The sequence below is a fragment of the Streptomyces sp. NPDC088730 genome (genome assembly GCF_044751215.1).
Classification (GTDB): domain Bacteria; phylum Actinomycetota; class Actinomycetes; order Streptomycetales; family Streptomycetaceae; genus Streptomyces.
This window is the reverse complement of record NZ_JBIVLK010000001.1, coordinates 283,534-340,779: the sequence shown is the minus strand read 5'-3', so window position 1 is coordinate 340,779 and position 57,246 is coordinate 283,534. Positions and strand designations below refer to the sequence as shown.

The window sequence follows — 57,246 nt, the reverse complement described above, 5'->3', positions numbered from 1 at the left end:
GCGGACCGCCTGCCCGATCGCCTGCCGCGAGCCGACCAGGACGACGAGCTTCTTCGCCCTCGTCACAGCCGTGTAGAGCAGGTTCCGTTGGAGCATCATCCAGGCGCTCTTCGTCACGGGGATGACCACGGCCGGGTACTCGCTGCCCTGGGAGCGGTGGATCGTCATGGCGTACGCGTGGGACAGCTCGTCCAGCTCGTCGAAGTCGTAACCGATCTCCTCGTCCTCGTCCGTGAGGACGGTCAGCCTCTGCTCGTCGAGGTCGAGGGCGGTGACCACGCCGACGGTGCCGTTGAAGACGCCGTTCTCGCCCTTGTCGTAGTTGTTGCGGATCTGGGTGACCTTGTCGCCCACCCGGAACACCCTGCCGCCGAACCGCTTCTCGGGCAGACCGGGGCGGGCCGGCGTGATGGCCTGCTGGAGCAGACCGTTGAGATGACCCGCACCGGCCGGGCCGCGGTGCATCGGAGCGAGTACCTGGACGTCACGGCGGGGGTTCAGGCCGAACTTCGCGGGGATGCGGCGGGCCGCGACATCGACCGCGAGCACGCCCGCGTCCTCCGTCTCGTCCTCCACGAAGAGGAAGAAGTCGCTGAGGCCCTGGGTCAGCGGCGGAATGCCGGAGTTGATCCGGTGGGCGTTGGTGACGACGCCGGACTGCTGGGCCTGGCGGAAGATGGTGGTCAGCCGGACCGCCGGGACTGGTCCGCCGTCGGCCAGCAGATCCCGCAGCACCTCCCCCGCACCGACCGACGGCAGCTGGTCCACATCCCCGACGAGCAGCAGATGCGCACCGGGTGCCACCGCCTTGACGAGCTTGTTGGCGAGCAGCAGATCGAGCATCGACGCCTCGTCCACGACGACCAGATCGGCGTCCAGCGGGCGGTCCCGGTCGTACGCCGCGTCGCCGCCCGGTTTCAGTTCGAGCAGCCGGTGCACGGTGGAGGCCTCGGTCCCCGTCAGCTCGGAGAGCCGCTTCGCCGCCCGCCCGGTCGGCGCGGCCAGCACCACCTTGGCCTTCTTGGCGCGCGCCAGCTCCACGATGGACCGGACGGTGAACGACTTCCCGCAGCCGGGCCCGCCCGTCAGCACGGCGACCTTCCGGCTGAGCGCGAGGCGCACGGCGGCCTCCTGCTCGGGCGCAAGGGTCGCGCCGGTACGGCCCGCGAGCCACTTCAGGGCCTTGTCCCAGTCCACGCCGCCGAAGGCCGGCAGCCGTTCCTCCGGCGTCCGCAGCAGCCGCCGCACCTGGGCGGCGAGCGCGATCTCGGCCCGGTGGAACGGCACCAGGTAGACGGCGGTGACCGGCTCGCCGCCCTCGGGCGAGGGCACCTTCTCCCGTACGACGCCCTCCGGGTCCTCTGCCAGTTCGGCCAGGCACTCGATGACAAGGCCGGTGTCCACCTGGAGCAGCTTCACCGCGTCCGCGATCAGCCGCTCCTCGGGCAGGAAGCAGTGGCCCTGGTCGGTGGACTGCGACAGCGCGTACTGGAGCCCGGCCTTGACCCGTTCCGGGCTGTCGTGCGGGATGCCGACCGCCTGGGCGATCCTGTCGGCGGTGAGGAAGCCGATGCCCCAGACGTCGGCGGCCAGCCGGTAGGGCTCGTTCCGCACGACGGAGATCGAGGCGTCCTCGTACTTCTTGTAGATACGGACGGCGATGGACGTCGAGACGCCGACGCCCTGGAGGAAGACCATGACCTCCTTGATCGCCTTCTGCTCCTCCCAGGCGGCGGCGATCATCTTCGTCCGTTTCGGACCGAGGCCGGGGACCTCCACGAGCCGTTTCGGCTGCTGCTCGATGATGTCGAGGGTGTCGACGCCGAAGTGGGTGGTGATCCGGTCGGCCATGACGGGGCCGATGCCCTTGATCAGACCGGAGCCGAGGTAGCGGCGGATGCCCTGGATGGTGGCGGGGAGGATCGTCGTGTAGTTCTCGACGGTGAACTGCTTGCCGTACTGCGCGTGCGAGCCCCAGCGTCCCTCCATCCGCAGCGACTCCCCGGGCTGCGCCCCCAGCAGCGAGCCGACCACGGTGAGCAGATCGTTGGCGCCTCGCCCGGTATCGACGCGTGCGACCGTGTACCCGTTCTCCTCGTTGGCGTACGTGATGCGTTCCAGTACGCCTTCCAGGACGGCCATGTTGGGCGTGGGGGATGTCGTGGTGGACATGGGTGCGACGGTACCGGGCCGGGCTGACATCGCGGATCCCGCCCGGTGAAGGGCACATCGTCGCCCCGATACCACCGCAGTGACTTCGACGCCTGCCTCAGGGTCGCCGGGCGGTCTGCGCGGCATCCGTATGCTCCCGGCCATGAGATTCTTCCGGCCACGCGGCCGAAACGACGCCGAACGAATAGCGGGAACGCCTGTGGACGAGGCCAAAGCCCTCTACGAAGCGCGGCGTTATGCCGAAGCGGAGGCCGCGTCCCGCGCCGCAGCGCGGTCGCGGCCGCACAACGACGAGTACGCGGCGGTGGCGCTGAACATCGCCGCGCTCGCAACGGGCGCCCAGGGTCGCCACGCCGAGTCACTCGCCACCTACGACGAAGCGCTGGCGGCCTTCAGCCAGACATTCGGAGCCGATCACTGGCTGACCCTGAAGTTGCGCTCGGACCGCGCCCAGCAGCGGATCTCGCTCGGACAGCACGCCGAGTGCGAGGCGGAATGCAGGGCCGTCATCGAGGCCGCCGGACGCGGTACCGGGCCGGAGTGGAAACAGCTGACAGCGGCCGCCCGCAACGGGCTGGCCTTCGCCCTCAACGCACAGGGACGCCACCAGGAGGCCGAGGCACTCGCCCGCGAGTCCCTGGCCGCCTACCCCGAACGCGACCGGGGAGCTCTCGTCCTGCGACTCGGCCTGGCTCGCAGCCTCAATGGCCAATCCCGCTACGAAGAGGCCCTCACCGAGGCACACCGTGCCGACAGGCTGTACCGCTCGCTGCCCGAGCACCAGCGCCACCCGGATGTGGGCGCCGTCGAACTGGTCTCTGCTACTGCCCTGCTGGGACTGGGTCGCGCTCCTGACGCCCGCCGTCAGGCCGCGGCCGCTCACGATGCCTGCCTGGCCTCGTTCGGCCCGGACCACCGCCGCACCGTCGAAGCCCGAACGTTGCTCGAACGTATAGACGGCACTCGGCCATAGGCGCGCGCTGTTGACGGCCGACCTCGACCACGACGGACCGGGACCGGCGCCCCGGCCCGGCGGTCAGCCCGCCACCGCCATGATCGAGCGCCGGTGCTTCGGGGTCTCGATCTCGTCGATCAGCGCGACCGCGAGGTCCGCATAGGAGAAGGACGGCGCGCCGTCGGCCATCACCTGCCCGCCGCCCGTCCGGTACCGGCCGGTGCGCGGGGCCTCGTCGTCGAGCATCACGGGCGGCGGGGCGATGACGAGCCAGTCGATGTCCGTCTCTGCGGCGCGGAGCACGTCGAGTTCGGCGGAGTGCCCGAGCGAGAAGGCCCGCGCCTCCTCGGGGAAGCCGGGAGCGTCGTGGACGGCCACGCCGGGCGCGGTCTCCAGGACGGACCCGATGCCGATGAGCACCAGCCGGCCGACGCCCGCCCGCGCCAGCCCGTCCAGCAGGGCGTGCGCCGCGCCCACGTAGAACTCTGACGAGTCCATGTCCATCCGGCCCGCCGCGCTGATCGCCGCGTCGTGCCCGGCGGCGACCGCTGCGACGCTCTCCGCGTCGGTGACGTCCCCCGGGACCACGCTCACGCCCGCCCCGGCCAAGTCCTGGTACGACGACGGGTTCCGCACCACCGCCGTGACCTGATGCCCACGGGCGACGGCCTCCGCGACCGCCCGCCGCCCGGCCCGTCCACCGGCTCCGAAGACAACGATCCTGCTGCTCATGGGGTTCCCCCTCGCCAAGGCCCGCGGACCGCAGGCCGATGAGGCGGACGCTAGCCCGGCGCCCCATGGTTTCCGCAACGATAGTTACGTACGCTCGCCAGGGTGAGCCAACCACTTGATCCCGAAATGTTCACCGGCTGCTCCCACACCACTTCGCCGTTCCGGATCGGCGGCAAATGGACCCCGAAGATCATCCGGTGCCTGGAGTCCGGCCCGCGGCGCTTCTCCGAACTGGAGGTCCCGCTGCGCGGCATCACGCCGAAGGTGCTGACGGAGACCCTGCGCTCGATGGAACGGGACGGCCTGATCACCCGCACCGTCGGTGACGGGGTCCCGCCCCGAGTGGACTACGAACTGAGCGCGCTCGGCCGTACGTTGCTCGGTCCGATGGCCGCCTGCTGCGCGTGGGCGGCAACGCATCTGCCGGAGCTGGAGGGTGCGCGGGAGGCGTACGGGAGCGACATCGCGTGACCCTTCTAAGCATCCCTCATCGGGAAGGGGGTTCCGGACGGACCGGAATGTGCGCTCGGTTGAGGACGTGCTGCGGCTCATGGACGACCTGTTCGCACCTGGGGCGGACCGGTGGACGGAGAAGGCCGGAGGCTGCTGGGACGGGTTCTACGAGGACCGATCCAAGCCCGTGCCGTTCTTCGTGTCGAAGCCCGACGAGACGCTCGCCTCCTACGTGGAACGCGGACTGGTCACCCCGGGACGCGCACTCGACCTGGGCTGCGGCCCCGGACGCAATGCCCTGTACCTCGCCTCGCTCGGCTTCGAGGTGGACGCGGTGATCTGTCGCCCGGGGCCATCGCCTGGGCCGGGGAACGCACCGGGGAGGCGGGTGCGGACAGCCGGTTCCACTGCAGGGATGCCTTCGCCGAGCTTGCGCCACAGGGACCGTACGACCTGATCCACGACGCCGGGTGCTTCCACCATCTGCCGCCTGCCGCCGCACCGCCGGATCACGTATCTCGCCTACGTGGAACGGGTCCTGGCACCCGGCGGACACCTGTCGCTCGGCGCCTTCGCCTCCGGCGAGATGGGCTCGGAGCTGCCCGACGTGGAGCTCTACCGGACGGCCCGCATGCATGGCGATCTGGCGTACACCGAGGAATAGCTGCGCTGGATCTTCACGGGTCCGGACAGGGTATCGGGAGGTCGGGCTGCGCCGAATGCGGGACAAGCCAGCCGAATCCTCGTGGTTCGGTGAGGAGTTCCTGTGGGGAGCGCTGTTCCGGAGGACCGGGCAGGACCGCGCCGGGCGGTGACCGCCGGGGCGCCGAGTCCGTCAGGACGTCTGCTTGTCGCCACCACTGGGTGCGTGGCTCAGGTCCACGACACAGAAGATGTTGTCGTCCGGGTCGGCGAGTACAACGAAGTCAGACTCGGGAGGGTAGTGGTCCCAGTCGACGGTTCGCGCGCCGAGACCGACCAGCCGCTGGACCTCCGCCTGTTACTCCTCGGCCGTGTCCGTGAAGAGGTCCAGGTGGAGACGGGGGTGCGGCTCGGCCGGAGAGGCGCTGAGCATCAGGCCGAGGGCCCGGCCGGAACCGTCGGCATACATGAGCGTCCGCCACGTTTCGCTCTTCCACTCCTCGGCGGCGACCAGGTTCAACGCAGCGGTCCAGAAGGCCACTGCGCGGGGGATGTCCGTTACACCGATGACGGGGATTCCTAGTCTCAGCACGGACGCGAGCCTAATGGTTACCCCTGCCCCGTACTGATCTCTAAACCGCCGTTCGGATCTCGGATCTCGGATCTCGGATCTCTCCAGCTTCGAACAAGCGCGGGCCTGCTCACTCTTTCGCGGGTAGGGGAAAGGCGACGGGCCCGACGTTGAGCTCCGAGATTCGAGGGCCGAGACACGAGCTTCGAGATTCGAGCGGTGCCGTTATCCGGAAGGAAAATAAGGGGTTTAGGTAAACCCTCCCCACCTCCCCGACCCGTAACGCTCAGCAAGTGTGACTATTTGTGATCAGGTTGCGGCAGGCTGTCACAGCTGCATACGTTGCCCTCAACAAGTCGACCCCGACGCGGTGTTATCGCACCGGCCGGGGTCTTGCCCAAAGATCGATCGGAGCTCGACCTCATGGCTATCGAGAACCTTAGCCCTGCCCCGCGCACAGCCGCAGCTTCGCGCCCGTACGCCAAAGCCGCCCCCACCTACGGAAAGCGCAGCACACCCGACCAACGTCCGCCCAGCGCGGATGACTTCGCGCTGTTGCCGGAACGGGATCGGTACGTCGCCGGATATGTAGACCGACTTCCCGACGGAAGCGCCATGGACGTCAAGTCGCTGGCCAAAGCACTCCCTCTGTACGGCCAGATGGCCGTCGGCAGCGCCCTACGAGCCCTGAGCGCGGCCGGTCACCTGCGCCGCGTGCGGTGTCAGGTCGTCGACGCGGACAGCCAGAGCCGTTGGGTCACCCGTACCTTCTGGTCCCGTACCGCACGAGACAGCGAGTGGTGGATCACCTTCGCCCACGCCGGGGACCAGCGGACCATTCCACTGCCCGAGACGGAACCTGCCGCGCCCCCGTCGCTCTGGGCCGCCACGCCATCTGAGGAGCCCGTGGCCGCCGAGGCCCGGACGGTTCAAGCTGAGCCGGTGCAGCCGTCCGAGCCCTCGCAGCCCGCCCTCGCTCCCGCGCCCGTCGCGCAGCTCGTGCCCCAGCAGAGGTCCGCCAGCGAGGGCAACCCGGCCGGTCCCTCACCCGCGTACCTCGCCCTGGCCCAACTAGGCCGCGCCGAAACTCGCCTGGCTCTCTCCGCCGCCGATTGCGCTGTCCTCGAAGAGCTGGCTTCCGCCTGGCTGGACCGGGGCGTGAACACGGACTACCTCACCCGGGCCCTCACCGCTGGACTTCCCGCACAGGTGGACTCTCCCGTCGGCTTCGTACGCAGTCGGCTCATCACCAAGCTCCCGCCCAGCCTGCCCGTCGAAGCGTCACGGCCCACACCGGCCGGCCCTGTCCGCCGCGTCATGCTGGAGTGCACCGAATGCGGCGTACCCGGCCTACCCGAGGCACTCCCCGACGGCCTCTGCCGAGCCTGCCGTGCGCCTGCCCAGGTCACCGGCGACGCCCTGGGCGCCACCGCTTCGGGGCCCGGCCGACGCGACATCAACGCGCTGGTCGGTGATCTCCGCAATCTGATGCGAACGCCCTGACCCCAGCTGCCCGGAGCCTACTCGTCGAGTACGTGCGCCACGGCCAGGGCGATGCGGTCGATCCAATTGATCGCATCCGTGACGTCGGGCTCGGAAATGGGGCGCCGCTGCTTGAGGTCTCCGGCCACCAGATCCGCGTCGTGCGCGATCTTGTTGCGGCGGGTGGTGATGCTCATGAACTGAGCCTTCAGCGTCTTGTCCGTGTACGCGGTCCGGCCGCCCTGCCAGGTGTTGATCTGCGCGGCTGCGCCCTGCCAGATGTTCTTCTCCGTAACGAGCCTCAGTACCTCGGAGATGGCGCGGGGATTCTGGAGCGAGGCGTTGCCCCACCGCTCCTTGACGTGCTCGACGACCACATCGGCCAGCGTGACATCGCCTCGCTGCACAGCCTCGACCCGATGCAGAGGAATCTCGTAGTTACGGAGTTGGAGCGGCATGTCGGGGCTGTCCTTGACCGCCAGTTCGGCGACGCGGTGGAAGAGCTCCTCGTGGAACCAGTGGTCTATGGCCGCGACAGCCTGCACCCAGGCGGCGCGGTAGAAGTCGTCGACATCGACCGTGCCCGGCTGAAACGGTGCCAGATACCGCCCCGCGTCCACCATCTTGCGGGCATAGGCGAGGTTTGTAGTGAACGCCTCGAACTGGCTGGTGTCCGGCCTGGGAATGGCCATGGGTCGAGCCCCCGTACTGTCGCATGTTCGCTGAGCTGAGCTGCGTGAACAGGTTTCGTGACAGTCAGGGGGCTCGTCAAGCGCTTGGCCGAGTCAGCGGTTGCCGATGTCCGGTTCTTGGCGCTACGGCCGATTCCGGTCCGGATCGAGCTCGGCCGCCGCACCCAGCCGCGCACCCCGGCTCTCCGCGACCCGCTTGATCTCCCGCAGCGACTCGGTCAGCCGGCTCGCGAGAAAATGGACCTCCGCACCGGTGGCCTTCCGGTCGGCCAGGAGGCTGTCGGCGTGGCTGAGTAGGTCGTCCGCCATGTCGAGCTGGATGCTCTCGATATCGTCCGCCATGCGTGACACGTAGCCGGTGCCGTCCCCGATGACGTAACAGGGCTTGCCCTCCGACCCGGTCCACGGCAGGAGCCTGATCATGTCGGGTCCGTGTTCCCTGCCTTCCTTGCCGTTCACGCGGCCACACCGAATCCGTGCACGGCTAGCCGGAACGTGCGGTGGCGGGCACACTGACGCCACACCTCGACGGCCACCCGGGACGCCTCCTCGGCCAGTTGCCGCTCGTACGCGATGAGGTAGGGGCGGACGAGCGGGCTGTCCTTGCCGCGTGGGGGCCGTTCGCCGGTGCGGTAGGTGGTCGGTCCGGCTACGTAGCCGCAGGAGTACGGGTACGCGTGCGGGGCGGCGTCCCACTCCTGCGCGTACCGGCGACTGGGGCGGGTGTTCAGGAACCGCAGCAGCGGTTCGAAGAGTTGGGCGATAGCGTGCTTCACGTCAGCCTGCCTTCTCAGGGTGGCCACGCCCCCGGGCCGTTCATGGCGGCCGCGGGGGTTTCTGCGGCGCACGTCCACTGCTTTCTGTAGCGAGCTCATCACAGAGTGGGGTCAATAATCGCTACGCTGCCAGGGGGTTGGGGATGACAGCACGTACGTCAAGACGGGGAGTTGGATCACGTGGGGACGAAGCGAAGGCCGCGTACGCCTCGGGAGAAGTACGGCGAGGAGCTGAAGCTGCGACGCATCGCGGCAGGGCTGACGCAGGAGGCGCTGGGCGAGATGGTGGTGTGCTCGCCCACGCTGATCAGCCACTACGAGGCCGGGCGGCGGCTGCCGAGCCCGGAGGACGCCCAGCGCATCGACCGCGCGCTGGGCACGGACGGGTTCTTCGCCCGATGGCTGGAGGATCTGGACTCGAAGTTCGCGCAGTTCTTCACCCCCGTCGCCGAGTTGGAGTGCGAAGCCACGGAGGTGCGCCTATACGGCCTGTCTCTCATCCCGGGCCTTCTCCAGACCAGGGAATACGCTCGTGCGGTGTTCCAGGCGTACCGCCCCAACTACCGGGCGGATGAGCTTGACGAACTCGTTGTCAACCGCATGGAGCGCGGCCGGGTGCTGAGCGAGTCGAAGGCGCCAACCGCCTGGGCGCTTCTCGACGAGGCGGCTCTTCGACGGCGTATCGGCGGTCCGCAGGTGATGGCAGAGCAGCTGCGTAAGGTCGCGGACTTGGCGGAATCCGGGCGCCTGCGTCTGCACGTGCTCCCCTTCGGGGCAGGAGCGCACGCCCTTCTGGAGAGTGCGCTCTATCTGCTGGATTTCGCGGACGCCGCTCCACTTGCGTACGTCGAGGGCCTTCGCACGGGGAACTTGATGGACGATCCAACCTTGGTCGCTGCCTGCCAGGCGTCCTACACTCTCGCCCTGAGCGAGGCGGCCTCCCAACGGAATTCTGTGGACCTCGTCAGGGCCATCGCAGAGGAGCACAAACATGCACAGCATCAACCACACCGTCGCTGATGCGAGAGCGCTGACTGGTTGGGTCAAGTCCAGCTACAGCGGGGGGTCCAACGGAGACTGCCTTGAAGTCGCCATCGGCTTCACAGCCGTCCCCGTCCGCGACAGCAAGGCCCCCTCCGGCCCTGCCGTCGTCTTCTCCCTCACAGGCTGGTCGTCGTTCGTCGAGGCGATCAAGGACGGCGGGCTCAGCGCCTGAGCAACGCCACGCCCCGGGCGAATCATGACTCAGCATGGCCAGGTTCGCCGGAGCACTGTCACACGCGGGAAAGAAACGCCTCCCGCAGGTCTTGGTCGCTGAGGAGCCCAAGGGTCTCCTCCTCGCCGTCGAACAACAACTCCGCGGCCGGATGGCCCGACTGGTGGAACATCCCGGCCAGGACGTCCGCGAGCGGGCGGTCCCAGGCCACACGGACGACCTCCGCCGCCTTGCCGTGCTGCCCCCGGTCCGTGGCGATGCGCCACAGCTCGATCGACTGTTTGGCGGTCCCGTATGCCGTCCTGCGCCCGTCGACGAGGACACCGCGTGAGTTGAGTCCGAACACGTCTATGCAGGCCTCGCCTTGGGCCGTCAGCCCTTTGTACGTACACAGCGGGAGGACCAGCCGCAGATGATCCAGCGGGTCCTGGAGCGTGGGATCGACAAGGAGTGGGCTGCCGTCCTCCTCGGACCGGGGAAAGGCGTTCCGCTTCTGGTTGCTGTTGCAGTGCGCACAGGCCAGTAAGTGATTGAGCCACTCGAAGGTGCGCGCCGGGGCGAGGCTCTTCGGCTCGAAGTGGTCGATGTCCGTGCCCTGACTGTCACCGCAGTACATGCACCGCTGGTGGCCTGGCGCCATGTCGGCGAGGGTGGTCAGGAGGCCGTCGCGTACCCGACGCCGGACCGTGGTATGGGCCCAGAGTCGGGCTGCCTTGACCTTGCGGGCATCTTCAGCGGTCCGCTCGATCTGCTGGGTGTACGTCTTGAGGCCCGCCGCTGTGTCCGGCGGCAGATCGGTGCGCGCCAGCCGGATCATTCCGTCTCGCCGCCTCCTCCGTCCCGGATCTCTCCGGCGATGCGGTGGAGTTGGGCGGACATCTCCTGGACACGGGCCGTCGGGGAGCTGCTGAGCAGGTGCTTGAGCTCCTGAAACCGCTCGACCGTATCCGGTGACGTGTCCCCGTCGTACACCTTGGACTCCAGCGCGACGAACTCGGCGCGGGCGTGCTCGGCCCGCTCGGAGTACGGAGTGTCGAGGCCGAAGAGGTCGGACAGGACCGCGTCGTCACCGCTGCCGTAGACGACGCGCTCGTACAGGTCCTCCGATACGACATCGGGCGCGGCGTCCTCGTCCACACCCGGCAGGCGGATCAGGCCGCCGGGATCGGCCGCCTGGCAGATGTACGGGCTGTGAGTCGTGACGATGAACTGGATGTTCGGAAAGTGCGTGGTCAGCCATGGGCCGACGCGGCGCTGCCAGGTGACGTGGAGGTGCGCTTCGATCTCGTCGATGATCACAATCCCTGGAGCCTTACCGAGATCAACCGGAAAGCCACCAAACACCTCATGCGTCTGCTTGAGGATGTCCACGACAAGGGCCGCGACCGCACGGAACCCGTCGCTCATCTCCCTCAGCGGGTATCGACGGCCACCCCGCTCGACCCACAGGCCCTCGGAGTCCACGTCCGCGATCCGGTAGCCGTCGGGCAGGAGGCCGTCCTGCAGAATGTTCAGCGCCGCCCACTTGAGCTCAGCAGCACCCTCGCGCCCTTCGAGCGCCCGCAAGTGTTGTTCGATCAGCCATGAAACACCCTCTGCGAGGGCAGCGTCGGCGTGAAAGAGGCTCGTATGTCTGGCCACTTGCCCTGAGGCCAGCATGAGCCTCTGCGCCTCACCGGACCCGCCCGACAACCGTCGGAACGGCCCGTAGCCAGCACAGAACCAGCCCTCCGGGTTATCCGCCCACGGGCCGTTCCGGGTGGCCAGGTTGTCCTGCGACTCGGGATACTGAGTCTCCACGAGGGCTGGCTGCCCACGCCTACGCCCGGGGACCCGCCCGTCGGCTGACACCTCGCCCGGGCTGACCCACTGGAGACCGGCCCGGAAGGCGTCACTCGTCCGCTCTGGTGTGCCGAAGCTGTCGAAGTCGGGGTCCTTGAGGATGCCTACTTCGACACGGCCGTCGGGTGCGCCCCACGTGACCCAGTCCTCAAAACCTCGGACCAGCCCTCGGGCGGGCACAGGTCCAATCAGGGCAAGAGCCAGAGCGCGAAGCAGTGTTGACTTGCCCGCCCCATTACGTCCCGCGAGAACTGTCCAGCCGGCGTGCGAACCGTCCGGTCGGGTCAGCACCAGATCCACAGTGCGCGGGCCCTGGAACGGCCCAATGTTCTCGATGACCACTCGGGAGACGTACATGGATGACGGGCTCCATCCGATGCGGGAGGTGCGGGCTATTCGGTTTCCGCGTCGGCCGGGACCTCGCCGCCCAGCGCCTCGGCGATGGCGGCGAACTCACTGAGTGCGGCCTGAAGGTCCTGCACGATCTCGGCGGCGATCACCTCGGGCGGCAGCAGGCTGTCCGCGTCCTCAAGGGCCGGGTCCTTCATCCACGTGAGGTCGAGGTTGACCTTGTCGCGCTTGACCAGTTCGTCGTACGTGTACGCCTTAAACCGGCCCCCGTCCTCGGCTGAGGTGTCCTTGCGCTCGGCCGGCTTCTCGCCGTACGCCTGGACGAACTCCTCCAAGTCCGCTCGGGTCAGCGGGCGCTGCTTGAGGGTGAAGTGCTTGGCGGTGCGGAGGTCGTAGACCCAGACGTTGGTGGTGTGCGGCTTGCCGTCGGCCCTGGGGGTCTTCTTGTCGAAGAAGAGGACGTTGGCCTTCACGCCGCCCGCGTAGAAGATGCCGGTGGGCAGGCGCAGGATGGTGTGCAGGTCGAACTCGTGCAGCAGGCGGCGTCGGATCTTCTCGCCCGCCCCGCCCTCGAAGAGGACGTTGTCGGGGAGGACGACGGCCGCCCTGCCGTCGATGGCGGTCAGCGACATGATGTGCTGAAGGAAGTTGAGCTGCTTGTTGGTGGTGGTGGCGCGGAAGTCATCGCGGTCGTAGGAGATGTCCTCCTTCTCGGCCTTGCCTTCCGAACCGATGATGGTGATCGCGGACTTCTTGCCGAAGGGCGGGTTGGCTAGGACCAGCGAGGCGTGCTTGTTCCCCGGCTTCGTGGCGAGCGCGTCGCCGACGTCGATCAGGCTCTTGCCCTCGCTGCTGCCGATGCCGTGGAGCAGGAGGTTCATCGCCGCGAGGCGGGCGGTGCCGGGGACGAGTTCGTTGCCCCAGATCTTGCCCTCACCGAGCGCGAGGCGCTGTTCGCGGGTGAGGTCCTTCATGTGGTGCTTGCGGATGTAGGAGTGCGCGGCGATGAGGAACCCGCCGGTTCCGCAGGCGGGGTCGGTGATGGTGTCCTCGGGGCGGGGGCGCATCACCTCGACGATCGCATCGATCAGCGGCCGGGGCGTGAAGTACTGGCCGGCGCCGGTCTTGGTGTCCTCCGCGCCCTTGGCGAGCAGTCCCTCGTACGCGTCGCCCTTGAGGTCCGCGTCTCCGACCGTCCAGTCCTGCTTGCCGATGAGGTCGACGACGAGCTTTTCGAGGAGGGCGGGCTCGGTGATGCGGTTCTGGGCCTTGGTGAAGATGGTGCCCAGGGTGGTGCCGGGGCGGGTGCCGAGGGCGTCGAGGATGTTGCGGTAGTGAAGTTCGAGCGCTTGGCCCTTCTTCTTGGCGAGGGACTTCCAGTCGTACTCCGTCGGCACGATCTCGGCGGCGTCGGCTTCCGAGAAGGGGTCGTCGTTGATCTCGTCGACCATCTTGAGGAAGAGGAGATACGAGAGCTGCTCGACGTACTCGATGGTGGAGAGGCCGTTGTCCCGGAGGACGTTGCAGTAGTTCCAGAGCTTGGCGACGAGGCTGTTGGTTTGGGCGACGGCCTGCGGGGCGAGCACGATGTTGTCTTCGACGGGGGTGGGGCGGGTGCCGCTCTGGTCGGACGTGGTGGGTGCGGACGCGGGCGCGGTCACAGGTCGAACTCCTGCTGTACGGCGTGGGTGGGGGCGGGGGTGGGATCGGGTGCCGGGGCAGGCGTTTTTGCCTTGCGGGGCGCGGCGGGGGTGCGGCGAGCGCGCTTGGCCTTGGGCTGGGCGTCGCGGTCGGCCTGGATGCGGGCGAGGAGGGCGGTGGCGGGTTCGTCGGTGGGATCTTGGGCGACGAGGGCGCCCGTGAAGGCGCGGTTCAGGACGGCGCGGCGCAGGTTGTCGGCCCGAGTGAGAGTGCGTGCCGCCTCTCGGTCCATCACGTCGATACCGGAGAGCAGTTCATCGCAGCGCATGACCAACTGCTTCTGCACGTCCAGCGGAGGGATGGGGAACTCGATGACCTTAAGTCGCTTTGAAGAGAGGTGAGCAATATTCGTCGTAATCCGCACCTCTCTCATGAAGCGCCTGGCATGCAAATGACGACGAAACACCATCAGAGCCCACTCCGGCATCACATCAGAGTTCGCCTTGAATCGCAGAAGGCTGTTCGTGAAGGCGACGTCCGGCGGCATCCCGCGGTAGAGAGCCGGGCGGCCTACCAGATGCGGACTCTGCCCCTCATTGAGGAGTACGTCACCGGGATGCAGGCGATACTTCTCGAAGATTCCGGAAAAATCCATCTCCATGACGTCCGACGTGTCGATCCGATCCTCAAACACATTGGCAACCCGTAGATACGGATGCATTTCTGGGCCATGATGCCAGTCAGGATGCCTGGCACGACCAAGCTCGACAGTTCCTGCCTGCTCGACGGTGCTGGCGGTCCACGAATCTGGAGCCTCTTCCGGCACAAGGTCGAGGAGGGCTGTTTTCCTCAGAATCGCAAGGCGCTTGCGGGAGTTTCGCACGGTCGCAACAGCCGCGTCCAGGCGGGAGAGGTGGCCTTCGAGGGCCTCTGCGATGCGGTGTTGCTCTGCGAGGGGCGGGATTCGCATAGGCCAGGATGAGAGTTTAGCTGCGCCCAGATGGTGGATTCCAACACCGCGAGAACCTTCAACGAAAGCACCACTTAGAGCTTCGTAGCGAAGGTAATGGAGCAGGTATTTCGGATTTACCAGATGCGAACGAACCCGAATCAGCGTATTCTGGAAGCAGCAATCTTCGATCTCGTCATTCCAGATCGCCGGCTTACCCACCTCACTAGCACTCCCGGATGCTTCACCGAGAACAATATCCCCTTTTGCGAGACGATAAATCGCTACCTCATCGTCGGTGAAGTTCATCTCCTTGACGTCACCAATTTTGAGTCCATCCCAACCTACGTTGGCTGCTCGCAGGTACGGGCGCATCTGATCGCCGGAATGATTCTTGGGTGAACGCTGGCGACCGAGACGGACCTCGGCAATTTCATCGAGCCGGGCACGCACCCACCCCGCCGGAAGTTCCTTCTCGCTCAAGCCAGTTCCCGATTCAGCTCAGTCAACAGATCCAGCGCCGGCTCTTTCCCGCCGAACGTCATCATGAAGCCGCGCCCCTTGCCGCGCTCCGTGAACGGCTCGTGGGCAAGCTCCGCAGGCTCTATGCCCACATCGCTGGCGACGACGTCGCGGATCTTCTCCAGCCACCACAGCTGCTCGTCCGTGAACTCGACGCCCGCCTGTCGCTGCCGCAGCAGCCAGCCCTCGAAGCGCTCCTCGACCACCGTACGGTACGGACGGAGCTCACTGTCCGCGCCCAGCTCGTAACGGATCAGGCTGATCAGGTCCGGGATACCGGCGTCACGCCCGGGGTGGGCCACCGCGTGGTTCAGGTCCTCGTGGAAGCCCCAGAGGACAGGAGGCGTCCACGCCCGCCTGGAGGCCCGGATCGTTGCCGCCAGTTCCTTCAGCGCGGCACGGGCCTCCGCCGGCGAGAGCGGGTTTCCGCTGCCCAGGGCCACCTGGATCGCCGCGTTGCGGTCGCGCTGCTTATTCAGCAGGGCGCCCCACTCGTCCAGGTTCTCGCGGGCCCGCTGCTCGCGCGGGACCTCCTCCACGTCCGTCACGGTGACGGCCGTCGTCTCGTCGTACGTCAGGTCCTTGTCGCGGCGGATCTCCAGGATCTGGCGGCGCAGCTCCGGGTTGCCCGTGAGGACGGCCACCGCGTCCTCCACCAGCTTCCGGGCCGCACCCATACCCCCCTCATGCCTCGCTTGGTCCTGCGCGTCGACGTCCACCGCGTCGACGATCCCGCGGGCGATCTCGGAGAGTGTGACTCCGCCCGCCGTGTGCGTCAGGAGGTCGCGCTCCTCCTCCTTGAGCTGCTGGTTCAGCCGCGACAGGCGGCGCTGAAGAACCTCCGCCTCCTCCGTGCTGATCGCCTTCGTGCCGGTCTTGTCGAGCAGCTTGGCCAGCGACACCTGCTTGCCCGTTGCCGGGATCATCGGGCGGGCGTCGACGAGCGGGGAGGTGGTCACGCCCGCCGCGTCGATCAGGACGAAGCGGTCCTTCGTCACGTCGTCGTCCGCGTCTGGGGTGACCTCGCGCAGCTCGGTGGCATCGATCGTGCGTGCTCCGCGTCCCTTCATCTGCTCGAAGAGCACCGCGCTGCGGACCGACCGCAGGAAGATCACGCATTCCAGGGCCCGGACGTCCGTTCCCGTAGCGATCATGTCGACCGTGACCGCGACCCGCATCCCCGGCGAGTTACGGAGGTCGTTGATCAGCTCGTCGGGGTTGTCGCCGTTCTGCCGGCTCTTGTACGTGATCTTCTTTGCGAAGTCGTCGCCCCGGCCGAAGACCTCCTTGACCTGCTTGAGCACGTCCTCGGCGTGGTCCTCCCCCACGGCGAAGATCAGCGTCTTCGGCAGATCTTTACGGCCCGGGAACCAGCGCTGCCAGTTGTTCTTGTACGTCGTGAGCACCGCGCGGATCTCATCGACGGTGATCACTGACCGGCCGATCTGGTTCGTGCTGTACGTGAGGTCGTCGTCGAGTTCCACGTACCGCTGGGCCCTGGTCTTGCGGTCCTTGATCCGGACCGTAGTCCCGGCCTCGATCTTCGCGCCGCCCTGCTCACGCAGATCGGTGTTGACGCGGACGATGTCGAAGTCGACGTTGACCCCGTCCGCGACAGCCTGCTCGTAGGTGTACTCGGAGACCGTGTTCTGGTCGAAGAATCCACGGGTCTGCGCGGTCGGGGTGGCGGTGAGGCCGACGAGGTGGGCATCGAAGTACTCCAGAACGCCCCGCCACAGCCCGTAGATGGAGCGGTGGCACTCGTCCACGACGATCAGGTCGAAGGACTCAGGCGGGACGTCCGGCTGGTACGCGACCTCGATGGGGAGGTCGGTGGCGTAGTTCATCTCGGGGTCGTCCGCCGTACCGTCGACGGGCACGGCAGCCTGCGCCTCGGCGTCGTTCGCATCGTCGCGGGCATCGTCGTCCGTCAGCTGCTCGCCCTTGAGCAGGGCATACATCTTCTGGATGGTGCAGATGACGACGGACGAGGTCTCCTGGAGACCGGCCGCGCCCAGCCGGTCGACGTTGTAAAGGTCGGCGAACTTCCGGCCGTCGTCGGGGGTCGTGTAGTTACGGAACTCCGACAGCGCCTGGCGGCCGAGGTTGTTGCGGTCCACTAGGAAGAGGACGCGCCGGGCTCCCGTGTGCCGCAGCAGGCGGTAGGTCTCCGTGACCGCCGTGAAGGTCTTGCCCGCACCGGTCGCCATCTGGATCAGAGCGCGGGGCTTGTCCTGGGCGAGGGACTGTTCCAGGCCGCTGATCGCGTCGATCTGCGCCAGCCGCAGACCGTACGGCTCCAGCTTCGGCATCCGCCGCAGACCGGCCCGGAAGGTCGGGGCCCGGCGGTCCTTCGCACTCTCCATCCAGGCGGCGACGGTCTCGGGGCGGTGGAAGGAGAACACCTCGCGGGACCGGGGCTCGGGGTCGAGGCGGTTGACGAAGTAGGTCTCGGTGCCGGTGGTGGCGTACCGGAAGGCGAAGGGCTCGGACTCCCGCCAGACGGCGAGGCTGTGCTCCTTCAGGACTCCCTTGGCATAGCGCTCGTTCTGCGCGAGGGCGCTGGAGAGGTGGTCACCCTCGCGCTTTGCCTCGATGACTCCGACGATCTTTCCGTCGACGTAGAGGACATAGTCCGCACGGCCGGTCGCGAGAGTGAACTCCCGGACCGCGACACCCCGGCCAGCGAGAGGGTTGAGGTCGGCGCGGTCCTGGACGAGCCAGCCGGACTCGGCGAGCATGACGTCGATCTCTTCGCGAGCCTGGACCTCGTTGAGCGGGGCCGGGCGCTGCGCGCGATACACGATCGCTTCGCGGGCTGCGGCGTTCACTCGGCGGGGCTGCTTGCGGTCCGTCTCGTACTGGGCCTGCTGCACGGACCGCAGACTGACGATCTGCGCTTCCATGTCGGCGAGCCGGACCGCCAGAGCCGCCTTGGCCTGTTGGGCACTGACCATCAGAGCTTCCGCCTCGGAGCGGGCCTGACGCTCGGCTGCGAGACGGTCGGTGGACTCGCTCAGCTTGACCCGGGACTGGGCCAGTGCGTCGCGCTGCCCGTCGAGCGTCTGGCGCAGTTCGGCGACCTCGGCCGGGTCCGTGAGCACGGGCATCTCGGGCGGCACGAAAGCAGTGACCGTGCGCTTGCCGCTCAGGGCGCGGTGGTAGAACACCCCGAGCTCGTAGCAGAGCCGTACGGCCTCAAGGGCCCGGGTGGTGTCGAAGAGGTGGGCGTGGGCGGCCTCGTTGCGGTCGCGGCGCAGCCGGTCGAACGCGTCGTGCACAGCGGGGGTGAGCGCGCCGATGTCGGTGAGTGCTCGCAGCCGGTCGATCTGGCGGGTACCGGCCACCCGGATGCCGGTCCGTGTGACGAGGTCCTCGGCCAGTACCTCGCCGAACTGGCCGGCCTGAACCTGGGCAGCGTTCGGATTACTGAAAACGTTGAGTTCGGCCTGGGCGCCGTAGAGAGCGAGTAGTGCCTGATGTTGATAAAGCACCCCGAAGTTCGGCGATGCCTTGGCCAGGTCCCGAAGCCGGTCGTCCACGCTGTTCCCACCCCACCGGTACAAATCGTCAAGATGATCGAGTTTACGAGGCGTGGCGTGATCAGGCGCCTGGTTTCCCGGGTTCGCATCCGAGCACAGGCAGGCCCCGGCGATCCGGCCGCTCGCAGCATCCCCCCGCCCTCAGACCCCGAACAGGGGGTCTGGCCCCACCTCAGGACGGTGTCCACCCCTCCTGCCCCGTCCCCTCTTCCGTCGCAGACTCATGACCGTGGCTCACCAAAAACGGCAGTCAGGAGCACAGGAGCAAGGGTCATGACGGAACACACACGACGCAACGTGCTGCGCGGAGCTGGGGCCGTGGCCGCGTCGGGCGGACTCGTCGGTGCCGGATCCGGAGCCCAGCCGGCCACCGCGGCGGCGGCACCTGAGACGGCGAAGCGTCGCTTCCCCTTCTTGGAGGGGGCATTCGCTCCGGTCGCCGAGGAGCAGACCGCGTTCGACCTGCCGGTCACCGGGCGCATCCCGCGCGAGCTGAACGGCCGCTATCTGCGCAACGGGCCCAACGTCCTCGGCCTTGAGGACCCGCGCGCCCACCACTGGATGCTCGGCGCCGGCATGGTGCACGGGGTGCGGCTGCGCGACGAGTGGTACCGCAACCGGTGGGTGCGGTCCTCGCAGGTCGCGGGCGAGCTCGGGGAGCCGTATCCGGGGCGCGTGCCGCCGGACAACTTCCCCTGCAACACCCACGTCATCCCGTACCGGGGGCGGATTTTCGCACTCCAGGAGAGCGGGCCGAGGCCGTACGAGTGGACGGCGAGTTGAACACCGTGGGAACCCATGACTTCCGGGGGACGCTCGACGGTGCGTTCACCGCCCACATCAAGTTCGACGCGCACGCGGGTGAACTGCACGCGATCACCTACTACCCGACCTGGGACCACGTACGGCATCTGGTCGTGGACCCGACGGGGCGGGTCTCGCGCACCACGCGGATTCCGGTGGCGGACGCGCCGATGATCCACGACTTCGCGCTCACCGAGAACTACGTGGTGGTCTTCGACATGCCGGTCACCTTCGACCCTGCGGGGGCCGAGCGCGGTGACCCGGTGCCGTACGTCTGGAACCGGAAGCACCCGGCGCGGGTCGGGGTCCTGCCCCGCGCGGGCGGGGCGATGCGGTGGTTCGAGGTGGACCCGGTCTACTCCTCGCACACGCTGAACGCGTACGAGGAGGGGGCAGACATCGTCGTCGACCTGACGACGTTCCCGGCGCCCTTCCTCGTCGCCGGAAACGGCTCGGGCGGTCCGTACGGGGCCGGTACCGGGCGGCTGGAACGGTAGACGATCGGCCTCGGTCACGGCCGGGTGCGGACTCGGACCATCGACGACCGGCCACAGGAGTTCCCGCGCGTCAACGAGGCGCTGGTGTCCCGTCGTCACCACTACGGATACTCGGCGGCCGCCGGGGAGATGACGCTGCCTACCTCACAGCCGATGGCGGCAGCCCGCCCGACCGGGCGTTCGGCAACGCGCTCTACAAGCACGATCTGTTGCGTGGCGCCTCGCAGGTGCACCGGCTGCCCCGGGACGCGGCGGCGAGCGAGGCCGTATTCGTACCGTCCGACCCGTGCGGCCGGACGACTGCCGAGGACGACGGGTACGCGATCGCGTACGTGCACAATCCGGACCGAGGGGCGTCGGACGTGCTGATTCTCGCGGCTCAGGACTTCACGGCCGGGCCGGTCGCCCGGATCGAGCTGCCCGGACGGGTGCCGCTCGGGTTCCACGGAAGCTGGATTCCGGACGCCTGAGCGCTAGCGGCCGCCGCGCGCCGTGCGCGTGGCGACAGACCGTGAGGAGAACCTCTGGGGAGAATCCGTGCGGCAGCGAAACGGGGCCCGGTCTTCCGACCGGACCCCACTCGCTCTCCCCCGCTGTCAGGGCTTCCCCATCCCCCCGGATACACCCCCCGGAAGCTCCCGACTACAGATACGACCCGGCTGAGCCCCGAAGGGTTGCACGGTCGGGCAATCTTTTTTGCCCGTGAGGTCATCTCCGTGGATTCCGCCCGGTCACGGGGTCAGCAGGCGTGCTCCGCGTACCGGGCGGCGACCTCGGCCAGCACCTCCGAGCCGTCGCGGGCCCACAGCTCCTCGTTGAAGATCTCCACCTCGACGGGGCCGTCGAAGCCGGTGGCCTCGACCGCCGTCCGGAAGGCGCGGAAGTCCACGCAGCCGTCGCCCAGTTGGCCCCGGCCGACCAGCACGCCCGCCGGCAGCGGGGTGATCCAGTCGGCGAGCTGGAAGGAGTGGATGCGGCCGCCCGCTCCCGCGCGGGCGATCTGGGCGGGCGCCTGGTCGTCCCACCAGAGGTGGTACGTGTCGACGACGACCCCGACCTGGTCCGCCGGGAAGCGTTCCGCGAGGTCCAGGGCCTGGGACAGGGTGGAGACCACGCAGCGGTCGGAGGCGAACATCGGGTGCAGCGGCTCGATGGCCAGGCGCACGCCGCGCTCGGCCGCGTACGGGGCCAGTTCGGCCAGCGCTTCCGCGATGCGCTCGCGGGCGCCGTAGAGGTCCTTGGATCCGGCCGGGAGGCCGCCCGAGACCAGCACCAGGGTGTCCGTGGCCAGGCCCGCCGCCTCGTCGAGCGCGGCGCGGTTGTCGTCCAGGGCACGGGCCCGCCCGGCCGGGTCGGGGGCGGTGAGGAAGCCGCCCCGGCAGAGGCTGGTGACGGACAGGCCCGCGTCGGAGAGGAGACGGGCCGTCGCCGCTACGCCGTACTCCTGGACGGGGGCCCGCCACAGGCCGACCTTGTCGATGCCCGCCTTCACGCAGCCCTCGGTCAGCTCGGGCAGCGACCACTGCTTGATGGTCTCCTGGTTGATGGAGAGACGGCCATCGCTCATCGGGTGCCTCCGTTGACCGTGAGGAGCGCGCGCATCCGGGACTCGGCCAGCTCGGGATCGGGGAACAGGCCGAGCCGGTCGGCCAGTTCGTACGCCTTCGCCAGATGCGGCAGCGAGCGGGCCGACTGGAGGCCGCCCACCATCGTGAAGTGGTCCTGGTGGCCGGCCAGCCAGGCGAGGAACACCACACCCGTCTTGTAGTAGCGGGTCGGCGACTGGAAGAGGTGACGGGACAACTCGACCGTCGGGTCGAGGAGTTCGCGGAATCCCTTGCTGTCGCCGGTGTCCAGGACCCGGACCGCGTGGGCCGCGAGCGGGCCGAGCGGATCGAAGATGCCGAGCAGGGCGTGGCTGAAGCCCCGGTCGTCGCCCGCGATCAGCTCGGGGTAGTTGAAGTCGTCGCCCGTGTAGCAGCGCACCCCGCTGGGCAGGCGGCGCCGGACGTCGATCTCGCGCTCCGCGTCGAGGAGGGAGATCTTGATGCCGTCGACCTTGTCCGGGTGTTCCGCGATGACCTGGAGGAAGGTGTCGGTGGCCGCGTCGAGGTCCGCGGAGCCCCAGTAGCCGTCCAGTGCCGGATCGAACATCGGGCCGAGCCAGTGCAGCACGACCGGCTCGGTGGCCTGGCGCAGCAGGTGGGCGTACGTCTCCAGGTAGTCCTGCGGGCCGTTCGCCGCGGCGGCGAGCGCGCGGGAGGCCATCAGGATGGCCTGCGCCCCACTGCCCTCGACGAGGGCGAGCTGTTCCTCGTACGCGGACCGGACCTCGGCCAGTGAGGCGGGGCCGGGCGGGAGCTGGTCGGTGCCGACGCCGCACGCGATCGCGCCGCCGACGGACCTGGCCTCCGCCGCCGAGCGGCGGATCAGCTCGGCGGCACCGGCCCAGTCCAGGCCCATGCCGCGCTGGGCGGTGTCCATGGCCTCCGCGACGCCGAGGCCGTGCGACCAGAGGTGGCGGCGGAAGGCGAGGGTGGCGTCCCAGTCGACGGCGGCCGGGGAGTCGGGGCTGACGTCCGCGTACGGATCGGCCACGACGTGGGCGGCCGAGAAGACCGTGCGGGAGGCCAGGGGCGCTCCGCCGGGGGCGAGGTCGAGCGGGGTGGTGCGGGGCTCGTACGGCCCCTGCGGGAGGTGGATGGTCATCCCTGGATCAACTCCGGTGCGTACTGCGGGAGATGGGTGGTCACTGGATCAGCTCCGGTGCACCCTGCGGGAGATGGATGGTCACAGGCTCAGCTCCGGGACGTCGAAGCGGCGGCCCTCCGCGGAGGACTTGAGGCCGAGCTCCGCGAGCTGGACGCCCCGTGCGCCCGCCATCAGGTCCCAGGTGTAGGGCTGGTCCAGCACGATGTGGCGCAGGAACAGCTCCCACTGGGCCTTGAAGCCGTTGTCGAAGACCGCGTTGTCGGGGACTTCCTGCCACTGGTCGCGGAAGGACTCGGTGGCCGGGAGGTCGGGGTTCCAGACCGGCTTGGGAGTGGCCGAGCGGTGCTGTACGCGGCAGTTGCGCAGCCCCGCGACGGCGGAGCCGTGGGTGCCGTCGACCTGGAACTCGACCAGCTCGTCGCGGTTGACGCGCACCGTCCAGGAGGAGTTGATCTGCGCGACGGCGCCGCCCTCCAGCTGGAAGATGCCGTACGCGGCGTCGTCGGCGGTCGCGGCGTACGGCTTGCCGTGCTCGTCCCAGCGCTCCGGGATGTGCGTCTGGACATGTACCTGGACGGTGGTGACCCGGCCGAACAGCTCGTGGAGCACGTACTCCCAGTGCGGGAACATGTCGACGACGATGCCGCCGCCGTCCTGCGCGCGGTAGTTCCAGGACGGGCGCTGGGCCTCCTGCCAGTCGCCCTCGAAGACCCAGTAGCCGAACTCGCCGCGCACGGAGAGGATCTCCCCGAAGAAGCCGCCGTCGATCAGGCGCTTCAGCTTCAGCAGGCCCGGCAGGAAGATCTTGTCCTGGACGACGCCGTGCTTGACGCCGGCGTCCCGGGCGAGCCGGGCCAGCTCAAGGGCGCCCTCGACGTCGGTGGCGGTGGGCTTCTCGGTGTAGATGTGCTTGCCCGCCGCGATGGCCTTCTTGATCGCGTCGACCCGCGCCGAGGTGACCTGTGCGTCGAAGTAGATGTCGATGGTCTCGTCCGCGAGCACCGCGTCGAGGTCGGTCGACCACTCGGTGAGGCCGTGCTGCTCGGCAAGCGCCTCCAGGGCGTGGGCCCGGCGGCCGACGAGGACCGGCTCGGGCCAGAGCACGTCGCCGTTGCCGAGGTCGAGGCCGCCCTGCTCCCTGATCGCGAGGACCGAGCGCACCAGGTGCTGCCGGTATCCCATGCGACCCGTGACGCCGTTCATGGCGATGCGCACTGTCCTGCGTGTCACGAAAGTTCCTCCATACCGTCGTAGCAAGCGCTTTCTATCGTGGATGACGCTAGCCTGCCGACAGCGGCCCGGACAAGAGGGGCCCACCGATTGGACCTCTCCCCCTCATCACTCCCCCGGAGGAATCTCGATGACAGTCACCCTGGCGGACGTGGCGGCTCGCGCCCGGGTGTCACCGGCCACGGTGTCCCGTGTCCTGAACGGCAACTACCCGGTGGCCACGTCCACTCGGGAGCGGGTCCTGCGCGCGGTGGACGATCTGGACTACGTGCTGAACGGGCCCGCCAGCTCACTCGCGGCCGCCACCTCCGACCTGATCGGCATCCTGGTCAACGACATCGCGGACCCGTTCTTCGGGATCATGGCGGGCGCCGCGCAGTCGGAGATCGGCGGTCCCGGCGACGGTTCGGGCCGGGCGGGCGGCGAGAAGCTCGCGATCGTCTGCAACACCGGCGGCACCCCGGAACGCGAGCTCACCTACCTGACCCTGCTCCAGCGCCAGCGTGCCGCCGCCGTCGTCCTCACCGGCGGCGCGGTGGAGGACCCGGCGCACCAGGCCGCGGTGTCCGCGAAGCTGGCGAAGCTCGCGGACGCCGGGACCCGGGTGGTCCTGTGCGGGCGGCCCCCGCTGCCGGACGGCGCATCGGTCCTGGCGGCGCTCGCCTTCGACAACCGGGGCGGCGGCCGGCGGCTGACCGAGCACCTGATCTCGCTGGGCCACCGCAGCATCGGCTACGCGGCGGGCCCCCTGGAACGGACCACGACCCGCCACCGGCTGGAGGGCCACCACGAAGCGATGAGGGCCGCGGGGCTGTACGGGGACGGGGGCGGCGGGGCCGCTCAAGCCGGGGACCGGGACGGGGGCGCTCATGCCGGGGACGGGGGCTCCGGTTCCGCCGCGGACGGGCACTCCGCGCGTTCCCGTACCGAGGAGCGCCTCACCGTGCACGGCTCCTACGACCGCGGCTCCGGCTACGACGCCACGGTCGAGCTCCTGCGCCGCGAACCGGGGATCACGGCCGTCGTCGCCGCGAACGACACCGTGGCCCTGGGCGCCGCCGCGGCGATCCGCGACCGCGGCCTGCGCATCCCCGAGGACGTCTCGGTGGCCGGCTTCGACGATCTGCCGTTCTCGGTGGACGTGGTCCCGGCGCTGACGACCGTACGGCTGCCGCTCTTCGAGGCGGGGGCGCGGGCGGGCCGGCTGGCGATGGGCAAGGAGTCCCCGCCGCCGGGCGGCATCGCGACGATCCCGGCGGAGCTGATGGTGCGCGGCTCGACGGCGGCGCCCCGGCGGTGACCGGGCCCCCGGTGACCGGGCCCTCCCGGTCACCGGGGCCCCCGGACTGGGACTTGGTTGCCCCTGACCGGGGCATCCGTAGTTCAGGCCGCAAGCCGATGAAGTGCCGGCCACCGACCGGGCCGTACGGTGCGGGGGCAGGGCAGGTACCGATGGAAGGACACGCACGTGAAGCTCGCTTTCTCCACCCTCGGGGTGCCGGGGCTGCCGATATCCGAGGTCGTCCGGCTGGCCGCCGAGCACGGCTACCAGGGGGTGGAGCTGCGCGCCCACCCGGAGGAGCCGGTGCACCCGGGGCTCTCGATGCTCGAACGCGCCGATGTGGTCGAGGAGTTCAAGCGGGGCGGGATCGAGATCCTGACCGTGGCCGGCTACGTCAGGGTCGCGGCGGAGGGCGAGGACCAGCCGGTGCTCGACGAGCTCGCCGGCCTGGTGGAGCTGGCCCGGGACCTGGGCGCGCGCAATGTCCGGGTCTTCCCCGGCGGCGGCGACCAGGACCCCGGGACCGCCGACGCGGCCGCCGCCCGCAGGCTGGCCGCCGCCGCTCCGTACGCCGCGGACATGGGCGTACGCATCCTGCTGGAGACCCACGACTCGCACCGCGCGGGAGCCGCCGTGGCCCGGGTGGTGGGCACGGTGGGGCACGGGAGCATCGGTGCGCTGTGGGACATCATGCACACCTGGCTGGCCGGTGAGGAGCCGGTCGCGAGCCATGCGGTGCTGGCCCCGCACCTGGGCTACGTCCAGGTGAAGGACATCGCCTCCGCAGAGGACACCGAGCCCCTCGCCCTGGGCGCCGGGGTGCTGCCGCTGCGGGCCTGCCTGGACACCCTGGACGCGGACAGCTGGGTCTGCTGGGAGTACGAGAAGCGCTGGCACCCGGAGGCGGCGGAGCTGCCGGGGCTGCTGAGCGCGGGGCGCGAGCACCTGCTGCGGCTGGGCGCACCCAAGCAGTAGGACCGTCACCGCCCGCCGGAGCCGGCCCTCAGACGGGGGCCGGCTCCGGGCTCTTCGGCGTCACGCTCCGGGGCCGCCGCGCCCCGGCGAGCGAGGTCAGCGCCACGCCGCCGACCAGCAGCGCCGCCGCGCACCACCGCAGCGGGCTCACCGACTCGTCGAGCAGCAGGGCGGCGGAGGACATCCCGAAGACGGGTACCAGCAGGGTGAACGGGGCCACGGAGGACGCCGGGTACCGGCTCAGCAGGAAGCCCCAGGCCCCGAAGCCGAAGACCGTGGTGATCCAGGCGACGTAGACGATGATTCCGGCGCCGCTCCAGTCGAGCGCGGCCAGTGCCTCCGTATCGCGGTGCGGGCCCTCGAAGAGGAGCGAGAGCCCGAGCAGCGGCAGCACCGGGACGGTGGAGACCCAGACCATGAAGTTGAGGGCGTCGGGCGGGGCGGCCTTGCGGGTCAGCACGTTGGACACGCCCCAGCAGGCCGCCGCCGCGATCACCAGGACGAAGGCGAGCACCGGCCCGCCCGCCCCTTCGTCGACCGCCGCCACCCCGATACCGGCGAGGGCCACGCCCATCCCCAGCACCCGTACCCGCCCCGGCCGTTCGCCCAGCGCGAGCGCCGCGAACAGGGCGGTGAAGACGGCCTGGACCTGGAGGACCAGGGAGGAGAGTCCGGCGCCCATCCCCCGGTCCATGCCGATGAACAGCAGTCCGAACTTGGCCATCCCGAGGACAAGCCCCACCCCCACCACCCACTTCCAGGCGACCTTCGGGCGGCCTACGAAGAAGACCGCGGGCAGTGCCGCGACCAGGAAGCGCAGGGCGGAGAAGAGCAGCGGCGGGAAGTGGGCGAGGCCCAGCTCGATGACGACGAAATTGACACCCCAGACGGCTGCCACCAGGGCGGCCAGGGCGATGTGGAGGGGACGCATGGCCCGAGGATCACCCGCATCGACCGTTTAGCACCAGCGCGGATTTCTTCATGGTGAAATTGAGTGTTGCTAACGCATGGAACGCGCCGACACATTGATGGTCACAGGAGGCCCCGGTGCTCGATCTCGCCCGGCTGCGCGCGCTGCACGCCATCTCCGTCCACGGTTCCGTCGCGGGCGCCGCCGCCGCGCTCGGCTACACACCGTCGGCGGTCTCGCAGCAGATCACCAAGCTGGAGCGGGAGACCCGTACGACGCTGCTGGAGCGTCGCGGACGCGGGGTGGCACTCACCGAGGAGGCGCTCCATCTGGCCGCCACCGCACAGCAGTTGCTGGCGATCGTGGAGCGGGCGGAGACGACGCTGGAGGAGCGCAGGGGGCTGCCGACGGGGCGGCTGTCGATCGGCGCGTTCGCCTCTGCGGCGCGTGGGCTGCTGCCCGGGGTGCTGGCGGAGCTGGACCGCGAGCACCCGGCGCTGGACGTCCGGATGACCGAGGTCGATCCGCACCTCTCGGTCGATCTGGTGGCCAAGGGCGTGATCGACCTGGCCGTCGCGCACGACTGGGACATCGCGCCGCTGCCCGCCCCGGAGGGCGTGGCGCAGGCGGTGATCGGGGAGGACCGCTGCGATCTGCTGGTGCCCGCCGGGCACCGGCTGGCGGGCCGGGACGGGGTGCGGCGCGAGGAGCTGGCGCGGGAGCGGTGGATCTGCCAGCCGCCCGGCACGGTCTGCCACGACTGGCTCGTACGGACGCTGCGCACGGCGGGCTACGAGCCGGACATCCGGCACCAGGCAGAGGAGAACCACACCCAACTGGCCCTGCTCGCCGCCGGTCTCGGGGTCGCGATGATGCCCCGGCTGGGGCGCGGGCCGCTGCCGGACGGGGTGGTGGAGGTGCGGATCGAGCCGGTTCCGGTGCGTCGGCTCTACGCGCTGTGGCGTACGGAGGCGGCCCGCCGTCCCGCGATCACGGCGGCCGTCTCTGCGCTCCAGGCGCACGGCACGGACGTGGGGCTGGGGTAGCGGCGGCCGGTTCCGGGGCACGGCGCGCTTCGGCGGGGACGCGCTCAAACGGTCCGCGCTCTTGACCGGAAGTTATTTTCTGGATATCCGTGATCCCTGGAAGTTTCTTTCACCATCATCTCGTCACCGAGTACGGCCGAAGGAGCTCACGTGCACCACCGCCCCTCCAGACGCACCCTCCTCACCGCCACCGCCGCCACCGCGGTCGTCGCGGCGACGGGCACGGCAGTCGCCCCCGGCGCCGTCGCCGCCCGGAACCCCTCCGGCGGCAGCCACAACTCCGCAGCCACCACCCGGCGGCTGAAGCGGCTCATCTCCCGGATGAGCCTGGAGGAGAAGGTCGGCCAGCTGTTCGTCATGCGGGTCTACGGCCACTCCGCCACCGACCCCGACCAGGCCGACATCGACGCCAACCTCGCCGAGATCGGCGTGCGCACCGCCGCGGAGATGATCGCCAAGTACCACGTCGGCGGCATCATCTACTTCACCTGGGCGCACAACACCCGTGACCCGCACCAGATCGCGGATCTCTCCAACGGCATCCAGCGCGCCGGCCTGGCCGGTCCCAGCTCCCTGCCGCTCCTCATCTCCACCGACCAGGAGCACGGCATCGTCTGCCGGGTCGGTGAGCCCGCCACGCTGATGCCCGGCGCGATGGCGCTGGGCGCGGGCCGTTCGCGCTCCGACGCCCGCGAGGCGGGGCGGATCGCGGGCGCCGAGCTGGCCGCGATCGGCATCCGCCAGAACTACGCCCCGGACGCGGACGTCAACGTCAACCCGGCCAACCCGGTGATCGGGGTGCGCTCCTTCGGCTCGGACCCGCAGTCGGTGGCCGGGATGGTCGCCGCGCAGGTGAAGGGGTACCAGAGCGCCGGGATCGCCTCCACGGCCAAGCACTTCCCCGGCCACGGCGACACCAGCACCGACAGCCACACCGGCCTGCCGGTCATCACGCACACCCGCGAGCAGTGGGCCGAGCTGGACAGGCCGCCGTTCCGGGCCGCGATCGCCGCCGGTATCGACTCGATCATGACCGCGCACATCGTGGTGCCCGCGCTCGACCCGGCCGAGGACCCGGCGACCCTGTCCCGGCCCATCCTCACCGGAATCCTGCGCGAGGAGCTGGGGTACGACGGCGTCGTCGTCACCGACTCGCTCGGCATGGAGGGCGTACGGACCAAGTACGGCGACGAGCGCGTGCCGGTGCTCGCCGTGCAGGCGGGCGTCGACCAGCTGCTCAACCCGCCGGACCTCGACGTCTCCTGGAACGCCCTGCTGGCGGCCGTGAAGAGCGGCGAGGTCAGTGAGGCCCGGATCGACGAATCGATCCTGCGCATCCTGCGGCTGAAGACGAAGCTCGGGCTGTTCGAGGACCCGTTCGTCAGCCGCCGGGGCGTGGACCGTACGGTCGGCACCCGGTCGCACCTGGCCACCGCCGACCGGATCGCGGAGCACACCACCACGCTGCTGGCCAACGAGGGCGCGCTGCTGCCGCTGTCGCGCCGCTCGCACCGCGAGCTGCTGGTGGTGGGGGCCGATCCGGCCTCCCCGTCCGGTACGACGGGACCGCCGACGGCCACCCTGGCCGCGGAGTTCAAGGAGCTGGGTTACGCGGCCACCGCCCTGTCCACCGGCACCGCGCCCGCCCGGTCGGACATCGACGCGGCGGTGGCGGCCGCCCGGGGCAAGGACGCGGTGGTGGTGGGCACGTACAACGTCACGGCGAGCAGCTCGCAGCGGACGCTGGTGAGAGCGCTGGCCGCGACCGGCGTGCCGGTGATCACGCTCGCGATCCGCAATCCGTACGACATCGCCCAGCTGGACGGTACGGGGTACGCGGCGAGCCTGGCCGCGTACTCCTGGACGGATGTCGAACTGCGGGCGGCGGCCCGGGTGATCGCGGGCCGCGCCGAACCGCGTGGCGCCCTGCCGGTGCCGGTCCAGCGCGCGGACGACCCGGCACAGGTGCTGTACCCGGTGGGCTACGGGCTGTCGTACTAGATCCCCGGGGCGATTCCGTGCCGGCGGCCACCACGGCCGCCGGCACGGTTCCGGCTACGGGCGCCGGTGGCCGAGCCGGTGCTCGGTCGTCAGGTCCCGCTTGTCGAGCACCGCGTCGAACTTCGCGAGCGGCGCGGCCTTCGCCGGGTCCGCCTGGACGGCGGCCGGGGCGACGCCCGCCCAGCGCAGGATGGCGGCGGTGGCCGTGGCGTTCTCGGCCGGGACGAGACCGGCGACGGTCGCCCCGTGGTTGCCGCCGGGCACGGTGAAGACATGGCTGTCACGGGCTCCGCGGCCGAGCCGGAAGCGCTCCGCGCCGTAGGGGTCGTTCTCCCCGTACACGTACAGCATGTGGTCGGCGTGGTGCTGCACCCAGTTGTCGATGTCACGCATCACCCCGGGCCGGAACTTCATCGGGATGGAGCGCGGCACGAAGGTGCGCGGCGGCTGGTAGCCGTAGCGGCTCAGCTTGCCGAGCCAGGGCTGCTTGATGTCGGGCGAGCCGAGCTGGGTGCCCGCCTGGTAGTAGTACGGCGTGTACGTCTCCAGGCCCTGGTCGGCGTAGGCGGAGAAGCCGGAGATCGAGTCGACGGAGTCCCAGATCTCCTGGTCGGTGGCGGACTTGGCGTCCGCCGGGAGGGAGGCGCAGTCGGCGAGCAGGCTGTACTGCCAGAACGCCCAGACGTAGTCCATGACGACGGCCTCGTACGCCTTGTCGAGGGAGCCGACCGTGTTGAAGGTGTAGCCGTTGTCTGCGGCGTACTGCCGGTACTTCTTCTCCAGCGGCTCCCGGCGGATGAGCGCCTGGCGCTGCACGCCGTTCAGCTTGTCGCGGCACTCCTTGGTCCCGACGTTCGCCAGGAACCGGTCGTACGTCGAGTCCTCCTTGTCGACCACGTCGTTCGGCGCGACGTACGCGACGACGCCGTCCATGTCCTTCGGGTAGTAGCGCTCGTAGTACGTGGCCGTCATGCCGCCCTTGGAGCCGCCGGTGGTCAGCCAGTTCTTCGAGTAGATCTTCTTCAGCGCGGTGAAGACCCGGTGCTGGTCGCTGGCGGCCTGCCAGATGTCGAGCTTGGACCAGTCGGCGGGCGACGGGCGGGAGGGGGTGAAGAACCGGTACTCCAGCGAGACCTGGTTGCCGTCCACGATCCGGGTCGGCTCGGAGCGGCTGGGGTTGGTGGAGACGTTGTATCCGCTGGTGAAGAACACCGTCGGGCGGGAGGTGTCCTTGTGCAGCAAGGTGATCCGCTGCTTGAACGTTCCCTTGGACGGGTGCCGGTGGTCGACCGGCTGGGTGTAATCGAGGACGAAGTAGCGGTAGCCCGGATAGGGCTTCTCCTCGATCAGGCTCATTCCCGGGATGGCCAGGATGCGGTCCTTGATGTCCGTACTCGTCCCGGTCTCACCGACGGCGGAACGGAGCGCGGCCGGTTCGGCGGCGGTTGCCGCCCCGGCCGAGGCACCCGTCGCACTCACTGTGCCGATGAGCATCGCGAGCGACAGGACACCTCTGAGAGCCTTGCGCATTCTCACCCTCCCCTTGATTCACGACAGACCACGTGAACCTAGCGGGGCAACACCGGTGCCGCCAGACCTCATTGCCGCCGGGCCCGGACAAATCACCCGGTCAGCACAGGATCCAGCCCGTGGTGCCCGTCTTCCCCGAGACCGTGCCGGACACCCGGACGCACCGGTTCAGCGCGTGGACCGTCACCGGGCCGGCCTGCTGCGTGAAGTTGCCCCTGTCGACGACGGGGCGGCCGCCGCGCGGCTGGATCTGTACGGACATCTTGCGGCGCGCACCGGGCTTGACGGCGACCGCGAGGGCGCAGGCGTAGGAGCGGGTCCGGTAGACGCGCAGCTCGCCCGTGCCGAACTTCAGGGTCTTCGCGGGGCGTCCGGCGCAGACCGACGCGGCGTCCGCGCCGGTCGCCCCGATCCCGCCGGCGAGCAGCCCGAGGGCGGTGGCCAGGGCGAGCACCAGCAGCCGCGCGGAGCCCCCGCGCCCCGCGCGCCCGTCCGGCACCCCGGCCCGTCCGTTCGTCGCTCTCGTCACCAGCCACCCCATCGCCTCATCGAACACATGCACCTCTTTCCGACGCATGCGCATATCTGCGTACGACGCGGGAGGCCATCCGGAGGTTGCACCCGGCGCGGTCCGCATTCCGGGCAACCAAATCGCCACACCATGCCTCCAACAGGACAGAGCCATACGAAAGGAAGACATCGTCATGACCCGACTCAGCACCACCCGCCACCCCCGCGGCCGCCGCGTCATCGGCCGCACCCTGCTCGCGGCCGCGCTCCTGACCGCGGTCGCCGCCGTCCCGGCCGCCGCTGCCGTCGCACCCCAGCGGGCGGCCACCGCCGCGGCCCGCGACGACGTCTCCGAGGCGGAGGCCCAGGAGGTCGCCCACTTCTACGGCGCGTACCTCGACGCGGTCGCCGCGGAGGACGGCGGCAACCTCGCCACCGCGCTCCGCGGCTTCTACCTCACGCCCGAGCTGCGCAAGGAGCTGCGCGTCTGGGAGAAGGCCAACCACGCCGACGGCGTACTGCGCGCCCAGGACGTACCGGCCGCCTTCCGCGTCACCGCGGGCGACAGCGGCGCCGGTCACGCCTGGACGCACGTCCGGCTCACCTGGGGCTCGGTCGCCCACCCCACGTACACGAACCTGACCGTGCAGTCGGAGCTGGGCACCGGGAAGATCTCCGGCATCCGCGGATAGCCGCACAGCCCAGGGGCGCGGCCGTCCCCGCCTCAGACCCCGGCGGGCTCGTCCTCCCCTATGAAGGTGCGCCACAGCACGGCGTACTTCCCGTTCAGGGCGAGGAGTTCGTCGTGCGTGCCGTCCTCGACGACCCGGCCGTGGTCCATCACCACGACCCGGTCGGCGCGGGCGGCGGTGGTCAGCCGGTGAGCGACGACCAGGGTGGTGCGCCGGCCGGCCAGCCGGTCCGTCGCCTGGTTCACCAGCGCCTCGCTGGCCAGGTCGAGGGAGGCGGTGGCCTCGTCGAGCAGCAGGATGTCCGGGTCGACGAGTTCGGCGCGGGCGAGCGCGACCAGCTGCCGCTGTCCGGCGGAGAGGTTGCGGCCCCGCTCGGCCACCTCGTGGAGGTAGCCGCCGTCCAGGGTGGCGATCATGTCGTGCGCGCCGACCGCCCTGGACGCCGCCTCCACCTGCGCGTCGGTGGCCTCGGGCCGCCCGTACGCGATGGCGTCGCGGATCGTGCCCGCGAAGAGGTACGCCTCCTGCGGGACGACTCCGAGCCGGTGCCGGTACGCGGTGAGGCCGAGGTGGCGCAGATCGGTGCCGTCCGCCGTGACCCGGCCGGCCGTCGGGTCGTAGAACCGGGCGACCAGCTTGACCAGGGTGGACTTGCCCGCACCGGTCTCACCGACGAACGCGACCGTCTGGCCGGCCGGAATGTGCAGGTCGACCCCGGTGAGCGCGGCCTCCTCCCCGGTGTACGCGAACGACACGTCCTCGAACGCGATCTCGCCGCGCAGCGACAGCACGTCCAGCGGTTCGTCCCGGTCCGCGGTGGACGTCGGCTCCTGGAGCAGCTCCTGGATCCGGCCGAGCGAGACGGTGGCCTGCTGGTAGCCGTCGAAGACCTGGGAGAGCTGCTGCACGGGGGCGAAGAACAGGTCGATGTAGAGCAGGTAGGCGACCAGGGCGCCGGTGGTGAGCGTGCCGTTGTCGACCCGGCCCGCGCCGACGATCAGCACCGCCGCCGCGGCCACCGAAGAGAGCAGCTGGACGAACGGGAAGTAGACCGAGATCAGCCACTGGCCGCGGACCCGGGCCTCGCGGTAGTGGTCGCTGCGTCCGGCGAACCGCTCTGCCCCGTCCCGCTCGCGGCGGAAGGCCTGCACGATCCGGAGCCCGGAGACGGACTCCTGGAGGTCGGCGTTGACGGCGCTGATGCGCTCGCGGGCCAGTTCGTACGCCTTGACGCTGCTGCGGCGGAAGAAGACCGTGCCGATGATCAGCACCGGCAGGGTCGCGAAGACCACCAGGGCCAGTTCGACGTCCAGGACCAGCAGCGCGACCATGATCCCGAAGAAGGTGACGACGGAGACGAAGGCCGTGACCAGTCCGGTCTGCAGGAACGTGGACAGCGCGTCCACGTCCGTCGTCATCCGGGTCATGATCCGGCCGGTCAGCTCGCGTTCGTAGTAGTCGAGGCCGAGGCGCTGGAGCTGCGCGAAGATCTTCAGCCGCAGCGAGTAGAGCACCCGCTCACCGGTGCGGCCCGTCATCCGGGTCTCACCGATCTGGGCCGCCCACTGCACCAGTACGACGGCGAGGCCGAGGGCGGAGGCCGCCCAGACCGCGCCGAGCGCCAGCTGGGTGACGCCCTCGTCGATGCCGTTCCTGATCAGCACCGGCAGCAGGAGCCCGGCTCCGGCGTCCACGGCCACCAGCGCGAGGCTGACCAGCAGCGGAAGCCCGAAGCCGCGCAGCAGCCGGCGGAGCCCATAGGACTCCTCCGCGTGCACGGCGCGGGCCTCGTCGACGTCCGGGGTGTCGGTCGCCGGGGGCAGTGCGTCGACCTGGGCGAGGAGCTCGGGGGTGGCGGGGGTGCCGGCCGCGTCGGTCTCCCGGGCCTGCTCCTTGCGTACCCACAGCTGGGGGGTGATGCCGCGTTCGGCGTCGAATTCGGCGTCCAGCTCCTCCTGGAGCGCGCGGTCGTCGTCGGGGTGCGCGGCGGGGCGGGCCGTCCGGTGTCCGGGCGAGGTGCCGCCCAGCTCCTCCGGGTCGGTGAGCAGCCGCCGGTAGAGCGGGGAGCGGCGCTCCAGCTCCTCGTGCGTGCCGATGTCCGCGAGCCGGCCGTTCTCCAGGACGGCGATCCGGTCCGCGAGGTTGAGGGTGGAGCGGCGGTGGGCGATCAGCAGCGTCGTGCGGCCCGCCATCACCCCGCGCAGCGCCTCGTGGATCTCGTGCTCGACCCGGGCGTCGACGGCGGAGGTGGCGTCGTCCAGGAGGAGCAGCCGGGGGTCGGTGAGGATGGCGCGGGCGAGCGCGACGCGCTGGCGCTGGCCGCCGGAGAGGGTCAGCCCGTGCTCGCCGACCTCGGTCTCGTACCCCTTGGGCAGTTCGGCGATGAACCGGTGGGCCTGGGCGGCGCGGGCGGCCCGTTCGATCTGCTCGTCGGTGGCGTCCGGGAGTCCGTAGGCGATGTTGGCGCGGATGGTGTCGGAGAACAGGAAGCTGTCCTCCGGTACGAGGCCGATGGCGGCCCGCAACGAGTCGAGGGTGAGCTCGCGGACGTCGTGGCCGCCGACCAGGACCGCGCCGTGCGACACGTCGTAGAAGCGCGGCAGGAGCATCGAGACGGTGGACTTGCCGCTGCCGGAAGCGCCGACGACGGCGACCGTCTCGCCGGGCTCGATGGTGAGCGAGAAGCCGTCCAGGACGGGGCGGTCAGCGGCTCCGTTTCCGGGGTCCTTGTCAGATGCGTAGCCGAACCGGACGTCGTCGAACTCGACGCTGGCCCGTGCGTCGGTGGGGAGCTGCTTGGTGCCGTCCCGCATCGTCGGCTCGGTGTCGATGAGTTCGAGCACGCGTTCCACTCCGGCGCGGGCCTGCTGTCCCACGGTGAGGACCATGGCGAGCATCCGGACCGGCCCGACGAGCTGGGCGAGGTAGGTGGAGAACGCGACGAACGTGCCGAGGGTGATCTCGCCCCGGGTGGCGAGCCAGCCGCCGAGGGCCAGCATGGCGACCTGGCCGAGCGCGGGAACGGCCTGGAGGGCGGGGGTGTAGCGGGAGTTCAGCCGGATGGTGCGCAGCCGCCCGGCGAAGAGCCGGCGTCCGACCTCGCGCAGCTTGCCGGTCTCCTGGTCCTCCTGGCCGAACCCCTTGACGACGCGGACGCCGGAGACGGCCCCGTCGACGACTCCGGCCACGGCCGCGGCCTGCGACTGGGCGTACCAGGTGGCGGGGAAGAGCCGGGTGCGGGAGCGGCGGGCGATGTACCAGAGCGCGGGGGCGACGGCCACGGCGACGAGGGTCAGCAGCGGCGAGAGCCACGCCATGATCACCAGGGAGAGCAGGAAGAGGAGCACGTTCCCGATGGTCATCGGGAGCATGAACAGCAGCCCCTGGATCAGCTGGAGGTCGCTGGTGGCGCGCCCGACGACCTGTCCGGTGGAGAGCTCGTCCTGCCGTTTCCCGTCGAGCCGGGTGATCGTCCCGTAGATCTCGGTCCGCAGGTCGTGCTGGACGTCCAGGGCGAGCCGGCCGCCGTAGTAGCGGCGGATGTAGGTGGAGACGTAGACGAGCGCGGCGGCCCCGAGCAGGAGTCCGGTCCAGACGGCCAGGGAACGGGTGTGGTTGCCGACCACATCGTCGATGATCACCTTGGTGATCAGCGGGACCAGGGCCATCACCGCCATTCCGGCGAGCGACGAGCCGAGCGACAGCAGCACGTTGCGCCGGTACCGCCAGGCGTAACCACTCAGCCTGCGCGCCCAGCCACGGGGCTGCCGCCCGTCGCCTGTCTCCCCTGCGTCCGACACCCGGTGCCTCCCGTTCGAGCTGCTCTTCCGGAAGGCACCAACAGGGTGGGCGGCGGATTTCATCCCTCCGCAACAAATACCCGTCCTCCGGCCCAGGCCTCAGGTCCTAGTGCGCTTCCTCCGTGACGCGGGAGTCGGTGAGGGAGAGCGCGCCTCCGGCGGCGATCAGGCCGACGACGACCGCGAGTATCGCGTAGGTGATCCGTTCGCCGTGGAAGAACGACGCCACCAGGGCGTGGCTCCAGGTGCCCGCGGGCAGCCGGGTGGTGACCAGTACGGCGATCAGGGTGCCGACCACGGCGGTGCCGATGCTGCTGCCGACCTCCTGGGCGGTGTCGTTGAGCGCCGTGCCGATCGAGGTGCGGTTGGACGGCATCGCGTCGACGAGTGCGATGGCGCAGATCGTCATGACGGTGCGCAGCCCGATGGTCATCACGACCATGCAGAGCGCTATGACGCCGTATCCGTGGTCGACGCCCCAGGACAGTCCGGCCAGGGAGCCGGCCAGGCAGGCGGCGCCGACCAGGCAGGCGACGCGGTGGCCGAACCGCGCCGCGAGCCATTCGGACAGCGGGGTCGCGAGGATCATCGTCACGATGAGCGGCAGGTTCGCCAGTCCGGCCCGTACGGGGCTCCAGCCGTAGGCGTACTGGAAGTGCAGGATCAGGCCGAACATCACGGCGGCCATCGCGATGGCCGTGCCGATCTGCGCGATGGCGGCGCCCCGGACGGTGCCGTTCGCGAAGAGGCGGAGGTCGAGCATCGGCGCCGCGCTGCGGCGCTCGTGCCAGACGAAGGCCAGACCCGCGACGAGTGCGCCGAGGAGCGAGGCGAGGGTGGCCGCGGAGAGCCAGCCGTGCTCGACGCCGCTGGTCAGCGAGTAGCAGGCGAGGCCGATGGTGGCGACGCTCAGGACGGCGCCCGGCAGGTCGAGCTTGTCGCGGGTCAGGTCCTGCGGCCGGTCGGCCGGCACGCCGAGGCGCACGCCGATGGCCGCGATCAGGGCGATCGGGGCGTTGACGAGCAGCAGCCACTGCCACCGCACGTGGGCCAGGGCGGTACCGCCCAGCAGCGGGCCGAGGACGAAGCCGGACATGCCGACGATGATCATCAGCGTCATGGCGCGCATCCGCAGCGCCTTGTCGTCGAAGAGCCGGAAGACCAGCGAGTTGGTGATGGGGGCCATCGCCGCGGCGGCGATGCCGAGACCGGCCCGCAGGGTGATGAGCTGCCCCGCGGTGGAGACCGCGGCGACGCCCAGGCTGAGCAGGCCGAACACCGCGAGGCCGACCAGCAGTACACGTCTGCGCCCGAGCCGGTCGGCCATGGAGCCCGCCGTCAGCAGCAGGCCGCCGAACGTCAGCGAGTAGGCGCCGGTGACCCACTGCAACGCGGTCGTGCTGCTGTCGAGGTCCCGGCCGATCGTGGGCAGCGCGATCGAGAGCAGGGTGTTGTCGACCATTTCGACGAAGAAGGCCAGACAGAGCGCGGCCAGGGGTATCCATGCGGCGCGCAGGGACGGATAGGTGCGCGCGGCTGGCGCGGCGGCGGTGGTGGTCATGGCGGGCCTCCTTCCGGAACGTCTACGGGTATCGAACGACGTTCTACGATAGAACGTGGTTCGACCATAGAACGTAGTTCGATAAATGCGCAAGCTGTGATTGGATGGGCGACATGACAGGCCCGCGACCACGACCCGCAGACCGCCCTTCCCGAGGGCGTCAGCGTGGATCGCACTCCATCGAGGCCGTCCTCTCGGCGGCCGTGGCCCTGCTCGACGAGGCGGGCGAGCCGGCGCTGACCCTCCGTGCCCTCGCGGCCCGGCTCGGCACGGGCGTCGGCAGCATCTACTGGTACGTCTCCGGCAAGGACGAGCTGCTCGACCGCGCCATCGACCACGTGCTCGGCGGGGTGCTGACCACCGTCGAGCGGCAGAGCAGCAGCGGCGATCCGATCGACGACCTGCGCGTGATGGCCGTGACCCTGTTCGACGCGGTCGTGGACCGGCCGTGGCTGGGCGCGCACTTCATGCGGAACATCGACGTCGAGGGCAACGCGTTGCGGCTCTACGAGGAGCTGGGCCAGAAGACGCTCCGGCTCGGCCTCACGCCCCGGCAGCGGTTCCACGCCGTGACGGCGATCGTGGGCGTCGTGGTCGCCAACGCCGCCGACATGGGGCAGGAGCCGCCCCAGGAGGTGGTCGACGGCCTCGTGGGCCGCGAGGAGTTCCTCGGCCGCTACGCCGCGACGTGGCGCACGCTCGACGCCGGGAAGTACCCGTTCCTGCACGACATCGTCGACGAGTTCGACGGGCACGACGACAAGGAGCAGTTCCTCGCCGGGCTGGAGCTGACGCTGTCGGGACTGCGCCTCCAGGCCGGGACCTGACACCGGGACCGATGTCCCCGCCGCGCCGGTCCGCTCAGCGGCTCTGCGCGGCGGGGTCCAGCCGGCTCGCGTAGCGCGCGTTCAGGTCCTTGTGCACGGCCCGTGCCACCGCCTGGATGGTGTGGACGCCGTCGTTCATCGTCCTGTTGTCCTGGGTGAGCACCGAGAGCGCGTAGTCGTGGCCCCGGCCCGTGAAGGCGCCGATACTGTGCACCCGCCAGCCGTGGGCGGCCCGGTGGAGCCAGCCGTTCTTGAGCTGGACGGTGGCCGAGGCCGGGGCGCCGGCGGGTGTCCCCCAGCGCTGCGAGGGGACGACCTTGCCCATCAGCCCCAGTTCGTAGGCGCGGGCGCCGTCGCTGAGCACGGGGTTCTCCGCGGTGAGCAGGGCCAGCAGTCGCTGCTCGTCCTGCGCGGTGATCCGGGTGAGCCCCCAGTAGCCGCCGGACCCGGGGGTCGTGTGCGTCATCCCGGCCGCCTTGAGGAACGCCTTGATCCCGGTGGCGCCGAGCTGCTTCCACAGGCTGGTGGTGGCCTTGTTGTCGGACTTGGTGATCATGGCGGTGCTGAGGTCGGTCTCGCGCCGCGTGAGGTGGCGGTGGTGCGTGGCGCTGTCCCGGAGCAGCGCGGCCAGCACGGTCGCCTTCACGACGCTGGCGGAGTCGTACGCCGACGTGGAGCGCAGCGTGCACGTGGTGCCGGTGGTCCGGTCGTGGAGCGCCAACGCGGTGGCCGACCCGCGCCCCTCCAGTGCCGCGGTGATGTCCTTCGACAGCCTGGCGGCGAGTTGGGCCCGGCCCGAGGCGCAGCTCACCACCGGTGTCCCGGCGGTGGCCCGCGGCGTGCCGAGCGCCACCGCCGCGAGCACGGTGACGGCCAGCACGGCGGCCGGCGCGCCCCTGACACGCCGGGACAAGCGGGGTGTGGTCATGGCTGCGTTCCCCTCCCCTGAGTGGTCCTGCGGACGCGCAGGCACCGCGTGCACGGACCAACGCGACACGCCCGGAGCCGTTACGGTTCCGGGCGTGTCGCGTTCGGCTTCCTCAGACGGGCGGCGTCCTCAGAGGAGCGGCTTCCTCACAGGAGCGGCTTCCTCACAGGTGCGTCGGCTCGAACATCCTGAGCAGCGCCGGGAGCACCACGACCGAGGGGCCCGGCCGCGCGAACGACTTGGCCAGGTCGGCGCCGAGCGTCTCCGGGCTCGTACGGACCGCGGGGACGCCGAAGGACTCGGCCAGGGCGACGAAGTCCGGGCGGGACAGCTCCGTGCCGGTGGTCTCACCGAAGGCACCGGTCATGTACTCGCGCAGGATGCCGTAGCCGCCGTCGTCCACGATCAGCCAGGTGACCGGGAGATCGTACTGGCGGGCCGTGGCGAGCTCCGCGATCGAGTACATCGCGCCGCCGTCGCCGGAGACCGCGAGGACCGGCTTCGTACGGTCGGCCGCCGCCGCGCCGATGGCCGCCGGGAACCCGTAGCCGAGGCCGCCCGCGCCCTGGGCGGAGTGCATGGTGTTGGGGTGGCGGGCGTCGAAGGCGGACCAGGCCCAGTAGGCGAGGATCGTCATGTCCCAGAAGCTGGGGGACGTGTCGGGCAGGGCCGCCCGGATCTCGCTGAGAAGGTGCTGTTCCAGGGTGCGTTCCTGGGCGTCGATCCTCGCCCGTACCCGGCCGAGCACCTCCCGGACGCGCTCGGCGGCGGCCGGGTCCTCACGCGGGGTGACCGCTTCGAGGAGGTCGGCCAGGGCGTCCCTGGCGTCGGCGTGGATGCCGAGCGCCGGGTGGTTGGACTCCAGCTTCCCGGCGTCGGCCTCGATCTGGACGACCCGGCCGCGCGGGGCGAACGTGTAGTAGTTCGAGGAGAGTTCACCGAGTCCGGAGCCGACGACCAGCAGGACGTCGGCGTCCTCCAGGAAGTCCGTCGTGTGCCGGTCCTCCAGCCAGGACTGGAGCGAGAGCGGGTGCTCCCACGGGAAGGCGCCCTTGCCGCCGAAGGTGGTGACGACCGGGGCACCGGTCTTCTCCGCGAGGGCGCGCAGCTTGCCGGACGCGTCGGAGCGTACGACTCCGCCGCCCGCGATGATCGCCGGACGCTCGGCGTTCGACAGCAGGTGGGCGGCGACCGCGATGAGTTCGGGGCGGGCGTGCACCTCGCGCGGGGTGGCGTCCATCGCGGTGACGACGGGCAGCGTCGTCGCGGCCAGGAGCACGTCCTGCGGGATCTCGATCCAGACCGGGCCGTGCGGGGCCGTCAGCGCGGACTCCCAGGCGGCGGCGATCGCGGACGGGATCTGCGAGGCCGTACGCACGGTGTGCACGGACTTCACGATGTCGCGGAACGACGCCTGCTGGTCGCGCAGTTCGTGCAGATAGCCGTGGCGGCCGCCGCCCAGGCCGGCGACCGGGATCTGGCTGGAGATCGCGAGCACGGGGGCGGAGGCCGCGGCCGCCTCCTGGAGCGCGGCGAGCGAGGTGAGCGCGCCGGGGCCGGTGGACAGCAGGAGCGGGGCGACCTCGCCGGTGACGCGGCCGTAGGCGTCGGCGGCGAAACCCGCGTTGTTCTCGACGCGCAGACCGACGTAGCCGAGCGACGAGCGGCGCAGCGCGTCGAACATGCCGAGCGCGTGCTGTCCGGGCAGCCCGAAGACGGTGGTCGCGCCGAGCCCCTGGAGGGTCTCGACGACGAGGTCACCGCCGTTGCGTCCGGGCGGCGGGTTCAGCGCGGCGGCGATCTGCCCGGGGGTGAGCTCGGGCCGCTCGTCGTGGTGGTCGTGGCTCACTTCGTCCGGGCCTCTGCAATCTGGCGGGTCATGATCGTCGTCAGCTCGTACGCGGTGTGGGAGGCGGCGACGGAGGTGATCTCGGCGTGATCGTACGCGGGGGCGACCTCGACCAGGTCGGCGGAGACCAGGTTGCAGGAGGACAGCCCGCGCACGATTTCGAGCAGCTCGCGGGAGGTGAGGCCGCCGGCCTCCGGGGTGCCGGTGCCGGGGGCGTGCGCCGGGTCCAGGACGTCGATGTCGATGGAGATGTAGAGCGGCCGGTCACCGATGCGCTGCCGGAGCTGGTCGGCGATCTCGTCGACGCCGCGCCGCATGACGTCGGCGGAGGTCACGATCCCGAAGCCCATCTTGGCGTCGTCGGTGAGGTCCTGCTTGCCGTACAGCGGGCCGCGGGTGCCGACGTGGGAGAGCGCGGAGGTGTCGAGGATGCCCTCCTCGACGGCCCGGCGGAACGGGGTGCCGTGGGTGTACTCGGCGCCGAAGTAGGTGTCCCAGGTGTCCAGGTGCGCGTCGAAGTGGAGCAGCGCGACGGGCCCGTGCTTCTTGGCGACGGAGCGCAGCAGCGGCAGCGCGATGGTGTGGTCGCCGCCGAGCGTCATCAGCCGGGCGCCGGTGGAGAGCAGATCGTCGGCCGCGGCCTCGATCGTCTCGACGGCCTCGTTGATGTTGAACGGGTTGGCCGCGATGTCACCGGCGTCCGCGACCTGCGCGAGGGCGAACGGGGAGGCGTCCTGCGCCGGGTTGTACGGGCGCAGCAGCCGCGAGGCCTCCCGGATCGCGTTGCCGCCGAAGCGGGCGCCGGGCCGGTAGGAGACCCCGGTGTCGAAGGGCACGCCGACGACGGCGACGTCCGTCGTCCCGACCTCGTCGAGGCGGGGCAGCCGGGCGAACGTCGCGGGCCCGGCGTACCGGGGGACGCGGGAGGAGTCGATGGGGCCGCGCGGCGTCTCTGTGCTGCTCATGGGGTGGGTGGCCTTTCCTTCTGGTTCCTTCGGGTTCCTGCGGTTCCTGCGGTTCTTACGGCGACGCGCTGCTTCTCCGGTCTGCCGGATCTCCGGATCTCCGGGACGGCCCGGAAGCAGGCGCACGGGTCCATGGACGACGGTAGGCGGCGCGGAAGTCCGCCTGAAGTGTTCGTTTCATCCATCTTCACCGATCGGACCGGATGAAATATCCATAGGCGGGTCCGCCGCTGCCGACATTCGGCTTGTACTGGGGGCGGACTCCGGCGAGCTCAGGGGCGAGTGGTCCGGCGCTCCCTAGGATCGGGGCCACGATCGTGACCACCGGGAGTTCGGATGAGCGAGAACGACGCACGGCCGAAGCCCGGTCTCTCGCCCCAGAGGCTGGCCTTCTTCACGGACTCGATCTTCGCGATCGCCATGACGCTGCTGGCCGTGGAGCTGAAGCGCCCGGACCAGGAGCAGCTGGAGTCGTCCGGTGCGCTGGGCCGTTTCCTGGTGGACCAGCGGAGCTCCTTCCTGGCCTTCGCGCTGGCGTTCGTCCTCCTCTGGTCGGTGTGGCGCCGTCACCACCAGCTGATGGACCGGATCCGCGTGCTGTCGAACACCTTCACGTTCTGGCACGCGCCGTTCCTGCTGCTGGTCGCGTTCCTGCCGTTCCCGACGGCCGTCATCGGGTCCACGATCACCAATCCGATGGCGCAGACCCTCTTCGCCGGCACGATGGCGGGCGTCTTCTTCTGCGAGGTGGCCCTCAAGGAGGTCTCGGCCGACTCCGGGCTCGTCATCGGCGACGTGGCGGAGGCCCGCGCACACGCCAACGGTTCGTGGGCGGTGGCGCTCTGGTTCGTCCTGAGCCTCGGTCTCGCCTGGGTGTTCCCGTACGCCTACGTCCTGTGGTTCTTCGCGCCGCTGGCCGCCGGCCGGGGCAGACGGCTCGTCTCCCGCCTGCGCGCCCGCCGTTGGGCCCGGCACGACGGGGGCCAGAGGCGCGGGGACTGACCGCCGAGGAGCCCGGGGGCGGTCAGCCCGCGACCGGCTCCTCCACCCGCCCGGCGGGCTCCGGCTCCCCGCCGCGCCCCGCCAGCCGTTCGCGCCAGGCGAGGAGCACCGCCGCGTCCGTCGGCTTCGTGGCCAGCGAGACGATGACGTAGACGGCGAGCGAGGCCAGCAGCCCGTAGTAGACCGGCTCGTTCGCGAGGATTCCGTACCCGGCCATCAGGCCGATCACCGCGAGGCCGCCCACCGCCACGGCGGCCAGCGCCCCGGCCGCCGTGCCCCGGCGCCACAGCAGGCCGCCGAGGATCGGCACCAGCAGTCCGCCGACGAGCAGGTTGTAGGCGACGGTCAGGGCCTCGACCACGTCGTTCAGCGCGATGGCGATGAGGATCACCGCGATGCCCATGATCAGGATGAAGGCGCGGTTGCCCTTCACCTCGTCGTGTTCCACGCCGTCCCCGCCCCGGGTGACCGCGCCCCTGAACCGGGACCAGATGTCGTTGTTGGCCACCGTCGCGCAGGCGATCAGCGCTCCGGAGGAGGTGGACATCACCGCGGCGAGCGCGGCGGCCAGGACCAGACCGCGTACGCCCACCGGGAGTTCGTCCTTGACGATGGTGGCGAAGGCGGCGTCCGCGGTGGGCAGCTTCGGGTACATGACCTTGGCCGCCGTGCCGATGACCGCTCCCGCGACCGCGTACACCAGGCAGTACGTACCGGCCACCGTTCCTCCCAGCCGGGCCACGCGGTCGCTGCGGGCGGTGAACACCCGCTGCCAGATGTCCTGGCCGATCAGCATTCCGAAGGTGTAGATCAGCACGTACGTGAAGATCGTCTCGCCGCCGATGCCCAGCGGGTCGAAGTACTCGGTGGGCAGCTTGGCCTTCATCTCACCGAAGCCGCCGGCCTTGATCACCGCGATGGGCAGCAGGAGCAGCAGCACCCCGATGGTCTTGACGACGAACTGCACCATGTCCGTGAGCGTGATCGACCACATGCCGCCGAGCGTCGAGTACGCGACGACGATGGTGCCGCCGAGGATGATCGCGACGGTCCGGTTCAGGTCGAAGAGGACGTCGAAGATGGTGGCGTACGCGATGGTCGAGGTGACCGCGAGCATCAGCGTGTACGCCCACATGACGACGCCGGAGATCAGCCCGGCCCGGCCGCCGTAGCGCAGGTCGAGCATCTCGGAGACGGTGTAGACCTTCAGCCGCGCGATGCGGGCGGAGAAGAACACGGAGAGGGCGAGCAGCCCGAGCCCGATGGTGAAGACCATCCAGGCACCGGAGAGTCCGTACTGGTAGCCGAGGCCGACGCCGCCGATCGTGGAGGCGCCGCCGAGGACGATGGCGGCCATGGTGCCGGAGTACATCCAGGGGCCGAGCCGACGGCCCGCCACCAGGAATTCGCTCTTGGACTTGGCGCGGCGCATGCCCCACCAGCCCATGGCGAGCATGCCGGCCAGATAGACGACGATCACAGCGTAGTCGACTGCCATGGGCTTCCCTCCGTCTCGTTGGACAAGGTTCGGGGTCTGGAGTTCAGGGTCTGGGGTTCCGGCCCTGCGGTTCGGGGTCTGGGGTTCCGGCCCTGCGGTTCGGGCGTGGTGAAGACGGTAGGTGGCCGGGAAGCGGCGCTGAAGTGTACGTTTCATCCATTCTCGACGGACCGAACGGATGAACCCTCCATGCCGGAACTCCCCACCGGACCAACGGCACCGCCTCCGGCCCCGCCGACCCCGCCCATCCCGCTCGCCGAGCTGCTGGCCAGGGAGGAGCTCGGGCTGCGCCACATCGCGGGGCCCGCGGCGGCGGAGCTGTTGTGGGTGCACACCTCGGAGATGGCCGACCCGTATCCGTATCTGCTCGGCGGTGAGCTGCTGCTGAGTGCCGGGGTGCTGCTCACGGACCCGGACACCTATGTGTCCCGGCTGGTCGAGGCGGGGGCGGCGGCGCTCGGTTTCGGGGTGCGGCCGGTGCACGAGACGGTGCCCGCGGAGCTGATCGCGGCGTGCGAACGGCACGGGCTGCCGCTGGTCGAGGTGGCGCCGGAGACTCCGTTCACGGCGATCGCCCGCGCGGTGTGGCAGCTGATGGCCCAGGCCCGGGTCCGCGAGCTGCGCCGGGTGACGCGCGCCCAGCAGGCCCTGGCGACGGCGGCGGCCAGGACCGACCCGGTGCCGGCCGTGCTGCACCAGCTGGCGGCCCAGCTGGAGGGCCGGGCCGTCCTGCTCACGGCGGACGGCGAGGAACTGCACGCGGCCGGCCGGACCCCGGCCCCCGATGTGCGGGCCGCGCTCGCCCGGCTCTCCCGGGTGGTCGCGCCGGCCGTACGCCCCGCGCCCGCCTCGGCCACCGACACCCTGGGCACCACCCATCTCGCCGCGTACGCGCTGGGCGGCGGGCAGGGGCTCGTCCTGGCCCTGGCGGCGAAGCGGCGCGAGGCGGGCGACCACACCATCGCGGGGGTCGCGGTCGTCCTGCTCTCCCTGCTGGCCGCCCCGCACCAGGGCGCCGACGCCGCCGGCCGCTCCGCGGCCCTGGTCCGGCTGCTGCTGGGCGCGGACCCGGCGGCCGTCGCCCCGCTGCTGGGCGGCGCGGAGCGGTGGACGGTGGTGCACGCGCGCCGGGGCGGCGGCGACCCGGTGGACCCGCTCACCGCCGGGGCGCTCGGCGCGGCACTGGGCTCGGCACTGGTCGACGCGGGCCGGGGCGGCGCCGCGGTACGGGTGCTGGTGCCCGGCGACGACCGCGTCACCCCGCAGCCCGGCTGGACGCTCGGCGCCTCCGCCCCCGCCGCGATCACCGCACTGGACACGGCCGACGCGCAGGCCGCCCGCGCCCTCGGCCGCGCGGAGGCGACCCGCACGCCGCTGGCCCACCACCACACGGACACCGGCCGCGGCCTCGCCGCCCTGGTCCCCCGCGAAGCCGCGGAGGCCCACGCCCGCACCCTGCTGGCCCCGCTCACCGAACCCCTCGCCGAGACACTGCGCTGCTGGCTGAGCCTGCACGGCAGCTGGGACCGCACGGCGACCGCCCTCCGCGTCCACCGCAACACGGTCCGCCAGCGCATCGGGCGGTGCGCGGTGCTGCTGGGGGTGGACCTGGACGACATGGACGTACGGACGGAGCTGTGGTTCGCGCTCCGGCAAGGGTGACCGGGGTGCGGATCACCGGCGCTGGGAAACGGCCGGTTCCGGCGGGATGCGGTGTCCCGACCGTCAGCCCAGGCATGTGTTGCCGCGCAAAGCGGGCTCACGGCACGGGATTACGACCGTCAGCTGCTCGAATCGGTGGGAGTACGCCGACGCAGGATGCGCGACGCGCTCCTGTTCGGCACCCAGCGCGCGGCGCACGGCGGACGAACGGCTCGGGAAGGTGTTCGGCTCAGCTCGAATTGGTGATCACCGCCCGGGACACCCAGGTCAAGACGGCGATGAGCGACTTCGCGGGCTGGCCCTCGCGGAACGGCAGCTCGCGGCGCTCGACGGGCTCGGCCTCGACGAGGACTCGATGATGGTCGCCTTCCGCACCGTGAGCGCCTTCGCCCATGGCGCCAGTCAGTCGGAGGTGGCCCTGCGGGAGTGGACGGAGTCCGCGGGCTGGTCGTCCGGTGACGAGACACGGCTGGGTCTCGCGCCGCAGATGACGTACCCGATGACCACCGGGCGCTATCCCACCTACCGGCGCTACGGGCTGCGGGCGACCCGCAAGGACGATGCCGCCTGGGCGTTCGAGACGGGGCTGGACTGCGTGCTGGACGGGATCGCCGCCCGGCTCGGCATCTGAGGGGCCCGTGAACGGCGAGCGGAGCAGCGGGACGGCCGACGCGGCGGGCCCGGGGACAGCGGCCGGCGCGCTCCCGGTCGGCGTGCTCAGCATCACCCTGGACAGCGCCGGTGACCGCCGGGTAACTTCTAACCAGGGCTGAGCAAGCGCTTAGCCGAGCCGAGCGAAGCCGACCAGGGAGGCACCCCGTGCGCCGTACGGTATTCAACGAGGACCACGAGGCGTTCCGGGAGACCATCCGCGCCTTCATCGCGGCCGAGGTCGTGCCGGTGTACGACGAGTGGTTCGCGGCCGGCCAGGCGCCGCGCGACTTCTACCTCAAGCTCGGCGAGCTGGGCGTCTTCGGGATCAACGTGGACGAGGAGTACGACGGCGCGGGCATCGACTCGCACAAGTACGAGGCCGTCATCTACGAGGAGACCGCCCGCGCGGGCGTGTCCTTCGGCGGCTCCGGGGTGCACACCCTGCTCGGCCTGCCGTACATCAAGATGCTCGCCACCGCCGAGCAGAAGAAGCGCTGGCTGCCGAAGTTCACCACCGGCGAGGAGATGTGGGCCCTCGCGATGACCGAGCCGGGCACCGGTTCCGACGTCGCGGGCATGAAGACCACCGCAAAGCTCTCCGAGGACGGCACGCACTACGTCCTCAACGGCGCCAAGACCTTCATCACCGGCGGTGTGCACGCCGACCGGGTCATCGTCTGCGCCCGCACCTCCGCCCCGCGCGAGGACGACCGCCGCTTCGGCATCTCGCTGTTCGCCGTCGACACCAAGTCCGAGGGCTACTCGGTCGGCCGCAAGCTCGACAAGCTGGGCCTGAAGGTCTCCGACACCGCGGAGCTGGCGTTCGTCGACGTCAAGGTCCCGGCCGAGGACCTCCTCGGTGAGGAGAACAAGGGCTTCGGCTACCTCGGCACCAACCTGGCCTCCGAGCGCTGGGGCATCGCCTTCGGCGCGTACGCGCAGGCCGCGGCGGCTGTCCGGTTCGCCAAGGAGTACGTGCTCGACCGCACCGTCTTCGGCAAGACCGTCGCCTCGTTCCAGAACACCAAGTTCGAGCTGGCCGCCTGCCAGGCCGAGGTGGACGCGGCCCAGGCCGTCGCCGACCGCGCGCTGGAGGCGCTGGACGCCGGTGAGCTGACCGCCGCGGAGGCCGCCTCCGCGAAGCTGTTCTGCACCGAGGTCGCGCACCGCGTGATCGACCGCTGCCTCCAACTGCACGGCGGCTACGGCTTCATGAACGAGTACCCGATCGCCCGCCTGTACGCGGACAACCGGGTCAACCGGATCTACGGCGGCACCAGCGAGGTCATGAAGTCCATCATCGCCAAGTCCATGGGCCTGTAGAGAGCGGTTACGTTCTCTCCATGAACGCAAGCCCTGATCCCCTGCTCGACCTGCTGGACCTGCTGGACCTGGAGCAGATCGAGCGCGACATCTTCCGGGGCACGAGCCGTTCGGCGCTCGTGCCCCGGGTCTTCGGCGGGCAGGTCGCGGCCCAGGCGCTGGTCGCCGCGGGCCGTACCGTACCGGCCGACCGGAGCGCCCACTCACTGCATTCGTACTTCCTGCGGGCGGGCGACCCCGGCGCGCCGATCGTGTACAGCGTCGACCGCATCCGGGACGGGCGCTCCTTCACCACCCGGCGGGTCGTCGCCGTCCAGCACGGGCAGCCGATCTTCCACCTCTCCGCGTCCTTCCAGACGTACGAGGCCGGCCTGGAGCACCAGGCGGCCATGCCGGCCGCTCCGGACCCGGAGACGCTGCCCACCGCCGCCGAGATGCTGCCGCGCCACGCGGACCGGTTCAGCGACCCCGGCGTCGTGGACCGGCTCATCGAGGCGCGGGCGGCGGTCGACCTGCGGTACGTGGACGCGCCGCCGTTCGGCACCGTCGGGGAGTCGCGCGAGCCCCGTTCGCAGGTGTGGTTCCGTACCAACGGCAAGCTGGCCGACGACCCGCTGCTGCACGTGTGCATGGCGACGTACGTCTCCGACATGACGCTGCTCGACTCGGTGCTGCTGGCCCACGGGCGCGGCGGCTGGGCGGTCGGTGACGTGGTGGGCGCGAGCCTGGACCACGCGATGTGGTTCCACCGGCCGTTCCGGGCCGACGAATGGCTGCTGTACGACCAGGAGTCGCCGTCCGCGTCCGGCGGGCGGGGGCTGGGTCAGGCCCGTATCTACACGCAGGACGGCCGCCTCGCGATCACCGTCATCCAGGAGGGCGTCATCCGGGTCCCCCGGAAAGGCTGAACGGAACCCGTGGCCGCGCGGGGGACATGGCCGCCCCGGCTGGGGACATACTCCCCAGCATGAGTGACGAGAAATCAGCGGGTGGGGAGTCCACGTTCACGGTCGTCGTCGCCGCGGCGGCCAACCTCGGTGTCGCCGTGGCGAAGGCCGTCGCGGGACTGATCAGCGGATCGAGCGCGATGCTCTCCGAGGCGGCGCACTCGGTCGCGGACACCGTCACCGAGGTACTGCTGCTCACCTCGCTCAAACGCAGCGAGAAGCCGGCCGACGAGGACCACCCGCTGGGCTACGGCCCCGAACGCTACATCTGGGCGATGCTCGCCTCCGTCGCCACGTTCGTCGGCGGTGCGGTCTTCTCCCTGTACGACGGCGTCCACACCCTCATGGCGGGCGAGGACCTCGGCGATCCGCTGGTCTCGTACATCGTGCTCGGCATCGCCTTCCTGCTGGAGGGCTACTCCCTGCGCACCGGGCTGCGCCAGGTCCGCGGCGAGGCGGCGCGGATCGGCGCCGACCCCTCCCGCTACTTCCGCCGCACGCCCGACACTGCGGTGAAGGCCGTGGTGATGGAGGACTCGGCGGCCCTGGTCGGACTGCTGCTGGCCGCGGGCGGGCTGCTCGGCGGCCAGCTGACGGGTTCCGGCGTCTATGACGGGATCGCGTCGATCCTGATCGGGGTGCTGCTCGTGTACGTGGCCTGGGTGCTCGGCCGCTCGAACGCCCAGCTGCTGATCGGCCGCCCGGTACCGCAGTCGATGCGGACGGGGGTGCGCGAGGAGCTGCTCTCCGTGTCACACATCATCGAGGTGCTGGAGCTGACCACCCTCATCCAGGGACCCTCCGAGGTCATGATCGCGGCGAAGGTCGACTTCCGGGACGTCGTCAGTGCCGAGCAGGTGGAGTGGGCCTGCGAGGAGGCGGAACAGCAGCTGCGCGAGCGGTACCCGTCGATCAAGCGCGTGTACCTGGACCCGACCCCGGGGGCGGCACAGCGCCGCCGTGCGCGCACCGCCGAGGCGGATCCGGTGGTCGGGCCCGGCGACGGGAAGGGCAACGGGGACGGCGGGGGGCTGTTCACCGACCGGCAGGAGGACTGACTTCCGCCGCCGGGCCGTCACGCCCCGGCCACCGCGAGGCCGCCACCGGTCAGAGCAGTCCGGCCGCGTCCAGCAGGTACTCCGTCATCGGGTCGTAGAACCGCGGGTCCAGCACGTGGTCGTCCAGCGGCACGGCCACCTGGAGGGTGCCCTCCGACTCCCCCAGGAACAGCGCCGGGTCGTTGCAGTCCGCGTAGCCGATGGCGTCGAGCCCGCGCTGGGCCGCGCATCCGGCCCAGCCGTGGTCGGCGACGACCAGGTCGGGCATCGGGCGCCCCTCCCGCTCCATACCGTCCAGGATCGCCGCCATCGGGGCCGGGGAGTGGGTGTGCCAGAGCGTCGCGCCGCGCTCCTGGACGGCGACGTCGGCGAACTGGAAGACCATGCCCTCGTCCGCCATCAGCCCGGACGGGATCCGGACGATCTCGCAGCCCGCGGCCCGCAGGGCGGCCGCCGTCTGCCGGTGGACGTCGAGCAGCCCGCCCGGGTGGCCGGTGGCGAACAGCACCCGCTCCGAGCCGTCGGCCGCCTTGCGCAGCCTGGCCGCCGCCCGGTCCAGGGCGGCGACGGTGAGCTCGGGGTCGATGGTGTCCTGGCCGAACCGGTGCTCCGGGTCGTCGCTGACCCCGCACCGCTCGGCCATCACGGCCAGCACGTCCTGCTCGTCACGCCACCGGTCGCCCAGCTCCAGGCCCAGCCAGTAGTGGCGGTCGCCGTTGGCTAGCTTGCGGTAGTGGGAGAGGTTGTTGTCGCGCGGGGTGGCGACGTCTCCGGCTATACGCGTACGGACGAGTTGTTCGACGAGGGCGGCGCGGCTGGGTATCGGCATGAACCCATTGTGCCGTCAGGTGTGCGCAGTGTGCCGTTCGGATGAAGCATCGCGCCGTCGGCGGGAGGCACCACGCCGCCCACGGGAGGCGAACAGCCCGCCCGGAGCGCCGTTCCCCAGCCCCCGCACGGCCCTCCCGGGATGTTGGGTGACTGTTAACCCATGCGTGACCTGGAGCTTTCCGCTCCATCCGGACGGGATCATGAAATAGGTCCAGACCACTCCCGGACGTTTTCACGGGCCCCTCCCTCCGCGCCGGACCGACGTCTCACTCTTCGATCATGAAAAAATGGTCTATACCTTTGGCGCTAGGGTGGGTCCCCCGATACCGGGACATGCACAGCTGTGGGGGCTTTATGACCGTGCATCACTTACCTCAACCTCCGTCCGATGACGAGCTCTACTGGTACTTCGGACCGCAGCGCCGCTGGGTCCTCATCAGCTCCTCGCTCGCCTTCGTGCTCACGGCGGCGACCATGTTCACCTTCGCCCTGCGCACCCCGGCCCTGTGGGCCTTTCTCGCGGTGCTCTCCCTGAACGTCGTCGCCCTGGCGCTCTCGTCCGTCAACAGCCTGCGCCAGCGCCGGCTCACCAGGCGCTCGCACGAAGTGCTCGTACACGCCTGGCACCCGGCCGAGCTGCCGGGTGTGGACCTCTACCTGCCGACCTGCGGGGAACCGCTCCCGGTCCTGGAGAACGCCTACCGGGCCGTCGCGGACCTGGACTGGCCCGGCGCGCTGACCGTCTGGGTACTGGACGACGCGGACAGCCCCGAAGTGGCCGCGCTGGCCGCCCGGTTCGGCTACCGCTACGTCGTACGGCCCGACCGGGGGAAGCTGAAGAAGGCGGGCAACCTCAATCACGCGCTCACCCTGAGCGGCGCCGAGTACATCGCCATCCTGGACGCCGACTTCGCGCCCCGGCCGGACTTCCTGCGCCATCTCGTGCCCTACCTGGCCGACCCGGGCGTCGGCATCGTGCAGAGCCCGCAGTGCTTCGACACCGACGGCACGATGGAGTGGATCCAGCGCGCCGCCGGATCGGCCCAGGAGTGGTTCTTCCGCTGGATCCAGCCGTCCCGGGACGCGAGCGACGCGGCCATCTGCTGCGGCAGCAACGCGGTCTACCGGCGCAGCGCCATCGATCTGGCCGGCGGCTTCGCCCGGCTCGACCACAGCGAGGACCTGTACACCGGACTCGCCCTGTACGAGCAGGGGTTCCGGACCCTGTACGTGCCGGTACTGGTGGCCAAGGGCACCTCGCCGGACAACCTGGCCTCGTTCCTCAACCAGCAGTACCGCTGGGCGATGGGCAACCTCCATCTGATCGGCACCCCGGTCCTGAAGCGGGTGGGCGCCCCCTGGCGGATGCGGCTCTGCTTCCACGAGGGCGTCGTCGGCTACCTGGCGACGGTGGTGAACACCTTCGCGGCCCCGCTGCCGCCGCTGGTCATGATGTTCTGGTACCCGGACGACATCCGGCCCTGGCACGTACTGCCGCTGCTCGCACCGCTGTGGCTGTGGCACGTGCTGCTGCCCCGGATCAGCCGGACCCGCTGGCGGATCGAGGTGATCCGGGCCAACGTCCTGATGAGCGTGGCCGCCGGGGCCGCGTTCCTGCACACCCTGCGCGGCCGCAGCGCGGCATGGGTGCCCACCGGGGCCGGCGGCGGGAAGCCGGGCAGGATGGCGCGGCGGGTGGTCCTCGTCTCGCTCGGCTGGCTCTGCTGCTCCACCGGAGCGGCGGCCGGCGGCCTCGCGCTGGCCGTCGCCCACAACGGCTGGGAGCCCAACTGGGGGCTCGGCCTCTACCTGCTGGTGCAGCTCCAGATCAACGTGCCCCTGATCAGGGACCTGGTGCGCGAGCTACGCCCCGCTGCCGCCCCCCGGAAGACCGCACCGGCCCGGCGGAGCCGCCGCTCCGTGCTGCCCAGACGCTGGCCGGAAACGCTGGCCGTGACGGTCACCCTCCTGCTCACCGCCCTGCTCGCGTCCGGCTGGGTCGACCCGATGCTGCCCTGGCTGAGCTGAAAGGCCTCGAACCATGCCCACCCTCGCCCCCTCCGCTCCCCGGTCCGGGAGCAGCGCCGCACCCGCACCGCCGCCCGGCGGCCCGGGCTCCGGCTCCGGCCGCGCGGGGCCCCGCCGGCCCGGTTTCCGTCCCGATATCGAGGGGCTGCGCGCCTTCGCCGTCCTGTCGGTCCTCGCCTTCCACGCGTCCGTGCCCGCACTGGCCGGCGGCTTCGTCGGCGTGGACGTCTTCTTCGTCATATCCGGCTACCTGATCACCGGGCTGCTGGTGCGGGAGGCCGTCACCACCGGCCGGATCCGGCTGGCCGAGTTCTTCGCCCGCCGGGCCCGCCGGCTGCTGCCCTCGGCCGCCGTGGTGCTGGTCGCGGTCGCGGTGGCCGGGGCGTGGCTGACCGTCCCGCTGCGCCGCACGGACCTGGAGAACGACGTGGTGGCGGCGGCCCTGTCCGTGGCCAACTGGCGGTTCGTCCAGCAGCAGACCGACTATCTCGCCGCCGGCCAGGACGAGAGCCCGCTGCTGCACTTCTGGTCGCTCGCGGTGGAGGAGCAGTTCTACCTGTGCTGGGCGCCGCTGCTCGCCCTGCTCGCGGTCCTCGTCGCGGGCGCGGCCCGCCGGGGACGTGCGCTGCGGCCGGCGGCGCTCGCCCTCACCGCCGTGCTGACGCTCGGCAGCCTCGCCCTCTCGCTGCGCTGGACGGGCGGCTCCGTCTCCCTGGCGTACCTCGGCACGCCCTCGCGGGTCTGGCAGTTCGGTACCGGCGCGCTGCTGGCGCTGCTGCCGTGGCATCTGCTGCGCGGGCCGCGCGTGCTGCGGCTGCTGTGCGGATGGGCGGGGGCGGCGGCGCTCGTGTGGTGCGTACTGCGCTACGACGCCTCGACGCCGTACCCCGGATACGCGGCGCTCGTCCCGACCCTGGCCACGGCCGCGGTCATCCTGTCCGGCACCCCCGGACGGCGACCGGACAGGGCTGCCGGGTTCCTGGCGGGGGCCGGGGTCGGGCGGCTGCTGGCGATGCGGGCTCCCGGGGCGGTCGGCCGGCTCTCGTACACCCTGTACCTCTGGCACTGGCCGGTGCTCGTCCTGGCCGAGGCCCGCTTCGGCCACCTCGGCTGGCCCGCGAGGGCGGCGCTGACGCTGGCCTCCGTGCTGCCGGCCGCGGCGACCGCGCGCTGGGTGGAGCGGCCGCTGCGGCACAGCCGTACGCTCTCCGAACTGCCCCGGCGGGGGCTGTCGCTGGGGCTCGCCGCCGTGGTCGTGCCGGTGGTCCTGGCGCTGGTGGTGGGCACCACCACGCTGCGTCTGCTGGGCCCGGCCGCGCCGGTCGACGTGAAGGGGCTGCCGCCGGGAGCGGCCGCCGGCCCCACGCTGCTGGCCCGGACCGGTACGCCGCTCACCGGCGGCCCCGTGGTGCCGAGCCCCGTACAGGCCCGCCAGAGCTTCCCGCCGGACGGGGCGTGCGAAGTGGCGCCGCCCGTGACGAGCAGCCCGCCCTGCCTGTTCGGGGCGGCGGACAGCGCGCACCGGATCGTGCTGCTCGGCGACTCGCACGCCGGGCAGTGGTTCTCGCCGCTGCTCAGTCTCGCGGCCAAGCGCGGCTGGGCCCTCCAGGAACTGGTGAAGCAGGGCTGCCCCTTGCCCGAACTGTCGGTGATCAACCCGCAGTTGGGGCGTACGTACCACGAGTGCGACAGCTGGCGGGCCGACAGCCTGGCCCGGCTCCGCGAGGGACCGAAGCCCGAGCTGATCGTGATCGGCTCGCTGAACCGGTACACCGACGACCAGCGGCTGCTGCTCAGGGGCTGGGAGAAGACCCTGAAGCCGCTGCGCGCGCTCGGGGTGCCGATCGTCTACATCGAGGACACCCCGGTGCCGGGTACCGATGTCCCGGCGTGCGTCTCCGGGCACCTCACGGACCCCGCGGCCTGTGCCTTCGACGCCAGGAAGGCGCGGTGGCCCGATCCGCTGGCGCTCGGGGCGGCGGCCGGCACGCTGCCCGGGGTGCGGACCGTGGAGGTGAACTCGGTGCTGTGCCCGGCCGCGCGGTCCGTCTGCCCGGCGGTCCTGGACCGGATCCTGCTCTACCGGGACGACGCCCATCTCACCGATGCCGCGGCCGTGGTGCTGGCGCCCCGCCTCGAACGGCTGCTCATGGGGGCCGGCGCACCGGCGGCGGGCGGCTGGACCCGGCTGCTGCACGAGGAGTTCGACGGCCCCGCGGGCAGCCGGCCGGCCGCGTCCCGCTGGAGTTACGACCGGGGCACCTGCTATCCGGGCTGCCCGGCCCCGCAGTGGGGCACCGGGGAGACCGAGACGATGACGGACTCCACGGACAACGTCCGCCTCGACGGGAAGGGGGCACTGGAGATCGTGCCCACCCGGCGCGAGGGCCGCTGGTACTCGGGCCGCATCGAGTCCCGGCGCTCCGATTTCGCCCCGCCGCCCGGGGGCGTCCTGCGGATCGAGGCGTCGATCGCCCTGCCGGACGTCACGGGCCCGGCGGCGGACGGCTACTGGCCGGCCTTCTGGACCATGGGCGCCGGGGTGCGCGACGGGTACACGGGCTGGCCCGGCACCGGCGAGCTCGACGTCATGGAGTCCGTCAACGGCCGGGACGCCGTCTTCGGCACCATGCACTGCGGCATCCTGGACGGCGGTCCGTGCGAGGAGCCGGCGGGGCTCAGCTCGCCCCGGCAGAAGTGCTCCGGCTGCCGCGGCGCGTTCCACTCGTACGCCGTGGAGGTCGACACCGCGCCCGGCGCCGAGGAGGTCCGCTGGTATCTGGACGGCCGGGTCTACCACCGGGTGAAGGCGTCCGGCATGGACGCGGCCACCTGGGAGCGGGCGGTGACCCGCGGCCAGTTCCTGATCCTGAACGTGGCGATGGGCGGGGCGCTGCCGGCCGCCGACGGGGCCGTGCCGGGTCCCGCGACGGAGCCCGGTCACCCGATGCGGGTGGCGGAGGTCAGTGTGTCGGCGCGGGGACCGGCCGGGTCGAGTAGGTGATCCGCTTCAGGTGGTAGTACCGCGCCGTGCAGGGGGCCGGCCAGGTGCTGCGGCCGTGTTTCCCGAACGGGTCGCGCATCTGCCCCACGGAGGCCGGTACGTATGGCAGGACCTCCGCGCCCGCGGCCGCCTCCTGCCGCAGCCACCGGTCCTGGCGGTCCCAGTGCCGGGCCCGTACGTCCATGTCGTGGGCCAGGCCCGTCAGCGGCACGAACAGCCCCACGCAGACCGCCGCGCAGAGCAGCGCCGCCGCTCCCGTGACGAGGGGAACGGCGCGGGTGCCCCGCACTCGGGTGCGCAGGGCGCTGCCGAGCAGGGCGCCGAGTCCGGCGAGGAGCAGCACGAGCAGGAAGAGGTAGTCGTTCCAGGTGCGGGTGCCATACGTCATCATGTTGTGCTCGAAGGCGGGCAGGGTGATGAGCGTGCAGAGGTACCCGGACACCAGGAACGCCGCCACCGCCGCCAGGGCCGGGAGCAGCGGCCGGCCGCGCAGGGGGCCGTCGGCGGCCGGGCCGCTCCCGCGCAGCAGCAGGCCCAGCAGTACGCCGACGGCGAGCGCGCCGAGGTAGGTCCAGGTGGTGA

46 protein-coding genes and 3 pseudogenes (2 of these 49 cut by a window edge) are annotated in these 57,246 nt (G+C 70.8%); 24 read left to right on the top strand and 25 right to left on the bottom strand.

Annotated features, from left to right (window positions below; translation table 11 throughout):
- Nucleotides 1–2,172: the 5' portion of an ATP-dependent RecD-like DNA helicase gene (locus tag ACIP89_RS01495; RefSeq protein WP_402112331.1), read on the bottom strand. The gene continues 150 nt to the left of window position 1, outside the view; 2,172 of the gene's 2,322 nt are visible here — the first part of the coding sequence; it begins with the start codon at nt 2,170–2,172; its stop codon lies off the left edge, out of view.
- A 142-nt stretch (nt 2,173–2,314) separates the two neighbouring features.
- Here ACIP89_RS01495 and ACIP89_RS01490 point away from each other — a divergent pair, with 142 nt between their 5' ends.
- Nucleotides 2,315–3,145 (top strand): tetratricopeptide repeat protein, encoded by an 831-nt coding sequence (locus tag ACIP89_RS01490; RefSeq protein WP_402112328.1) that lies wholly within the window; start codon nt 2,315–2,317, stop codon nt 3,143–3,145.
- Nucleotides 3,146–3,208: 63 nt separating this feature from the next.
- Here the strand turns inward: ACIP89_RS01490 and ACIP89_RS01485 are convergent, their stop codons facing one another.
- The gene (locus ACIP89_RS01485) at nt 3,209–3,859 is read right to left on the bottom strand and encodes an NAD(P)-dependent oxidoreductase (protein ID WP_402112325.1); all 651 of its coding nucleotides are present in this window, start codon (nt 3,857–3,859) and stop codon (nt 3,209–3,211) included.
- Between the two features lie 126 nt (nt 3,860–3,985).
- Between ACIP89_RS01485 and ACIP89_RS01480 the strand changes: the two genes are divergently transcribed.
- Nucleotides 3,986–4,330 carry a winged helix-turn-helix transcriptional regulator gene (locus ACIP89_RS01480; RefSeq protein ID WP_402113461.1) on the top strand — a complete coding sequence of 115 codons (345 nt, stop codon included), beginning with the start codon at nt 3,986–3,988 and terminating at the stop codon, nt 4,328–4,330.
- Between the two features lie 79 nt (nt 4,331–4,409).
- A pseudogene (locus tag ACIP89_RS01475) lies at nt 4,410–5,127 on the top strand (class I SAM-dependent methyltransferase).
- 20 nt (nt 5,128–5,147) lie between these two features.
- Here the strand turns inward: ACIP89_RS01475 and ACIP89_RS01470 are convergent.
- Nucleotides 5,148–5,546 (bottom strand): annotated as a pseudogene (locus ACIP89_RS01470) (VOC family protein).
- Between the two features lie 402 nt (nt 5,547–5,948).
- On the opposite strand from ACIP89_RS01470, the gene ACIP89_RS01465 reads away from it, so the two are divergent.
- Nucleotides 5,949–7,028, top strand: a complete 1,080-nt coding sequence (locus ACIP89_RS01465; RefSeq protein ID WP_402112322.1) for a MarR family transcriptional regulator — start codon at nt 5,949–5,951, stop codon at nt 7,026–7,028.
- Nucleotides 7,029–7,045: 17 nt separating this feature from the next.
- On the opposite strand, the gene ACIP89_RS01460 is transcribed toward ACIP89_RS01465, so the two are convergent.
- The 3 genes from ACIP89_RS01460 to ACIP89_RS01450 all read right to left on the bottom strand — a co-directional run bounded on the left by ACIP89_RS01460 (nt 7,046) and on the right by ACIP89_RS01450 (nt 8,475).
- A complete protein-coding gene (locus ACIP89_RS01460) occupies nt 7,046–7,699 on the bottom strand; it encodes a hypothetical protein (protein ID WP_402112320.1) in 654 nt (217 codons plus the stop codon).
- Nucleotides 7,700–7,822: 123 nt separating this feature from the next.
- Nucleotides 7,823–8,122 carry a hypothetical protein gene (locus ACIP89_RS01455; RefSeq protein WP_402113458.1) on the bottom strand — a complete coding sequence of 100 codons (300 nt, stop codon included), beginning with the start codon at nt 8,120–8,122 and terminating at the stop codon, nt 7,823–7,825.
- A gap of 32 nt (nt 8,123–8,154) precedes the next feature.
- Nucleotides 8,155–8,475, bottom strand: coding sequence for a hypothetical protein (locus ACIP89_RS01450; protein ID WP_402112317.1), 321 nt, complete (start codon nt 8,473–8,475; stop codon nt 8,155–8,157).
- 180 nt (nt 8,476–8,655) lie between these two features.
- Here ACIP89_RS01450 and ACIP89_RS01445 point away from each other — a divergent pair, with 180 nt between their 5' ends.
- Both ACIP89_RS01445 and ACIP89_RS01440 read left to right on the top strand, forming a co-directional pair.
- Nucleotides 8,656–9,495 (top strand): helix-turn-helix domain-containing protein, encoded by an 840-nt coding sequence (locus ACIP89_RS01445; RefSeq protein WP_402112316.1) that lies wholly within the window; start codon nt 8,656–8,658, stop codon nt 9,493–9,495.
- Nucleotides 9,467–9,691, top strand: coding sequence for a DUF397 domain-containing protein (locus ACIP89_RS01440; RefSeq protein ID WP_402112315.1), 225 nt, complete (start codon nt 9,467–9,469; stop codon nt 9,689–9,691). The genes ACIP89_RS01445 and ACIP89_RS01440 overlap by 29 nt, the downstream gene beginning before the upstream one ends.
- A 58-nt stretch (nt 9,692–9,749) precedes the next feature.
- Here the strand turns inward: ACIP89_RS01440 and ACIP89_RS01435 are convergent, their stop codons facing one another.
- The 5 genes from ACIP89_RS01435 to ACIP89_RS01415 all read right to left on the bottom strand — a co-directional run bounded on the left by ACIP89_RS01435 (nt 9,750) and on the right by ACIP89_RS01415 (nt 18,538).
- On the bottom strand, nt 9,750–10,508 hold the full coding sequence (locus ACIP89_RS01435; RefSeq protein ID WP_402112312.1) for an HNH endonuclease: 759 nt from the start codon (nt 10,506–10,508) through the stop codon (nt 9,750–9,752).
- A complete protein-coding gene (locus ACIP89_RS01430) occupies nt 10,505–11,890 on the bottom strand; it encodes an AAA family ATPase (RefSeq protein ID WP_402112310.1) in 1,386 nt (461 codons plus the stop codon). Before ACIP89_RS01430 ends, ACIP89_RS01435 begins: the two co-directional genes overlap by 4 nt.
- A 35-nt stretch (nt 11,891–11,925) precedes the next feature.
- Nucleotides 11,926–13,470, bottom strand: a complete 1,545-nt coding sequence (locus ACIP89_RS01425) for an N-6 DNA methylase (protein ID WP_402113455.1) — start codon at nt 13,468–13,470, stop codon at nt 11,926–11,928.
- Between the two features lie 71 nt (nt 13,471–13,541).
- A complete protein-coding gene (locus ACIP89_RS01420) occupies nt 13,542–14,957 on the bottom strand; it encodes a restriction endonuclease subunit S (RefSeq protein WP_402112308.1) in 1,416 nt (471 codons plus the stop codon).
- Entirely contained in the window at nt 14,954–18,538 is a 3,585-nt protein-coding gene (locus ACIP89_RS01415) for a DEAD/DEAH box helicase family protein (RefSeq protein ID WP_402112306.1), read from the bottom strand. The genes ACIP89_RS01420 and ACIP89_RS01415 overlap by 4 nt, the downstream gene beginning before the upstream one ends.
- Nucleotides 18,539–18,811: 273 nt before the next feature.
- On the opposite strand from ACIP89_RS01415, the gene ACIP89_RS01410 reads away from it, so the two are divergent.
- The 3 genes from ACIP89_RS01410 (at nt 18,812) to ACIP89_RS01400 (ending at nt 20,309) form a co-directional block, all read left to right on the top strand.
- Nucleotides 18,812–19,321: a carotenoid oxygenase family protein gene (locus tag ACIP89_RS01410; protein ID WP_402112303.1), complete on the top strand. Its 510-nt coding sequence runs from the start codon at nt 18,812–18,814 to the stop codon at nt 19,319–19,321.
- Between the two features lie 5 nt (nt 19,322–19,326).
- Nucleotides 19,327–19,839: a carotenoid oxygenase family protein gene (locus tag ACIP89_RS01405; protein ID WP_402113453.1), complete on the top strand. Its 513-nt coding sequence runs from the start codon at nt 19,327–19,329 to the stop codon at nt 19,837–19,839.
- A 107-nt stretch (nt 19,840–19,946) separates the two neighbouring features.
- Nucleotides 19,947–20,309, top strand: a complete 363-nt coding sequence (locus tag ACIP89_RS01400) for a carotenoid oxygenase family protein (protein WP_402113450.1) — start codon at nt 19,947–19,949, stop codon at nt 20,307–20,309.
- Between the two features lie 269 nt (nt 20,310–20,578).
- On the opposite strand, the gene ACIP89_RS01395 is transcribed toward ACIP89_RS01400, so the two are convergent.
- The 3 genes from ACIP89_RS01395 to ACIP89_RS01385 all read right to left on the bottom strand — a co-directional run bounded on the left by ACIP89_RS01395 (nt 20,579) and on the right by ACIP89_RS01385 (nt 23,781).
- A complete protein-coding gene (locus tag ACIP89_RS01395) occupies nt 20,579–21,406 on the bottom strand; it encodes a sugar phosphate isomerase/epimerase family protein (protein WP_402112300.1) in 828 nt (275 codons plus the stop codon).
- Complete coding sequence (locus ACIP89_RS01390; protein WP_402112298.1) at nt 21,403–22,548, bottom strand: dihydrodipicolinate synthase family protein; 1,146 nt, start codon at nt 22,546–22,548, stop codon at nt 21,403–21,405. Before ACIP89_RS01390 ends, ACIP89_RS01395 begins: the two co-directional genes overlap by 4 nt.
- A gap of 81 nt (nt 22,549–22,629) precedes the next feature.
- Nucleotides 22,630–23,781: a Gfo/Idh/MocA family protein gene (locus tag ACIP89_RS01385; RefSeq protein ID WP_402112296.1), complete on the bottom strand. Its 1,152-nt coding sequence runs from the start codon at nt 23,779–23,781 to the stop codon at nt 22,630–22,632.
- Between the two features lie 130 nt (nt 23,782–23,911).
- Between ACIP89_RS01385 and ACIP89_RS01380 the strand changes: the two genes are divergently transcribed.
- Both ACIP89_RS01380 and ACIP89_RS01375 read left to right on the top strand, forming a co-directional pair.
- A complete protein-coding gene (locus ACIP89_RS01380; protein WP_402112294.1) occupies nt 23,912–25,081 on the top strand; it encodes a LacI family DNA-binding transcriptional regulator in 1,170 nt (389 codons plus the stop codon).
- A 168-nt stretch (nt 25,082–25,249) separates the two neighbouring features.
- Nucleotides 25,250–26,038, top strand: coding sequence for a sugar phosphate isomerase/epimerase family protein (locus tag ACIP89_RS01375; RefSeq protein ID WP_401922034.1), 789 nt, complete (start codon nt 25,250–25,252; stop codon nt 26,036–26,038).
- A 28-nt stretch (nt 26,039–26,066) separates the two neighbouring features.
- Here the strand turns inward: ACIP89_RS01375 and ACIP89_RS01370 are convergent, their stop codons facing one another.
- Nucleotides 26,067–26,969: an EamA family transporter gene (locus ACIP89_RS01370; RefSeq protein ID WP_401921631.1), complete on the bottom strand. Its 903-nt coding sequence runs from the start codon at nt 26,967–26,969 to the stop codon at nt 26,067–26,069.
- Nucleotides 26,970–27,085: 116 nt separating this feature from the next.
- Here ACIP89_RS01370 and ACIP89_RS01365 point away from each other — a divergent pair, with 116 nt between their 5' ends.
- Nucleotides 27,086–27,994 carry a LysR family transcriptional regulator gene (locus tag ACIP89_RS01365; RefSeq protein WP_401921633.1) on the top strand — a complete coding sequence of 303 codons (909 nt, stop codon included), beginning with the start codon at nt 27,086–27,088 and terminating at the stop codon, nt 27,992–27,994.
- Between the two features lie 150 nt (nt 27,995–28,144).
- Nucleotides 28,145–29,995, top strand: coding sequence for a glycoside hydrolase family 3 protein (locus tag ACIP89_RS01360; protein WP_402112291.1), 1,851 nt, complete (start codon nt 28,145–28,147; stop codon nt 29,993–29,995).
- A 54-nt stretch (nt 29,996–30,049) separates the two neighbouring features.
- Here ACIP89_RS01360 and ACIP89_RS01355 read toward each other — a convergent pair whose 3' ends face one another.
- Both ACIP89_RS01355 and ACIP89_RS01350 read right to left on the bottom strand, forming a co-directional pair.
- Nucleotides 30,050–31,525 carry a S28 family serine protease gene (locus ACIP89_RS01355; RefSeq protein WP_402112288.1) on the bottom strand — a complete coding sequence of 492 codons (1,476 nt, stop codon included), beginning with the start codon at nt 31,523–31,525 and terminating at the stop codon, nt 30,050–30,052.
- 100 nt (nt 31,526–31,625) lie between these two features.
- Nucleotides 31,626–32,066, bottom strand: coding sequence for a hypothetical protein (locus ACIP89_RS01350; protein WP_401922349.1), 441 nt, complete (start codon nt 32,064–32,066; stop codon nt 31,626–31,628).
- 163 nt (nt 32,067–32,229) lie between these two features.
- Here ACIP89_RS01350 and ACIP89_RS01345 point away from each other — a divergent pair, with 163 nt between their 5' ends.
- Nucleotides 32,230–32,727, top strand: a complete 498-nt coding sequence (locus ACIP89_RS01345; RefSeq protein ID WP_401921638.1) for a hypothetical protein — start codon at nt 32,230–32,232, stop codon at nt 32,725–32,727.
- A gap of 32 nt (nt 32,728–32,759) precedes the next feature.
- On the opposite strand, the gene ACIP89_RS01340 is transcribed toward ACIP89_RS01345, so the two are convergent.
- On the bottom strand, nt 32,760–36,527 hold the full coding sequence (locus ACIP89_RS01340) for an ABC transporter ATP-binding protein (protein WP_402112286.1): 3,768 nt from the start codon (nt 36,525–36,527) through the stop codon (nt 32,760–32,762).
- Nucleotides 36,528–36,633: 106 nt separating this feature from the next.
- Entirely contained in the window at nt 36,634–38,088 is a 1,455-nt protein-coding gene (locus ACIP89_RS01335) for an MFS transporter (protein ID WP_401921642.1), read from the bottom strand.
- A gap of 179 nt (nt 38,089–38,267) precedes the next feature.
- Between ACIP89_RS01335 and ACIP89_RS01330 the strand changes: the two genes are divergently transcribed.
- A complete protein-coding gene (locus ACIP89_RS01330) occupies nt 38,268–38,915 on the top strand; it encodes a TetR/AcrR family transcriptional regulator (protein ID WP_401922351.1) in 648 nt (215 codons plus the stop codon).
- A gap of 34 nt (nt 38,916–38,949) precedes the next feature.
- Here the strand turns inward: ACIP89_RS01330 and ACIP89_RS01325 are convergent, their stop codons facing one another.
- From ACIP89_RS01325 to speB, 3 genes are all read right to left on the bottom strand, one after another.
- A complete protein-coding gene (locus ACIP89_RS01325; protein WP_401921644.1) occupies nt 38,950–39,843 on the bottom strand; it encodes a serine hydrolase in 894 nt (297 codons plus the stop codon).
- A gap of 163 nt (nt 39,844–40,006) precedes the next feature.
- Nucleotides 40,007–41,692, bottom strand: coding sequence for a thiamine pyrophosphate-binding protein (locus ACIP89_RS01320; RefSeq protein ID WP_401921646.1), 1,686 nt, complete (start codon nt 41,690–41,692; stop codon nt 40,007–40,009).
- A complete protein-coding gene (gene speB, locus ACIP89_RS01315) occupies nt 41,689–42,657 on the bottom strand; it encodes an agmatinase (RefSeq protein WP_401921648.1) in 969 nt (322 codons plus the stop codon). The genes ACIP89_RS01320 and speB overlap by 4 nt, the downstream gene beginning before the upstream one ends.
- Before the next feature lie 336 nt (nt 42,658–42,993).
- On the opposite strand from speB, the gene ACIP89_RS01310 reads away from it, so the two are divergent.
- The gene (locus ACIP89_RS01310; protein WP_401921651.1) at nt 42,994–43,659 is read left to right on the top strand and encodes a TMEM175 family protein; all 666 of its coding nucleotides are present in this window, start codon (nt 42,994–42,996) and stop codon (nt 43,657–43,659) included.
- Between the two features lie 22 nt (nt 43,660–43,681).
- Here the strand turns inward: ACIP89_RS01310 and ACIP89_RS01305 are convergent, their stop codons facing one another.
- Nucleotides 43,682–45,157 carry a sodium:solute symporter gene (locus tag ACIP89_RS01305; RefSeq protein WP_401921654.1) on the bottom strand — a complete coding sequence of 492 codons (1,476 nt, stop codon included), beginning with the start codon at nt 45,155–45,157 and terminating at the stop codon, nt 43,682–43,684.
- Nucleotides 45,158–45,346: 189 nt separating this feature from the next.
- Here ACIP89_RS01305 and ACIP89_RS01300 point away from each other — a divergent pair, with 189 nt between their 5' ends.
- From ACIP89_RS01300 to ACIP89_RS01275, 6 genes and pseudogenes are all read left to right on the top strand, one after another.
- A complete protein-coding gene (locus tag ACIP89_RS01300; protein WP_402112283.1) occupies nt 45,347–46,819 on the top strand; it encodes a PucR family transcriptional regulator in 1,473 nt (490 codons plus the stop codon).
- 51 nt (nt 46,820–46,870) lie between these two features.
- Nucleotides 46,871–47,060: pseudogene (locus ACIP89_RS01295) on the top strand (hypothetical protein); the annotation flags it as partial.
- Complete coding sequence (locus ACIP89_RS01290) at nt 47,040–47,450, top strand: TetR/AcrR family transcriptional regulator C-terminal domain-containing protein (RefSeq protein WP_402113448.1); 411 nt, start codon at nt 47,040–47,042, stop codon at nt 47,448–47,450. The pseudogene ACIP89_RS01295 and the gene ACIP89_RS01290, both read left to right, overlap by 21 nt.
- A gap of 188 nt (nt 47,451–47,638) precedes the next feature.
- Nucleotides 47,639–48,796, top strand: a complete 1,158-nt coding sequence (locus ACIP89_RS01285; protein ID WP_401921659.1) for an acyl-CoA dehydrogenase family protein — start codon at nt 47,639–47,641, stop codon at nt 48,794–48,796.
- Between the two features lie 20 nt (nt 48,797–48,816).
- Nucleotides 48,817–49,704: an acyl-CoA thioesterase gene (locus tag ACIP89_RS01280; RefSeq protein WP_402112280.1), complete on the top strand. Its 888-nt coding sequence runs from the start codon at nt 48,817–48,819 to the stop codon at nt 49,702–49,704.
- A gap of 59 nt (nt 49,705–49,763) precedes the next feature.
- Entirely contained in the window at nt 49,764–50,801 is a 1,038-nt protein-coding gene (locus ACIP89_RS01275; RefSeq protein ID WP_401921664.1) for a cation diffusion facilitator family transporter, read from the top strand.
- A gap of 49 nt (nt 50,802–50,850) precedes the next feature.
- Here ACIP89_RS01275 and ACIP89_RS01270 read toward each other — a convergent pair whose 3' ends face one another.
- On the bottom strand, nt 50,851–51,630 hold the full coding sequence (locus ACIP89_RS01270) for a phosphatase (RefSeq protein ID WP_401921667.1): 780 nt from the start codon (nt 51,628–51,630) through the stop codon (nt 50,851–50,853).
- Nucleotides 51,631–51,986: 356 nt separating this feature from the next.
- On the opposite strand from ACIP89_RS01270, the gene ACIP89_RS01265 reads away from it, so the two are divergent.
- Together ACIP89_RS01265 and ACIP89_RS01260 are read left to right on the top strand one after the other, a co-directional pair.
- Nucleotides 51,987–53,660, top strand: a complete 1,674-nt coding sequence (locus ACIP89_RS01265) for a glycosyltransferase family 2 protein (RefSeq protein ID WP_402112278.1) — start codon at nt 51,987–51,989, stop codon at nt 53,658–53,660.
- Nucleotides 53,661–53,673: 13 nt separating this feature from the next.
- Entirely contained in the window at nt 53,674–56,664 is a 2,991-nt protein-coding gene (locus tag ACIP89_RS01260; protein ID WP_402112275.1) for an acyltransferase family protein, read from the top strand.
- On the opposite strand, the gene ACIP89_RS01255 is transcribed toward ACIP89_RS01260, so the two are convergent.
- Nucleotides 56,624–57,246: the 3' portion of a DUF6056 family protein gene (locus tag ACIP89_RS01255; protein ID WP_402112272.1), read on the bottom strand. Its footprint extends 916 nt past the window's final position; the window shows 623 of its 1,539 coding nt (coding positions 917–1,539); the start codon falls outside the window, past its right edge; it ends in the stop codon at nt 56,624–56,626. The two genes, ACIP89_RS01260 and ACIP89_RS01255, sit on opposite strands and share 41 nt — an antisense overlap.

Excerpts from the sequence above, each read along its gene's own strand:
- ACIP89_RS01480 (WP_402113461.1), top strand. The coding sequence starts at position 3,986 with ATGTTCACCGGCTGCTCCCACACCACTTCGCCGTTCCGGATCGGCGGC.
- ACIP89_RS01300 (WP_402112283.1), top strand. The coding sequence starts at position 45,347 with ATGCCGGAACTCCCCACCGGACCAACGGCACCGCCTCCGGCCCCGCCG.
- speB (WP_401921648.1), bottom strand. The coding sequence starts at position 42,657 with ATGAGCAGCACAGAGACGCCGCGCGGCCCCATCGACTCCTCCCGCGTC.
- ACIP89_RS01460 (WP_402112320.1), bottom strand. The coding sequence starts at position 7,699 with ATGGCCATTCCCAGGCCGGACACCAGCCAGTTCGAGGCGTTCACTACA.
- ACIP89_RS01390 (WP_402112298.1), bottom strand. The coding sequence starts at position 22,548 with ATGACCATCCACCTCCCGCAGGGGCCGTACGAGCCCCGCACCACCCCG.
- ACIP89_RS01270 (WP_401921667.1), bottom strand. The coding sequence starts at position 51,630 with ATGCCGATACCCAGCCGCGCCGCCCTCGTCGAACAACTCGTCCGTACG.
- ACIP89_RS01485 (WP_402112325.1), bottom strand. The coding sequence starts at position 3,859 with ATGAGCAGCAGGATCGTTGTCTTCGGAGCCGGTGGACGGGCCGGGCGG.
- ACIP89_RS01455 (WP_402113458.1), bottom strand. The coding sequence starts at position 8,122 with ATGATCAGGCTCCTGCCGTGGACCGGGTCGGAGGGCAAGCCCTGTTAC.
- ACIP89_RS01370 (WP_401921631.1), bottom strand. The coding sequence starts at position 26,969 with ATGCGTCCCCTCCACATCGCCCTGGCCGCCCTGGTGGCAGCCGTCTGG.
- ACIP89_RS01380 (WP_402112294.1), top strand. The coding sequence starts at position 23,912 with ATGACAGTCACCCTGGCGGACGTGGCGGCTCGCGCCCGGGTGTCACCG.
- ACIP89_RS01350 (WP_401922349.1), bottom strand. The coding sequence starts at position 32,066 with ATGGGGTGGCTGGTGACGAGAGCGACGAACGGACGGGCCGGGGTGCCG.
- ACIP89_RS01280 (WP_402112280.1), top strand. The coding sequence starts at position 48,817 with ATGAACGCAAGCCCTGATCCCCTGCTCGACCTGCTGGACCTGCTGGAC.
- ACIP89_RS01305 (WP_401921654.1), bottom strand. The coding sequence starts at position 45,157 with ATGGCAGTCGACTACGCTGTGATCGTCGTCTATCTGGCCGGCATGCTC.
- ACIP89_RS01275 (WP_401921664.1), top strand. The coding sequence starts at position 49,764 with ATGAGTGACGAGAAATCAGCGGGTGGGGAGTCCACGTTCACGGTCGTC.
- ACIP89_RS01260 (WP_402112275.1), top strand. The coding sequence starts at position 53,674 with ATGCCCACCCTCGCCCCCTCCGCTCCCCGGTCCGGGAGCAGCGCCGCA.
- ACIP89_RS01335 (WP_401921642.1), bottom strand. The coding sequence starts at position 38,088 with ATGACCACCACCGCCGCCGCGCCAGCCGCGCGCACCTATCCGTCCCTG.
- ACIP89_RS01265 (WP_402112278.1), top strand. The coding sequence starts at position 51,987 with ATGACCGTGCATCACTTACCTCAACCTCCGTCCGATGACGAGCTCTAC.
- ACIP89_RS01435 (WP_402112312.1), bottom strand. The coding sequence starts at position 10,508 with ATGATCCGGCTGGCGCGCACCGATCTGCCGCCGGACACAGCGGCGGGC.
- ACIP89_RS01325 (WP_401921644.1), bottom strand. The coding sequence starts at position 39,843 with ATGACCACACCCCGCTTGTCCCGGCGTGTCAGGGGCGCGCCGGCCGCC.
- ACIP89_RS01345 (WP_401921638.1), top strand. The coding sequence starts at position 32,230 with ATGACCCGACTCAGCACCACCCGCCACCCCCGCGGCCGCCGCGTCATC.
- ACIP89_RS01355 (WP_402112288.1), bottom strand. The coding sequence starts at position 31,525 with ATGCGCAAGGCTCTCAGAGGTGTCCTGTCGCTCGCGATGCTCATCGGC.
- ACIP89_RS01465 (WP_402112322.1), top strand. The coding sequence starts at position 5,949 with ATGGCTATCGAGAACCTTAGCCCTGCCCCGCGCACAGCCGCAGCTTCG.
- ACIP89_RS01440 (WP_402112315.1), top strand. The coding sequence starts at position 9,467 with ATGCACAGCATCAACCACACCGTCGCTGATGCGAGAGCGCTGACTGGT.
- ACIP89_RS01410 (WP_402112303.1), top strand. The coding sequence starts at position 18,812 with ATGACGGAACACACACGACGCAACGTGCTGCGCGGAGCTGGGGCCGTG.
- ACIP89_RS01310 (WP_401921651.1), top strand. The coding sequence starts at position 42,994 with ATGAGCGAGAACGACGCACGGCCGAAGCCCGGTCTCTCGCCCCAGAGG.
- ACIP89_RS01395 (WP_402112300.1), bottom strand. The coding sequence starts at position 21,406 with ATGAGCGATGGCCGTCTCTCCATCAACCAGGAGACCATCAAGCAGTGG.
- ACIP89_RS01430 (WP_402112310.1), bottom strand. The coding sequence starts at position 11,890 with ATGTACGTCTCCCGAGTGGTCATCGAGAACATTGGGCCGTTCCAGGGC.
- ACIP89_RS01490 (WP_402112328.1), top strand. The coding sequence starts at position 2,315 with ATGAGATTCTTCCGGCCACGCGGCCGAAACGACGCCGAACGAATAGCG.